General features: G+C 60.2%; 39 protein-coding genes and 6 pseudogenes. 27 read left to right on the top strand and 18 right to left on the bottom strand.

Translation table 11 applies throughout. From position 1 onward, the window contains the following. On the top strand, positions 1-561 hold a 561-nt coding region (locus NKH19_RS27270), incomplete at its 5' end, for a zinc-binding dehydrogenase (RefSeq protein ID WP_352983133.1). 40 nt (positions 562-601) lie between these two features. On the opposite strand, the gene NKH19_RS27275 is transcribed toward NKH19_RS27270, so the two are convergent. The 3 genes from NKH19_RS27275 to NKH19_RS27285 form a co-directional block, all read right to left on the bottom strand. Next, positions 602-1,021 carry a GlcG/HbpS family heme-binding protein gene (locus NKH19_RS27275; protein ID WP_352872548.1) on the bottom strand — a complete coding sequence of 140 codons (420 nt, stop codon included), beginning with the start codon at positions 1,019-1,021 and terminating at the stop codon, positions 602-604. Positions 1,022-1,059: 38 nt separating this feature from the next. Further along, a complete protein-coding gene (locus NKH19_RS27280) occupies positions 1,060-2,100 on the bottom strand; it encodes a LacI family DNA-binding transcriptional regulator (protein WP_352872549.1) in 1,041 nt (346 codons plus the stop codon). Between the two features lie 470 nt (positions 2,101-2,570). After that, positions 2,571-2,933, bottom strand: a complete 363-nt coding sequence (locus NKH19_RS27285; protein ID WP_352872550.1) for a helix-turn-helix domain-containing protein — start codon at positions 2,931-2,933, stop codon at positions 2,571-2,573. A gap of 214 nt (positions 2,934-3,147) precedes the next feature. Between NKH19_RS27285 and NKH19_RS27290 the strand changes: the two genes are divergently transcribed. Next, positions 3,148-3,639 (top strand): ATP-dependent DNA ligase, encoded by a 492-nt coding sequence (locus tag NKH19_RS27290; RefSeq protein WP_352872551.1) that lies wholly within the window; start codon positions 3,148-3,150, stop codon positions 3,637-3,639. Positions 3,640-3,671: 32 nt separating this feature from the next. Beyond that, positions 3,672-3,821: a hypothetical protein gene (locus tag NKH19_RS27295; protein WP_352872552.1), complete on the top strand. Its 150-nt coding sequence runs from the start codon at positions 3,672-3,674 to the stop codon at positions 3,819-3,821. A 363-nt stretch (positions 3,822-4,184) separates the two neighbouring features. On the opposite strand, the gene NKH19_RS27300 is transcribed toward NKH19_RS27295, so the two are convergent. The 4 genes from NKH19_RS27300 to NKH19_RS27315 all read right to left on the bottom strand — a co-directional run bounded on the left by NKH19_RS27300 (position 4,185) and on the right by NKH19_RS27315 (position 9,143). Beyond that, positions 4,185-4,376, bottom strand: a complete 192-nt coding sequence (locus NKH19_RS27300; RefSeq protein ID WP_352872553.1) for a hypothetical protein — start codon at positions 4,374-4,376, stop codon at positions 4,185-4,187. Between the two features lie 182 nt (positions 4,377-4,558). Next, complete coding sequence (gene ligD, locus NKH19_RS27305) at positions 4,559-4,885, bottom strand: non-homologous end-joining DNA ligase LigD (RefSeq protein ID WP_352872554.1); 327 nt, start codon at positions 4,883-4,885, stop codon at positions 4,559-4,561. Positions 4,886-5,252: 367 nt separating this feature from the next. Further along, on the bottom strand, positions 5,253-6,269 hold the full coding sequence (gene ligD / locus NKH19_RS27310) for a non-homologous end-joining DNA ligase (protein WP_352872555.1): 1,017 nt from the start codon (positions 6,267-6,269) through the stop codon (positions 5,253-5,255). 384 nt (positions 6,270-6,653) lie between these two features. Then, on the bottom strand, positions 6,654-9,143 hold the full coding sequence (locus NKH19_RS27315; protein ID WP_352872557.1) for an ATP-binding protein: 2,490 nt from the start codon (positions 9,141-9,143) through the stop codon (positions 6,654-6,656). Here NKH19_RS27315 and NKH19_RS27320 point away from each other — a divergent pair. The 7 genes and pseudogenes from NKH19_RS27320 to NKH19_RS27345 all read left to right on the top strand — a co-directional run. Then, positions 9,134-9,448 (top strand): annotated as a pseudogene (locus NKH19_RS27320) (alpha/beta hydrolase); the annotation flags it as partial. The gene NKH19_RS27315 and the pseudogene NKH19_RS27320 overlap by 10 nt on opposite strands. Positions 9,449-9,472: 24 nt before the next feature. Beyond that, positions 9,473-9,979 (top strand): cytochrome P460 family protein, encoded by a 507-nt coding sequence (locus tag NKH19_RS27325; RefSeq protein WP_352872559.1) that lies wholly within the window; start codon positions 9,473-9,475, stop codon positions 9,977-9,979. A 65-nt stretch (positions 9,980-10,044) separates the two neighbouring features. Beyond that, positions 10,045-10,242, top strand: a pseudogene (locus NKH19_RS33635) (SDR family NAD(P)-dependent oxidoreductase); the annotation flags it as partial. A 248-nt stretch (positions 10,243-10,490) separates the two neighbouring features. Next, complete coding sequence (locus tag NKH19_RS27330) at positions 10,491-11,264, top strand: alpha/beta fold hydrolase (RefSeq protein WP_352872560.1); 774 nt, start codon at positions 10,491-10,493, stop codon at positions 11,262-11,264. A 15-nt stretch (positions 11,265-11,279) separates the two neighbouring features. Then, positions 11,280-11,442: pseudogene (locus NKH19_RS27335) on the top strand (SAM-dependent methyltransferase); the annotation flags it as partial. Between the two features lie 111 nt (positions 11,443-11,553). After that, entirely contained in the window at positions 11,554-11,925 is a 372-nt protein-coding gene (locus tag NKH19_RS27340; protein WP_352872561.1) for a nuclear transport factor 2 family protein, read from the top strand. 440 nt (positions 11,926-12,365) lie between these two features. Further along, the gene (locus NKH19_RS27345) at positions 12,366-14,258 is read left to right on the top strand and encodes an ABC transporter ATP-binding protein (protein ID WP_352872563.1); all 1,893 of its coding nucleotides are present in this window, start codon (positions 12,366-12,368) and stop codon (positions 14,256-14,258) included. A gap of 353 nt (positions 14,259-14,611) precedes the next feature. Here the strand turns inward: NKH19_RS27345 and NKH19_RS27350 are convergent, their stop codons facing one another. The 3 genes from NKH19_RS27350 to NKH19_RS27360 form a co-directional block, all read right to left on the bottom strand. Further along, positions 14,612-15,124 (bottom strand): DEAD/DEAH box helicase family protein, encoded by a 513-nt coding sequence (locus tag NKH19_RS27350; protein WP_352872564.1) that lies wholly within the window; start codon positions 15,122-15,124, stop codon positions 14,612-14,614. A 143-nt stretch (positions 15,125-15,267) separates the two neighbouring features. Next, entirely contained in the window at positions 15,268-15,654 is a 387-nt protein-coding gene (locus tag NKH19_RS27355) for a hypothetical protein (protein WP_352872597.1), read from the bottom strand. 236 nt (positions 15,655-15,890) lie between these two features. Further along, positions 15,891-16,103 (bottom strand): hypothetical protein, encoded by a 213-nt coding sequence (locus NKH19_RS27360; RefSeq protein WP_352872566.1) that lies wholly within the window; start codon positions 16,101-16,103, stop codon positions 15,891-15,893. A gap of 567 nt (positions 16,104-16,670) precedes the next feature. Between NKH19_RS27360 and NKH19_RS27365 the strand changes: the two genes are divergently transcribed. The 3 genes from NKH19_RS27365 to NKH19_RS27375 are packed head-to-tail and all read left to right on the top strand — an operon-like array spanning position 16,671 to position 21,067. Further along, entirely contained in the window at positions 16,671-17,699 is a 1,029-nt protein-coding gene (locus NKH19_RS27365; protein ID WP_352872567.1) for an ABC transporter substrate-binding protein, read from the top strand. Between the two features lie 54 nt (positions 17,700-17,753). Then, the gene (locus tag NKH19_RS27370; protein WP_352983138.1) at positions 17,754-19,991 is read left to right on the top strand and encodes an ABC transporter permease; all 2,238 of its coding nucleotides are present in this window, start codon (positions 17,754-17,756) and stop codon (positions 19,989-19,991) included. Beyond that, positions 19,991-21,067: an ABC transporter ATP-binding protein gene (locus NKH19_RS27375; protein ID WP_352872570.1), complete on the top strand. Its 1,077-nt coding sequence runs from the start codon at positions 19,991-19,993 to the stop codon at positions 21,065-21,067. The genes NKH19_RS27370 and NKH19_RS27375 overlap by 1 nt, the downstream gene beginning before the upstream one ends. Here the strand turns inward: NKH19_RS27375 and NKH19_RS27380 are convergent. After that, positions 21,057-21,851, bottom strand: a complete 795-nt coding sequence (locus tag NKH19_RS27380) for an inositol monophosphatase family protein (protein ID WP_352872571.1) — start codon at positions 21,849-21,851, stop codon at positions 21,057-21,059. The two genes, NKH19_RS27375 and NKH19_RS27380, sit on opposite strands and share 11 nt — an antisense overlap. Positions 21,852-22,154: 303 nt before the next feature. Then, positions 22,155-22,334, bottom strand: a complete 180-nt coding sequence (locus NKH19_RS27385; RefSeq protein WP_352872573.1) for a hypothetical protein — start codon at positions 22,332-22,334, stop codon at positions 22,155-22,157. Positions 22,335-22,946: 612 nt separating this feature from the next. Between NKH19_RS27385 and NKH19_RS27390 the strand changes: the two genes are divergently transcribed. Beyond that, positions 22,947-23,471 carry a hypothetical protein gene (locus NKH19_RS27390; protein WP_352872575.1) on the top strand — a complete coding sequence of 175 codons (525 nt, stop codon included), beginning with the start codon at positions 22,947-22,949 and terminating at the stop codon, positions 23,469-23,471. A 115-nt stretch (positions 23,472-23,586) separates the two neighbouring features. On the opposite strand, the gene NKH19_RS33640 is transcribed toward NKH19_RS27390, so the two are convergent. The 4 genes from NKH19_RS33640 to NKH19_RS27405 all read right to left on the bottom strand — a co-directional run bounded on the left by NKH19_RS33640 (position 23,587) and on the right by NKH19_RS27405 (position 26,603). Further along, positions 23,587-23,754: a sunset domain-containing protein gene (locus tag NKH19_RS33640; RefSeq protein ID WP_502911050.1), complete on the bottom strand. Its 168-nt coding sequence runs from the start codon at positions 23,752-23,754 to the stop codon at positions 23,587-23,589. A gap of 272 nt (positions 23,755-24,026) precedes the next feature. Then, positions 24,027-24,458 carry a Ros/MucR family transcriptional regulator gene (locus NKH19_RS27395; RefSeq protein ID WP_352872577.1) on the bottom strand — a complete coding sequence of 144 codons (432 nt, stop codon included), beginning with the start codon at positions 24,456-24,458 and terminating at the stop codon, positions 24,027-24,029. Between the two features lie 174 nt (positions 24,459-24,632). Further along, positions 24,633-25,082, bottom strand: coding sequence for a PAS domain S-box protein (locus tag NKH19_RS27400; RefSeq protein WP_352872580.1), 450 nt, complete (start codon positions 25,080-25,082; stop codon positions 24,633-24,635). Between the two features lie 486 nt (positions 25,083-25,568). Continuing rightward, positions 25,569-26,603, bottom strand: coding sequence for a LacI family DNA-binding transcriptional regulator (locus NKH19_RS27405; RefSeq protein ID WP_352872582.1), 1,035 nt, complete (start codon positions 26,601-26,603; stop codon positions 25,569-25,571). 191 nt (positions 26,604-26,794) lie between these two features. Between NKH19_RS27405 and NKH19_RS27410 the strand changes: the two genes are divergently transcribed. From NKH19_RS27410 to NKH19_RS27465, 12 genes and pseudogenes are all read left to right on the top strand, one after another. Next, positions 26,795-27,889 (top strand): sterol desaturase family protein, encoded by a 1,095-nt coding sequence (locus NKH19_RS27410; RefSeq protein ID WP_352872584.1) that lies wholly within the window; start codon positions 26,795-26,797, stop codon positions 27,887-27,889. A 62-nt stretch (positions 27,890-27,951) separates the two neighbouring features. Next, a complete protein-coding gene (locus NKH19_RS27415) occupies positions 27,952-28,896 on the top strand; it encodes a sugar ABC transporter substrate-binding protein (protein ID WP_352872599.1) in 945 nt (314 codons plus the stop codon). A gap of 98 nt (positions 28,897-28,994) precedes the next feature. After that, on the top strand, positions 28,995-30,047 hold the full coding sequence (locus NKH19_RS27420) for an ABC transporter permease (protein ID WP_352872586.1): 1,053 nt from the start codon (positions 28,995-28,997) through the stop codon (positions 30,045-30,047). Beyond that, positions 30,047-31,066: an ABC transporter permease gene (locus NKH19_RS27425; RefSeq protein ID WP_352872600.1), complete on the top strand. Its 1,020-nt coding sequence runs from the start codon at positions 30,047-30,049 to the stop codon at positions 31,064-31,066. Before NKH19_RS27420 ends, NKH19_RS27425 begins: the two co-directional genes overlap by 1 nt. A gap of 122 nt (positions 31,067-31,188) precedes the next feature. Further along, entirely contained in the window at positions 31,189-32,034 is an 846-nt protein-coding gene (locus NKH19_RS27430; RefSeq protein ID WP_352872588.1) for an ATP-binding cassette domain-containing protein, read from the top strand. Between the two features lie 85 nt (positions 32,035-32,119). After that, positions 32,120-33,124, top strand: coding sequence for a Gfo/Idh/MocA family oxidoreductase (locus NKH19_RS27435; RefSeq protein ID WP_352872589.1), 1,005 nt, complete (start codon positions 32,120-32,122; stop codon positions 33,122-33,124). After that, positions 33,121-34,080, top strand: coding sequence for a sugar phosphate isomerase/epimerase family protein (locus NKH19_RS27440; RefSeq protein WP_352872590.1), 960 nt, complete (start codon positions 33,121-33,123; stop codon positions 34,078-34,080). Before NKH19_RS27435 ends, NKH19_RS27440 begins: the two co-directional genes overlap by 4 nt. A gap of 11 nt (positions 34,081-34,091) precedes the next feature. After that, on the top strand, positions 34,092-34,400 hold the full coding sequence (locus tag NKH19_RS27445) for a MocE family 2Fe-2S type ferredoxin (RefSeq protein ID WP_192180180.1): 309 nt from the start codon (positions 34,092-34,094) through the stop codon (positions 34,398-34,400). Between the two features lie 6 nt (positions 34,401-34,406). Further along, a pseudogene (locus NKH19_RS27450) lies at positions 34,407-35,188 on the top strand (TIM barrel protein). Between the two features lie 136 nt (positions 35,189-35,324). Continuing rightward, a complete protein-coding gene (locus NKH19_RS27455) occupies positions 35,325-36,149 on the top strand; it encodes a 3-methyl-2-oxobutanoate hydroxymethyltransferase (RefSeq protein WP_352983143.1) in 825 nt (274 codons plus the stop codon). A gap of 582 nt (positions 36,150-36,731) precedes the next feature. After that, a pseudogene (locus NKH19_RS27460) lies at positions 36,732-37,492 on the top strand (DDE-type integrase/transposase/recombinase); the annotation flags it as partial. Between the two features lie 1,831 nt (positions 37,493-39,323). Continuing rightward, positions 39,324-39,623 (top strand): DUF1236 domain-containing protein, encoded by a 300-nt coding sequence (locus tag NKH19_RS27465; RefSeq protein WP_352971057.1) that lies wholly within the window; start codon positions 39,324-39,326, stop codon positions 39,621-39,623. Between the two features lie 34 nt (positions 39,624-39,657). Here the strand turns inward: NKH19_RS27465 and NKH19_RS27470 are convergent, their stop codons facing one another. Both NKH19_RS27470 and NKH19_RS27475 read right to left on the bottom strand, forming a co-directional pair. Continuing rightward, positions 39,658-39,900 carry a helix-turn-helix domain-containing protein gene (locus NKH19_RS27470; protein WP_352872594.1) on the bottom strand — a complete coding sequence of 81 codons (243 nt, stop codon included), beginning with the start codon at positions 39,898-39,900 and terminating at the stop codon, positions 39,658-39,660. Beyond that, positions 39,788-40,321, bottom strand: a pseudogene (locus NKH19_RS27475) (Dyp-type peroxidase); the annotation flags it as partial. The pseudogene NKH19_RS27475 and the gene NKH19_RS27470, both read right to left, overlap by 113 nt. A gap of 824 nt (positions 40,322-41,145) precedes the next feature. Between NKH19_RS27475 and NKH19_RS27480 the strand changes: the two are divergent. Beyond that, positions 41,146-42,288, top strand: a 1,143-nt coding sequence (locus NKH19_RS27480) for an Ig-like domain-containing protein (RefSeq protein ID WP_352872596.1), incomplete at its 3' end; no start/stop codon positions are given.

Here is a 42,288-nt window from a genome sequence, read left to right on the forward strand (position 1 = left end):
GTGAAGGCCGTCACCCGCGCGGTGTCGCGGCGCGCAATGCGCGCCGTGGTCCCGGTTGGGGGGCGTTTGGGGGCGTTTTGCATGCGCGCCGCGCGGGCCCCCGGCGGGCGCGAGATCGTCGCCACCGATGTCATGGACGGCGTGCTGGCGAAGGCGCTTGAGATCGGCGCCGACCGCGCGATCAATGTCGCAACGAACAGCGAAAAGCTCGCCGCCTATAATGTCGATAAAGGTACCTTCGACGTGATGTTCGAGGCCTCCGGCAACGAGCGCGCCGTGCGGGCCGGCCTCGATGTTTTGAAGCCGCGCGGTGTGCTGGTGCAGCTCGGCCTCGGCGGCGACGTGTCCCTGCCGCAAAACCTCATCGTCGCCAAGGAGATAGAGATGCGCGGGAGCTTCCGCTTTCACGAGGAGTTCGCGCTCGCCGTCGACCTGATCAACAGCCGTCGGGTAGATGTCAAACCGCTGCTGACCGGCGTCTACCCCCTCGACCAAGCGGTTGCGGCTTTCGAGATCGCTGGAGACCGCAGCAAATCCATCAAGGTCCAGATCGCGTTCTGAAGATCCTTTGGTTGCACCGGAGGCGCATCGGCAGATTGCCTTAAATGACGTCGGCGCCGATCGCCGCCAGCGCGGCGCGTGCCACGTCGGAATCCTGCTCGCCGGTTCCCGAGCCGACACCGATGCCACCCGCCAGGCGTCCGCCGAAGCGGATCGGCAAGCCGCCAGGCAAATTGGTCACACCGCCCTGTGAGGCGATCGCGGCCGAGAGCGCCGCCTCGAACGCCATGCCGCCGGTGGCAGCATTGATTGACGCCGCCGTGCGCGCCTTTGCCTGCGCCGTGCGCAGGCTCAAGAAACGTGCGCCGTCCATACGCAGGCTGGCGAGGGTCTCACCGCTCGCATCGACGACCACAAGACATTGCGGCACGCCCATCGTGACGGCGCGCGTGGCTCCGGCAGCGACGGCTTTCAAGGCGCCGTCATATGTGAGACTGATGGTCTCTCGAAACATCACCATTGGAGCCGCCTTCGCCGTCTCAGATTTTGATGCAGGGCTCAGGTGCTTTCGCGCTCGACGACGCGATAGCCTGTGAGGACGATTTCCTGTTGGTGCTGCTTCTCGCCGCCGCGGATGATCTGGATAAGCCTGCGGGCAGCCTGTCGCCCGATGCCATAGCAGTCCACGTTCACGGTGGTGATGCCGGGATGGCAGAAGGCGGCAACCTCATAGTCGCCAAAGCCGGCAATGGCGATGTCCTGCGGGACCCGCATTCCACGACGCTTGCATTCCATCAGCGCACCAAACGCCGAGAGATCCGAAACGCATAGCACTGCTTCGGTGTCCGGCCAGCGTTCCAGCATGCTGACAACCGCCTGGCCGCCTTGTTCGATGGAGATCGGTGGCACGCCAAAGGAAACGAGGCGGCCGGTCGGCAGGCCGAGTTCTTCGATAGCTCGAATGAAGCCTTCGCGCCGCTGACTGCCGCGTGTGTCGCGCGAGGTCGTGCCACCGATGTAACCGAATTTATGATAACCCTTCTTGGCGAGCGTCTTGACGAGAAGGCCCATGGCCTCTTCGTTGGAGAATCCGACCACCTGATCGATGGGCTTCGCGGGCAGCTCCCAGGTTTCGACTACAGGGACGCCAGCGTTTTTAAGAAGCCGACGGGCGCGCTCCGTATGGGCGCCGCCAGTCAGAATGATGCCTTCCGGCCGCCGACGGAGCATCGCTTCGATTAGCTTTTCCTCCTTCTCGACCGTATAGTCGGTGTAGCCGAGCAGAAGCTGGAGCCCCGTGCTCTCGAGTTCATCTGTAATGCCGCGCGCCGTATCGGCGAAGTTGGAATTGTTGAGTGACGGAACCATCGCGGCGACAAATCCAGTCTTGCGCGAGGAAAGGCTGCCGGCTGACTGATCAAGCACATAGCCGAGGTCGTTGACCGCGACCATGATCTTTTCCCGCGTCGCCTTGGAAACGCGACCCCCTTCCTTCAGGGCCCGCGAGACCGTCATGGTCGACACGCCCGCCCGCAGCGCCACGTCGACCATCGTCGGGGCGTAGCTCTCGCCCGGTCTCGATGAGGCTGCCTTGGCCATCAGCGCTCTCCACCGGCCGGCCGCGTCGATCTGACCGAGGCAAGCGCCAGACACTCAGTTACGAGGTTTATCTGGCGTCCTGCCGCGTTCATGAGCCACCTCTTAGAATCGGATCGAGTTCGATATGTTATCGATATCACCGAGAGCTGGCAACAACCAGGTCGTCAGGTCCGCCTTTGGTTCCGGTTCGTGGAAACTTCTCCCAATTCCAGATCGCGGTGCGGTGCAACTCAAGAACCTCGCCGATCCGGTCCGAGTTTATTCGCTGCAAGTCGGAATCCCCGCTCAGGCGAAGCCCGCGCCGCCCCCGGCGGTACCCAGACAGAAGAAAGAAGTTCGTCCACCTGCCATCCAAATTCGATCTCAGCGAAGCGACCGAGAAATTCCCGGCGGCGTCGAAGGTCGATAGATCAGGTCGGCGTACTGGTATGCGGACATGCGACCGCTGTCCCTATCACTGACTCGAGAAATTAGTTGCGATCGACAGGCTTCTGCCAAATGCGGCCTACCTCGTTGAGCCGATCACGCCGGACATCATCTTCAGAGAGATTGGCGAGCGACGGCCCTTCAGAGGTAAAGACCACACCTGCGGCTTCCAATGCTCGTCGCATGCGAGTGAGGTTGCCGGCGCGCGGAACTCTGTTGCCATTCTCAAACTCGCGGATGGTGTCTGCGCTCACATCGGACCTGCCGCCTAGTCGCACACGGGACCAGTTCAAGAGGGCTCGTGCTGCTCGCGACTGCTCTGCTGTGAGGATTTGCAAAACGACCCTTCTCGCTACTGACTTCCCGCAGAACAGCGTGACGGACCGAAGGTTCCGATAGAATTTCATCAACTGCTAATGGAACGGCAACTCCGAGTTTTATGGCCTCTATCGCGTTGGGAGGTAGCCATGCCTTCGGTGAGATTGCGAGACTTAAGTCCTGTGCTGAACGGCAAAGGTCCCAAGCGCGAAACATTTGGCTCGGTCACTCATTACGGGGCTGCCGGCGAACATCTGTCCCTTCATCGTCGGTTGATGAGCGCCCGTCCTTGTAGCACGCCTAGTGGCGGCTGCTCATCATCGGGAGGTTGGACATGGGAAGCCGCCGGTCAGCGACGACTGGATCCACAAAATCAAGTATGACGGCTTTCGCACCCAGATGGTGCTCGATTGGGCCGGCGGTCGCGCTTTTACCAAGATGGGGCACGATTGGTCCAAGCGCTATTGGCCGATCGTCACGGCGCTGGAAAAGCTCAAGGCGAAATCACTGATCCTCGACGGCGAGATGATCGCGCCCGAGGAGGGCGAGGATTTGCGCCCGCGGCCGGCGATCGAGCGCAAAGCGATCCTGTGGGATCTGATCAAGCCGGCTGACGGCATTATCCAATACAGCCAGCATGTCGAGGGCGGCGGTGCGGAGTTCTTCGAGGCGGCCGAGAAGATGGGTCTCGAGGGCATGGTTTCGAAACAGTACCGCAAGGGCGTATTGATGCTGGCCGCTGCCTTGTTGCTTGCATCGGCTGCGTTCGCGATCTGGTGGGCCATCTTTCGATGAGCACGCGCCGGGTCAACTTTCTGGACAAATGGATGGCAGAACATCTTCCAAACGCCATCACCGACGATCCTGTGGCCATCAGCGACCTTGCAGACGAGGCGATAAAGGCGGCCGACAGAGAAGGGATTCCCGCCGACGAAATCAACGAAGAAGTCTTGAGCGTGCTCGAGGTCATTTTTTGATGCCATGCAGCATCGCGGCAGCATCGCGCCGACGGCTTGGCAGGCTGATGGGCACGGCAGGGAAAAGCCGGCGGACGTCGTCTTAGGGAAGGCGTCGCCGGCAAGTGGCAGGCAGTTGGGCGGGGTGGGCGGTAGCCTGCCAATTCATTCGCGCCGGCACTATGATCTCAACTGACCTGCTTAGCTAGTGGTAAATTAGCGCGGCCCATCTGGTCTCAGATTGCCGGGACAAAGTGCCCGAGAACTCCTCCCCGGCCATGCGGCCCGACACCCTTTTGACAGAGGGAATGCCAACAAGGCGCCGGGCCTAGCCGACGAGCTGTCTGCGGAATCGCCCGCCGTCATGCGCTGGTCGGTCACGCCCTACAGCCGGACGAACTCGTCGAGCTGCAGGCGTATTCGCTGCCCTTCCGCGAAGGCTAGGGCGAGCGATTCCAGTTCGAATGACCGGGTTAGTTCCTGGTCTTCCCCGACCACCCGGACGAACCATTCGCCACAGGCTTCGACCACTTCGATGCAAGGATGCCTCTTGCCGTTTGGTATGTCACTATCCATCGCATTGCCTCCCGCAACATGAGGACAATCGCGAATTTATATGATGCGACGGTCCTCGCATCGATTTTTGCCATGGCTTCAGCCAAACGAGGCCGATCTCCGCAGGTTCCAATCAGGCAAGGCCATGAGCGCCGCGTTGCCCTTTGAAACCCTGGCTTTACTGCCTCTTCCCGTGTCGGATGCTACAGATCGGGCAAGGATTGGTCAGCGCGACCCCATCCCGCCAGAGCTTTGGAGGCTGCGCGTTTCTTTAATTCAGGGGCATCGCCCACATGGAAATGAGAGGGCGCATCTATTGTCTTCATCTCCGCCCACGTGATCGGTGCCGCGACAGGAGCGCCCGGACGTGATCTTGCGCTGTAGGGCATGATCGCGGTCGCCCCGCGCTGATTGCGTAGATAGTCCACAAAGATGCGACCCTTGCGGCGCGCCTTTGACAACACGGCTGTGAAATGCGCGGGATCGCTCTGGGCAACCGCTTGCGCCAGGCGAGACGCGAAGTCCTTCACCTCTGGCCACTCGGCGTCAGGGGTGAGTGGCGCGATGACGGCCGCTTGATCGGATCATCGCCGCCGGCGCCCTCACCAAGATCCCGGGGATCGGCGACGCGATCGCAGACATCGTGACCAAGCTTTACCATACCGGCACGCACCCAAGCCTTGAGAAGCTGCGCGAGGATGTTCCAGCGGGCGCTTCCTTGGGTCGGCAGCCGGCCGATCAGTCTGGTTCGATGCCTTGAGACGGAACGTCATGCAGCCGATCTCGCCGCGTCTGCGATAACCGCCATCGCGATAAGTAACCGTGAACGCGTCATCTATCCGGAGTCCAACATCACCAAGGGACAGCTCGCCGACCATTACGCAGCGGTCGCGGCGATCATGCTAGCACGACCGCCTCCGGCTTCTTGTCTTCGCGGAGACCAAGGTAGCTCGGATGTCGTAACGTCCCTTCATTTGTCATTTCGGTGAAGGCAATCTCAGCGACCAGCTTCGGACGGAGCCAGTGTGCGCCGCGCACTTCGGCGCGTGGTGCGTCGACGGTCGCTGCCTTCTGCTCAAGCGGCGCCATGATCTTCAAGAGACGAAGAAGTTCAGCGGTATCGAAGCCGGTGCCGACTTTGCCGGCGTAACGCAGCTTGCCGCCGTCATGAACGCCAAGGATCAAGGACCGAAACGCTCGGACCTTGTCCGACGGCGTCCAGCCGACAATCACAAATTCCTGCCGCCTGACGCATTTGATCTTCAGCCAGCTTGCGCCCCGGGACGCCACATAACTCGAATCCGCAAGCTTTGAGATGACGCCCTCAAGACCGGCTGCGCAGAAGCGATCGAGCAGCTCTTCTCCGCGGCCGACGATATGGTCGGAGTAACGAAGGACCGGATTTTTCGCTGGCAAGATCGCCTCCAGCTTCGCCTTGCGCTCAAGAAGAGAAAGCCTTGTCAGATCCTCGCCGTCGAGTTGCAGCAGATCGAACGCATAAAAGTCGATAGTCGTTGGGGCACCCTTCAATGCATTCTGAAGCGCCTGGAAGTTAGATCTTCCTTCCGCATCGACAACCACTGCCTCGCCGTCAATCAGGGCGGAGCGTACCTTCAGCTTGCGAGCCTCGGAGAGGATCGAGGGAAACCGGCTAGACCAGTCCAGACCAGATCGAGTGTAGGCTCGCGCCTCGCCACCGCCGACGGCAACGAGAATACGATAGCCGTCGTATTTCATCTCATGGATCCAACGATCGCCGGCAGGGACCGTGTCCACGAGCGTTGCAAGCTGCAACGGCCGGAAAGCGGGCGGCGCTAAAGTGACCTCGTCACGAGCGGGCGACTTCGCTTGACTAGCGCTCGACCCATTGATTGCCTTACGCGACGTCGGCTTGACCACTCTGACCTGAGCCATACTCAGACACGAAATAGCGTTATCAGCGTCCAACGCGCGACCAATGCTTTAGTTTCGCTGCAGGCCGTATTGCTTTTCGCGATCATTGCCGATCCGCTTGATTAGCGCCGCGGCCTTAAGGCCTGTGCTTCCTGCCTCCGGCCCTTCCAACTTCCCGATTTGCGCGCACTGCTCACTGCCAATAATCAAGAGCAGGAACGCGCGCCCCTTCTGCCATCGGCTTTAGAAGCCCGACATTCCGGTTCCTGCCCCCTAAACGGCCTGTCAACTTTGCGCCCAATTCTCTGCCGTTGGTTGCAGCTTGGTGCTTCCTGAAAGCAGACACGTCCCGGCGACCACGCTGGAGTGTAGTCGCGCTGAAAGCGGCTTGGCAGCCAAGCTGTGCTAGTTCAGCGTTGCCAGCAAGCGTGCGGCCGCCTGGAGATCTGCTGTCTGCAGGCCCTCCCTGAATTGCTCGAAAATCGGGTGGAGAAGGGCCCGAGCGTCCTTGTGTCGTCCACGAGCGGCCCACAGAGAAGCAAGATCGACTGCTGTTCGCAACTCCCATGCTCGTGCCCCCTGATGATCGCTAAGTTGAAGTGACCGCCGATAACAGAGTTCTGCTTCTTCGGCGGCGCCAGGTTGCAAAGCTGCAAGAACAAGGTTGCCTTTTACGCGCAGCAGCTCCGGCAAATAGCAAAGATCGCCGTTTGCATCGACCTGCCTGATCGTCTCCTCAATCAGGGAGAGCGCTTCCGCTGACCGGCCCGTCGTGGCGAGGCCCTGAGCGAAGGAGGTGTTGAGCGATGTGGTGAGCATTTCATAGGGGGCGGCGTGGAGCTCGGCGAGTGAGTATCGAAAACTTTCGACACCGTCGCTCGCATTGCCCTGACGGGTGGCAATCTCCCCTCTGAAACCTCGCCCCAGCGCGAGATAAGGCCCGAGGGAATGAAATTCGGCCCGGGAGAAAAGCCGTTCGATGTGTTCTTCCGCGCTCTTCGTGTCTCCGACCCACAGGAACAGCGAAACCGCCCAGACAAGTGCGATGGAGAGCGTCAGAGGATGGTCTAGAATCTCCGCTTCCCCGATCGTCATCAGCGCGCGCGCCACTGCCCGATCGGGATGGCCTTGCAGCCAGAGTGTCCTTGCCAGGATCGCACCGGCGAGAATCCTGCCGTCGAAGCCGAGATAATTCGTCGTGGTTTGGTTGGAACGCGGCCCGTGCCGCAATGCTGTTTCGAGCGCGGTCCGGGCCCGATCGAGTTCTCCGCTGAGGTGAAGTGAAATCCCCATCAGGGAATGCGCCAAAGTGGTGGAGACATGGTCCTCCAGGGTTTCGGCGATGACGGAACAGCGTTCCGCATAGTGCAGCGCGGTTCTGAATTCTCCCGTACGCATATGGAACATCTGCATCGGACCTAGAATCCGAAGCTGGTCGAATGCGTCGCCACGCCGATCGGCAATGGCGAGACTTCTGTCCAAAGCCACGCGCGCCGCATCTCTTCCACCGCGCGTGAACATCAGCGAAACGCCGAGCGCTGCCTGAAGATGCATCTCGTCCAATCCGCCGCTGGTGGTATCGTCGAGGGCAAGCATCGCCCGCGACGCCCAGCGATGACATTCGGTGAGCAAGGACATCGACAAAAAGAACGGCGCCGCGGCCGCAGCCAGCCGGACACCCAATTGCGTATCGCCGTCAGGTCCGAAACACCAATCCAGAGCCACTCTCACATTGGCCAGGCCAGCGAGGTGAAGCGACCGTTGCGTGGCGGTTGCCAAGCTCGGCCACTCGGCTCCCGTTTGCTCCAGCCAGTGCAGGTAATGGGTCGCGTGACGTGCGGCCAGGGTCGCGAGCTCAGTCTTGTCGGCATTGAGCTGAAGGGCGTAAGCCCGGGTCGTGTCGAGCAGGCGATAGCGCATCGTTGCCCCGGCAGGCCTGACCGCTACCATCGACCGGGCGACCAGGCTGTCTATGGCGCCAAACACGAGATCGTCATCGACGTTTGCGCTTGTCACGACCTCGAGGACCGCATCGATCGAGAAATGGCCGACGAAGACCGCAAGCCGACGAAGCAGATGGCGTTCGAACTCGGACAAGAGCCCGTAGCTCCAGTCCAAGGTGGCCTGGAGGGTCTTCTGCCTCGGCGGCGCGGTCCGTTGTCCCGGCCACGATAGTGTTAGCCGCGCGCCGAGAAGTTCGGCGGTTTTTTGCAGGCCGTAGCTGGCAACCCGCGCAGCCGCCAGCTCGATCGCGAGCGGCAGACCGTCGAGCTTACGGCAAATGTCGGCAATGATGGCTGCATCCGCGTCTTCAACCTCAAGGCGAGCGCCGCTGGCTGCAGCGCGTTCCAGAAACAGCTGGGTCGCCGGGTAGCTGTTCACCAGGGTCACGGTGAGGTCCGGATCGTCCGGCGCGCATGCAAGCGGCGCCAGCCTGTGGACGTGCTCGCCTTCGACCTGAAGGGGCTCCCGGCTCGTTGCCAGCAGGTGGACTTGCGGCGCAGCGGCGAAGATGCGCCCCGCCAGGTCCGCCGCCGCGTCGATGACATGCTCGCAAGTATCGAGGATCAGGAGGATCCGACTGTCCGCCAGATAGGCTGTCAGACTGGACGCCGGGTCGTCGGATCGGAGAGAAAGCCCTAGCATCGAGGCTATAGTCGTCGCAATCAGGCTCGGATCGCTCAGCGCCCCGAGATCGATGAAATGCACGGCGCCCGCGAATGCTTCGACCAGGTCATGACCCACCGCCACGGCAACGGTGGTCTTGCCGACACCGCCGGCGCCGACGATCGTAACGAAACGCGCGCCGGCCAATTGCGTTGAGAGGGCGGCGGCATCATCGGTCCGGCCCACCATCCGGATCAGGCGGCTTGGCAGATTGGCCCGCGGATGCATTCGACAATCCAGACCACGTCGCCATCTCGATCCACAACTATCGTTGGCGGCTCGGCCTGGCGGCAGGCGAACCCAGATATGATGCCTTGGAAAAGAAGCTGGCGGCGTTTCCGGAGATCGGGGTGCCGACGGTGACCATGGAAGGCGACGCGAACGGCGCGCCGCATCCCAATCCAGCGACCTACGCCATGAAGTTCTCCGGCAAATACGAACATCGGCTGATCTCGGGCGGCATTGGCCACAACCTGCCGCAGGAGGCCCCGCAGGCCTTTGCGCAGGCGGTCATGGACGTCGACAAGTTCTGACGGCCAGTCAAGCGGAGCTTTCCGATGAAACCTATCTACCTCGTACCGTGCGTGTTTGCGATCCTTGCGTCATCTGCGGCTGTGGCCGTTACAAATGAAGATGCGAAGCCGCGGGCTTCATCGCCGATCTATGGCGTCACGATCCCCGATGGATATCGGCAATGGGAACTGGTCGCGCCGGCCGAGGAAGCAGAGCCCCTGAACGAGCTTAGAGCGGTCCTCGGCAACGTCGTGGCGATCAAGGCATACCGCGACGGAACGTTGCCGTTCCCTGACGGGACCGTTCTCGCAAAGCTTGCTTGGAAGCATATCCAGTCGCCCGAATTCGAATCCGCCTCCGTTCCCGGCGCCGCCACGACCGTCCAGATCATGGTCAAGGATTCGAAGAAATACGCCGCCACCGGCGGATGGGGATTCGGCAGGTTTGTCGATGGCAAACCGGCCGACGAGACCCAGCATCGAACCTGCTTCGCCTGTCATGAGGCGCGCGTCCAGGGACTTGACTACGTCTTTACGCGGTACGCGCCTTAACGGGCTCACTGGAGTCCGGCCCGAACGCCCCTGCGGGGTTAGGCAACCTATGGAAGGAGACAGCCATGTCCCAAAGATGGCTTATCACTGGAAGTTCGCGCGGCATCGGCCGTGCCTTGTCGGAAGCGGTCCTGACCCCCGGCGTCGTCTGGTGGCGACCGCACGCGTGCCCGCGCATATGGCCGAGCGCGGAGCGCTACGGCAACGCCGTCCGAACGGCCGCACTCGACGTCACAGACCCGGCCGCGGCACAGACAGCTATCCTGCGGCTCTCGCCGCGTTGGATCGTGCGCCTGCCGCTCGGAAGCGATGCTGTGAAGATCATCGGGCAGGCCGACACCGCGAGGCTGGAGGAGCTTGAGAGATGGCGCGAGTTGAGCGCGTCCACGGATTTTCCACCGACAGGCAACGCCGCCCAGGTCCAGTTCAAGGAGACTCCGGAACATCTCCGTTCCTCGCCTGCGTCAATCACGATAAAGCCGCACCAATCAAGATCATCGAAAGGATATGTATGATGAAGAAATTACTTGCAGGGCTGGCGATCGCCGCAACGATATTCGGCAGTGCGCATGCGCAGTCCGAGAAGCCCACCGTCGTTCTGGTTCATGGCGCCTTTGCCGACACCTCGAGCTGGAACCGTGTCATCGAAATCCTCGAGAAGGATGGTTATCCCGTCGTAGCCGTCGCCAATCCCTTGCGGGGCGTCAGGAATGACGCCAAGTATGTTGCCGATATCCTTTCTGGCATTGGATCACCCGTCGTCCTGGTGGGGCATTCCTATGGCGGGTCGATCATCAGCGAAGCCGCCAACAGCGATGCCAACGTCAAGGCGCTGGTCTATGTAGCTGCATTTGCACCGGAAGCTGGCGAAACAGCTGCCGGGCTGTCCGGCAAGTTTCCCGGCAGCACGCTCGGTCCCACCCTTGCTCCACCGGTTTCGCTTTCAGGCGGCGGCAAGGATCTCTACATCCAGCAGGACAAGTTCCACGATCAGTTCGCAGCGGATGTCTCCGATGCCGAGGCGAAGCTGATGGCCGCGACGCAGCGGCCCATCACCGAAGCGGCGTTGAACGAGCCCCAGACCGCGCCGGCGTGGAAGACAATGCCAACGTGGTTCATCTATGGCGACAAGGACAGGAACATCCCCCCGCAGGCTTTCGCATTCATGGCCGCGCGGGCGCACTCGCGACAGACCGTCGTGGTCAAGAGTGCCTCGCATGTAGTGATGGTATCGAACCCCGAACCCGTCGCAAGGCTGATCGAGAGTGCAGCCGCGGCAAAGTAGCCGGTGCGCCCGCCGGAGGGCGGCTTTCCTGAAGGCAACGTCAAGGTCCACGGCTGGGGCAACAAGGCCTGCACCAGGACCATATCGGTGGCCCGTGCGCGCCTACGGCCTGTGGCGGGATCTCAGCAACGACGAGGAATACCCGCTGATGGTCTGGGCGTTCGCCAAGAAGGGTTGAGTGGCGGAAGCTGCGCTTCATCGCGGTCGTGGCCAGGGGGGCTTGAAAGCTTGGACACTTGACCGGGTCCGCCGCCAATGACCTACTTCGAATTCGAGGAGGCGTTGGCGAATGGACATTCGAGCGACACTGACGGAGATATGCGAAGCCTTCAACGCGCACGATCTTGATCGCATCATGGCGTTCTTCGCCGACGACTGCGTTCTGGAGATGCCGAGGGGACCCGAGCCCTGGGGAACTCGTTGCGAGGGCAAGCGCAGCGTAAGAGACGCGCTGGCGACGCGCTTTGAAGGCTTGCCCGATGTCTATTACGGCAAGGCTGAGCATTTTGCGGACGAGGCTGCCGACACCGGCATGTCGAAATGGGCCCTCACCGGCACCACCCGTGAGGGCACGAGAAGGGAAGTCCAAGGTTGTGACTTCTACACGTTTCGCGACGGAAAGGTGATCCGCAAGGACTCATACTGGAAGATCGTGGAGTAGGAGTTGGCATTCCTGTCTGATCTTTTCGTCGCCCCAAATCCCACCACTAAGTGGGACTACGCGATGCGCCTTGCCGCTCTCTTCTACGAGATGCCAATCAAGCGCGGAAGACATTCGAAGCCGCTGCCAGGAAAGATGTTCCTCCCTCATGGTTGGGTCTCCTGGACCAAGCCCGACTTTACTCCATGTCCGGCACGTCGCCACCAAGGTTGTCAGCTCGCCATATTCACCCACCGAGGGGCTAGCTTGAGCTGACCTTCGCGTTGTGGCCGCGTCCGCGGACAGCCGATGCCGGACCGCTTTGGTTATGGAAAGGGTTGATTTTCGATGGAGCGCATTGCACATTTCGCCCCGTCGCAGGCGTCCGAACGGGGAGAGCACGATGAGAGCGTTCATGTCCAACAAGAATGGAGCTGATCACAAACAGGACATGAAGCGTAATGCAAACACGACTCCGCAGCGCCGCCTTGCAAGCAGGCACGCCCCGTAGCGACCGGAAACCCTGGCTGCCGAGTGCAGCGAATATCGGCCCAACGGCTGAAATCGATTCAACTGATAACCCGCTTCCCAGAACGCGACCTACTCGCAGCAAGCCGTATTCGCGTGCCAGGAAGTTCCTGTCCTATTACAGGCCGCATCTGCCGCTGCTGGCGGCCGATCTCGCCTGCGCGCTGCTGGTTTCGGTGACAGCGCTCTTCCTGCCTCTCTGCGCCAGCTACGTCACCAAACATCTGGTCCAGCTTCCCGGCGCACCGGAAGCCCTCAATCAGATCTATTTGATGGGCGGGGCCATGCTCGCCCTGCTGGCGGTGGAAGTGCTCGGCAGCCTGTTCGTCGACTATCAGGGCCACGTCATGGGCGCGAAGATCGAGAGCGCGCTGCGTAAGGAGCTGTTCGAACACTGCCAAAAGCTCGCGTTCAGCTTTTACGATCGCCAGCGGGTCGGCCAGTTGATGAGCCGCATGACCAACGACTCATTTTCGTTGGGCGAGCTCTTCCATCACGGGCCTGAGGATATGGCGATCGCGGTTTTCAAATTCGCGGGCGCAATTCTCCTCCTGGCCTATATCGACCTGCCGCTCACCTTGCTTATCCTCGGGGCTACGCCCTTTGCAGTGTTCTACGCGTTGCATTTCAACCGCCGCATGAACCGGGCGCTAAGGCTCAGCAAGGAGCGGATCGCGGCGGTCAATGAACGCATCGAGGATTCGCTTGCCGGTATCCGCGTTGTCCAATCCTTTGCCAATGAGGACCTCGAGATCCGCCGCTTCGACGAGGAGAATGCCCGTTTTCTTCAGAGCCGTAGGGAAGGCTACAGGAGCGAGGCCTTCTTCTCGGTCGGGAACACGACCTTCGCACAGCTTATCACGGTCGCCGTCATCGTCATGGGCGCCGTCAGGGTCGTCAATGCCGAGCTCGGCGTTGCGGATATGATGACCTTCCTTCTGTGCGTCGCGGTGCTCGTCGATCCCGTCAAACGCCTGGCAAATTTCGTGCGGCTCTGGCAGGAGGGTTACACCGGCTTCAGTCGGGCGATGGAGATCTTGGAGGTGGAGCCGGAGATCGTGGATCGGTCGGCTGCCTCCGACATCTCCCGCCCGCGCGGCGCCCTGGCGTTTCGCGATGTCGGCTTCCGTTACGAAGAGGACGGGCCACATGTTCTCAAAGAACTGTCCCTCGATATTGCTCCCGGCGAGTTCGTGGCCCTCGTCGGCGCCTCCGGCGTCGGCAAGAGCACCTTATGCGCGCTGATCCCGCGCTTTTATGAGGTGAGTGAAGGCGCGATCCTGATCGACGGTGCCGACATCCGCGACATCGGCTTGAAGTCGCTGCGGCAAAGCATCGGTGTCGTGCAGCAGGACGTCTATCTGTTCGCCGGTACGGTGGCGGAAAACCTCCGCTACGGGCGGCCGGATGCGTCGGAAGCCGAAATCATCGCGGCGGCAAAGGCGGCCAACGCTCACGATTTCATCATGGCGCTCCCGAATGGCTACGCCACGGATATCGGACAGCGCGGTGTGAAACTGTCCGGGGGCCAGAAGCAGCGCCTAACCATCGCCCGCGCGTTCCTCAAGGATCCAGCAATCCTGATCTTCGACGAGGCTACGAGCGCGCTTGACAATGAAAGTGAGCGGGCCGTCCAGGCCGCATTACTCGACCTTGCCGAAGGGCGGACGACGATCGTCATCGCCCATCGGCTTTCGACCGTTCGCAATACGGACCGGATCCTGGTGCTGACCGAACAGGGGATCACAGAACAGGGGACCCATGAAGCTCTCATCGTTGCCGAAGGAGCCTATGCCCACCTCTACAAGGCGCAGGCCAGCATCTAATCGGCGTGCGCATGGAGGAGCGCGAAAGAACGACCCCGCCGCGGACTTCCGCTAGCCCATAGATCTGGTCCAGCCGAACGAACATAATCTTGCGGCAGGTTGCGGAGCGGCCACCACCCAAGTCGACGCACTCGATGCGCGCCTTGACGTTGAGGTTGAGGGTCTTGATGGCATGGACATCCCATGCAGGCTGATTTCGGCGGCAGCGGATAGTCGTGCATCTTGAGCCAAGCGATGCAATCGGTCCGGCTCTTGCGTATCTCGATCAGCGAGAAGCGCTTGACATGCCAGGCTTCGAAGCTGGCTTGTCGTGGATGGTCGAGCCCCATCCCATTCGCAACACTTTCAAGGCCTTAGGCCAGCCGAACAAGGATATCGTCGACGACACTCGGGACGGTGCCGGCCGTGTCGATATTGATCCCGACGGGAAGGTATTCGCGGGTCCCATGATAGCGGAGTACCAACGCACGCTCGTCTGGCTCGAAACCCGGCTCCGCTGGCCGTCCATCCAGACGTCGGTTCAGCGTCTCGACATCTATTTCGAGCACGAAAATCTTGTCGAATAGGTGCAGGAACTTATGGAAGTTACGGGAGCCGCCGCAGAAGAAGGTGACTCGGTGGGTGGTGTCGGCGACCAAGGATCGGACCTTGTCGACAGGCCAAATCCAGTGCGCGTAACTCCAGGCGATGCGGTCCGCGACGCCTTCAGGTGGTCCGGCCAGTGCCTGGCCTGTCTCGGGGTCGCCGACATAGGCCAAGACCCGGTCACCATGAATGACGTGGTAGCCGCGCCGTTCCAGCTCGGTAGCGACAGACGTTTTTCCAGTGCCGGATCCGCCTTCGATCAGATAGTTCCTGATGCCCATGGGCGCCGTTTACCACGGCTTTCAATTCGGTGAGAAGAGACTCTACTGCGGACGCTTCACCAACGAATTCACCTAATCAGAGGCAGCTTGGTGTCGGAGACGTCACCGCCTCCTTGCCGTCGCGCCGGCGAAGCGGCGCTCAGCTAGAAACAGGCGAAGTGATTGGAGCTCCGAAGCTTGGCTAGCAGGATGATGGCCGCTCCGCGGGGGTCAACCTTCGCTTGCTCACTCAGCGGAGACGCATACCAGGCAGCCAATTCTGCCACCAAAACAGCGATGTCCCCGTTTACCGATGCGCATTTAAGTTGTCCGTTCTTCGCCATCACGATTATTGCTGTGCCCGTGACGCCATACCCAATCGCGGCCATCCGCTGAACGCAGCTATCGCCGTCGACACGAACGTCGAAAAGAACCGATCCTGCGGTTTTCTCCGCAGCGTCAGCCACACGATCACAGAACGGCCGATGCAGGCCTTCGATGTTGCCAAGTGACTGCTCAAACAACGCCAATTCAACATGTTCCGCCACCATCGCCACGAAAATGCGCGTCGGCTGGCACAATCGGCAATAGGCCAGGTCTGATTATCCCCACACCAACCGCCCTCCCGATTCGTTCCACGTTGCCTCTTTATGCAACTTTCGAAGCACAAATCATGAACAAGGGATGACGGGGCATTCGGTTCAAATTCGCCGCTAACGTCGGCTTCGCGCCCAATGTCCGGCCGCAATAGATCAGTTTGCGACTTCCCGAAAGCAGACCTTCGTCCTTAATGCCCTTTACGATTCGGATCGCGGCGCTGAAGATCAGATGGGTCCGCGAGAGGTGGTCGACGCGCAATAGCAATGGTCTCGTAAGGTGCCACGTACGCCATCTCAAAGGCTCCGCCCAGAACCTTGGTCATCGCAAACAGTGCGGCACCGATGCCTAGTTTGGGGAGCAGTCTTGAATGGGTGACTAGGTGGGTGGCGATATCGGCCATGGCGTCCTCCTGTAGCCATGAGCATCGCCTAGGTTGACGCACGGGTCCTTGGCGCGAACCTGAAAAATCCTGAACAACACTGAAGTTCGCTTTCGCCGTGGCTTCAGCTAAGCTGCAGTACTCGGACGCGACAACTGTCGAATGGACATCCACTTCGGACCTTACCAGATGAAACGCGCGGAACGGCAATTGCTCGGCCCGGGCGGGCCGATAGAGCTTCCATCGCGTTGCTTCGATATCCTTGGCGCGTTGCTGAAAACGCCGGAATCGGTGGTCGGTAAGCTCGAACTCTTCGACAGCGAATGGTGGTGGGGGACAATACCCTGCAGGTACAAATGTCTGCGCTGCGCAAGGCGCTTGCTGGCGCCCGGGTGCTCGAATTGCATCCCACGTTTCGCTACAGCCGCCAGTGAGCAGGCGGCCTCAGTAAGATGGAAACTGTGAGTTATGCGCAGCGCCATCTATGGAAAGCGCTGCAACTCGGTCAGGCGGGTGCTAGCTTCCAACTTGTATTTTCCGCCTATCTGGGTTTCATAAGTCGGCAAATAACTTAGGGAGGAATTCAACATGATAAAAAGGGCAATTCTCGGCGCCGGTATCCTTGCCGCCGGCATGTGGAGCGCGTCGTCATCGGCGTCCGCCGAAAGCCTGACCATGTATTGCGGCGTCGACGAGGTCTGGTGCCAGCAGACGGCGCGGGCCTTCGAGGAAAAGACCGGCATCACCGTCGACATGACCCGCAAGAGCGCCGGCGAAATCTACGCGCAGCTGCGCGCCGAGGCGGCCAATCCCAAGGGTGACATCTGGTGGGGCGGCACCGGTGACCCGCACCTACAGGCGGCCGAGGAGGGTCTGACCGAGGAGTACAAATCACCCCTGATCGATCAGTTGCAGCCCTGGGCGATCAAGCAGGCGGAAACATCCGGCCACCGCACGGTCGGCATCTACTCCGGCGCACTGGGCTTCGGCTATAACAAGGATCTGCTCGTCAAGAACAATCTGCCCGAGCCGAAATGCTGGGCCGATCTGATCAAGCCGGAATACAAGGGACAGATTCAGGTCGCCAACCCGAATTCCTCAGGTACAGCCTACAACATGCTGGCGACGATCGTCCAGCTGTTCGGCGAGGAGAAGGGCTTCGAGTACTTGAAAGCCCTGCACAAGAACGTCAACCAATACACCAAGTCGGGCTCGGCGCCGATCAAGGCCGCCGGGCTTGGTGAAACCACGATCGGCATCGTCTTCATCCACGACGCCGTGTCGCAGGTCGTTGCCGGCTTCCCGATCGTTCCGGTCACCCCTTGCGAGGGAACCGGCTACGAGATCGGCTCGGAATCGATCATCAAGGGCGCCCGCAACATGGAAGCCGCGAAAAAATTCTACGACTGGGCGCTCGAGGCCGATGTCCAGTCTAAGGCGCAGGATGCGGGGTCATTCCAGGTTCCGTCGAACAAGGCGGCAAAAACCTCCGACAAGGCGCCTGACCTCTCTGCCATCAAGCTGATCGACTACGACTTCAAGAAGTATGGGTCGAGCGAAGAGCGCAAGCGCCTGCTGAAAAAGTGGGACGAGGAGGTCGCGTCGCTGCCGCAATAGCAGATGCGCTTTCGTCAAACCCGCTGGCCCCTTGAACCGACCGCCGTCCTTTGGATGGCGATCGGATGGGTGGGGTTTGCCTTGCTGCCCTGGTACGGCATCGAGGACGGGTTCTTCGGCCTTTCCTGGCTGTTAGACGGCTACCCGTTCGAAAGCAAATTCGCACCGGCGCTGGTTCTGGCCCTCAAGGGCGGGAAACTGTGGTTGGCGCCGCTCGGCTTCCTGCTGGCGGCGCCGCTGCTTCTGTGGGGTCGCAACAAATCCGATCCGTTTTTCGGCCGGCTGCTCGTCATTGTCGGCGCTACTGGATTTGGCTGGCTTCTGTTCCAGGGCTTCGCCATCGGATTGCACGGCTGGCAGTTCAGCTGGCTGACCAGCCTGTTCGGCGATCTTGGCGACCGCCAGTTCGGCATGGGTTACGGCGCCCTGCTGGTCAGTGGCGCCTTTCTGTTCCTGTTCACCCTGGGTATTGCCGCACGCGGTGCCGTCGGCGGCGACGTATTCGTCGTCAGCTCAATCGGCTTTGTCGTCGCGGTGGTTTCCGTCTTCATCTTCATGCCGATCCTGATGATGCTGGCCAACGCCATGCAGACCGACGACGGAGGCTATTCGCTTGTCGCGTTCCTGGCCAAATTGTTCAGTTCGCGCCTCTGGAGCCTGGCTTGTCTGGCCGGCGGCAGCCGCTGCGGCGTTGCCTGGAACTCGCTGCTGCTCGCTGTACTCGTCGGTCTGCTGACCATGTTTCTGGGGCTGGTGTTCGCGCTTGTCGTGACACGCACGGGTTTCCGCCACGGCAAGCTGCTGCGTGCGCTGACCGTGTTGCCGATCATCACGCCGGCCTTTGTCATCGGCCTTGCCATCATCCTGTTGTTCGGACTGTCGGGCGCAGTGACACAGAGCGTCGCCGGCGTCTTCGGCATCCAGCCAACACGCTGGGTATACGGACTTCCCGGCCTGCTCATCGCCCAGGTTCTCGCCTTCACCCCGATCGCCTTCCTGGTTCTGATCGGCGTTGTCGAAGGCGTCAGCCCGTCCATGGAAGAAGCCTCGAAGACGCTGCGCGCCAGCCGCTGGCAGACCTTTTGGACCGTATCCTTGCCGCTGATGAGGCCAGGCCTCGCCAACGCCTTTCTGCTCGGCTTCATCGAAAGCATGGCCGACTTCGGCAATCCGCTGGTGCTGAGCGGCAATTACGATGTCCTGTCGACGGAAATCTTCTTCGCCATTGTCGGCGCGCAGAACGATGCGGCACTTGCGGCGATCTTGGCACTGGTGCTGCTAGGCTTCACGCTTGGCGCCTTTTATGCGCAACGCTTCTGGATCGGCAGGCGCTCCTATACCACTGTCACCGGCAAGGGCGACGCCGGCGTCCATCCACGCTTGCCGGAGGGGCTGACACACGCGCTATATATCATCGCTGGGATATGGACGGCGTTCACCGTGCTGGTCTACGCGGTGATCTTCTATGGCAGCTTCGTCAAGCTGTGGGGCGTCGATCAGAGCCTCACATTGCAGAACTACAAGAAGGCATTCTCCATCGGCTGGAATGAATTCGGCATCCATTGGTCGGGCTCGGCATGGAGTTCGTTCTGGACGACGATGGAAATAGCACTGATATCGGCGCCGCTGACCGCAGGGATAGGACTTCTGACCGCCTACCTTCTCGTTCGCCAGAACTTCCGTGGCAAGAATGCCTTCGAATTCGCGACGATGCTGTCGTTCGCGATTCCGGGAACCGTCATCGGTGTCAGCTACATCATTGCCTTCAACGTACCGCCGATCGAACTGACCGGAACCGGCATCATCCTCGTGCTGTCGTTCATTTTCCGCAACATGCCGGTAGGCGTGCGGGCCGGCGTCGCCTCCATGTCACAGATCGACCGCAGCCTGGACGAATCCTCGCTCACACTTGGCGCCAACTCCTGGCAGACCTTCAGACGCGTCATCCTGCCATTGCTGAGATCGGCAATGCTGGCGGCGCTTGTCTATTCCTTCGTGCGTGCGATGACCGCAATCAGCGCCGTCATCTTCCTGGTCAGTGCGCGCTACGATCTTTCGACCAGCTACATCGTCGGACGTGTCGAGAACAATGAGTACGGCATCGCTATCGCCTATTCGACGGTACTGATCGTCGTCATGCTGGTGGTCATCGGCCTGATGCAGCTGGTCGTCGGCAGCCGCAATATCGGCCGGCGCGGCATCCAGGGGGGCGACGGCGGCTGGAGCGTACGCACCAATGTCAGCCTGCCCGCAACGCCAGGCGGCCAGACGACAATAGCAGGAGCCGGGTGATGGCCGAAATTCGCGGCAATGCAGCCTCGGTGACTTTCGAGCATGTCACCAAGACTTATCCAGGTGCCAGTACGCCGGCGGTGAACGACATCTCACTTGCAATCGAAGCCGGAAAGCTGGTGACACTTCTCGGACCTTCCGGCTGCGGCAAGACGACGACGCTGCGCATGATAGCCGGCCTGGAAATGCCGTCCAGCGGCCGTATCCTGATCGGCGGCGACGACGTGACTCGGCTGCCGGCCACCGACCGCGACGTATCCATGGTGTTCCAGTCCTATGCGTTGTTCCCGCACATGACGGTGATGGAAAACGTCTCCTACGGTTTGCGCTTCTCCGGCCATGGCAAGAAGGAGGCCGCGTCCCGCGCCCGCGCCGGGCTGGAGTTGGTCGGCCTGACCGGTTTCGAGGCGCGCCTGCCCAGCGAACTGTCGGGTGGTCAGCAGCAGCGCGTGGCGGTGGCGCGCGCGCTGGTGCTCGAACCGCAAGTGCTGCTGTTCGACGAGCCTCTCTCCAACCTCGACGCCAAACTGCGCCGGCACGTGCGCGAGGAAATCAGGGAGATCCAGATAAAGCTCGGGCTGACCGTGGTCTATGTCACGCACGACCAGGAAGAGGCGCTGGCGGTTTCGGACCGCATCATCGTCATGAACAAGGCAGTGGTCGCACAGGACGGCACGCCACGCGAACTCTACGATGCGCCAGCCGACGCTTTCGTTGCCGACTTCATCGGTGAAGCTAATATACTGCATTGCGAGGTGGTCTCAGTGCAAGGGGACGAAGCGGCCGTTCGGCTAGGTTCGCTTACCTTGAAACTGCCGGCGCGTGGGCACCGGGCCGGCCCGGCGAAGCTGGCCGTCCGTCCAAGTCGCATCGAGATCGGTCCTGCCGGCGCGCCGCAGACGATCGCAGGTACGGTCGTAAAGGTCACCTATGCCGGCAGCCATCTCGAACTGGTCATTGCCACGGCGCTTGGCGACGTGTTCGTGTTGTCGCGCAACGTCGATGAGCCGTTTCAGGCGGGCCACAGTGTCGGCATCGGCTTTCCGGAGCGCGGCCCGGTTCTGATCAAAGCTTGAAGGGTTCGACGCAGAGGTCGCGAATCTGGGCGAACACACCGTTGCCGGCGCAGATCACCAGCGTGCCTTTCTCCAGAACGGTCCTCGGGTCCGGCTTGACGATTGTGCCGCCGGCTTCCTCCACCAAAAGCATGCCGGCCAGGCAATCCCAAGCGTTCATGTGCTCCTCGACATAGCCCAGCAACCTGCCGGCAGCGACATAGGCGAGCATGAGCGCACCCGAAGCGTTGCGGAAAAACACGCCGCCTTCGGCAACCAGAGAGCGGATGAGCGTAACGATATTTTGCATCTCGGCGCGGTTGGAGAAGCCGATGCCGACCGAACCTTCGGTCAGGCTGGTGACGGCACTTGTCCTGATCGGCTTGCCGTTGAGAAACGCACCACCGCCCTTGCGGCAATGGAAGGTCTCGCCGGTGGAGGGCTCGTGGATGACGCCGACCACGGTATCACCATCCTTGGCGCAGGCGATGACCACGCACCAAGCCGGAATGCCGCGCACGAAATTCGCAGTGCCGTCGATCGGGTCGATCACCCAGACATGCCCGGTCGATCCGGCGACCGAGGCATGTTCCTCGCCGACAATGCCGTCGTCCGGATAGGCAGCTTTCATCGCCGCGCGGATGAACAGCTCGACCTCTCGGTCGGCCTGCGAAACCATATCCTGATGGCCCTTGCTCTCAATGGTAAGGCTGTCGAGATCGCGGAAATATTTCAGGCCGAACTCACCGGCGCGTCGCGCGAGATCGATGGCGAAATGTTCACGCGCTTTGTTATCGGATGTCATGGGTCCTTCAGAATATGAACGCGGGCTGGAAACGGGCTGGGTGGAGAAACGTAGCGGTAGAGATGACAGGGTGCAAATGATGAGCTCTGCACCTGCGCGAAATCGTCGTCGTTTGTACGGTCAAGATGTGCGCTACTGCGTGGAGGGCTCGCCTGATTGTCTTGCTCGCCGGTCAGCCCTGACTATCCCGCATGAGCTGACCGACCACGACCAGCGCGCCATCCAGGTATGCCTCAGTGATGGAAGCCGTTGCGCCGAAGGTGGGCAAGCGCGGTCCTTTACAAAAAGCAGGTAGCTAAGCGGTTACCTGCCCGTCACGGCGTCCTTGTGGACAATCCAGCGCTTCGGTGCCTGCGCTTCCCGGATGATCTTGGCGGCCTCGTCTCTAGTGATGCCAACCTTGCGGGCATAGTAGGCTGCCTCCGCTTCAAGCCCGCCCTCTAACGGCGCATCAATCGCCTGCTTTGCCTTCTTCTTCCCCATGAGGCGAATCATACCACATCTCGATGCTTAGCTGAACGGTCGCTTCTGAGGTGTCTAAAATTTCAAACCGAGACACTAGCGCCATCCACCAATCCTTGACGAGATAGGCGCCGATCTTGCCGGCAAACGAATCGACCAGACCTAGCCAAGGTCCAGGCGCTCGGGCATCGCCGCCGCTAGCGCCCCACGACCCATCTCCAGTAGGTTGATCGTCTGCAATCTTCCTTGCAGAGCCAGAAGACGACATCCGCTTCCGGTCCAAAGTTGTCTTCGGGCAGCAGCCAGTGGGTGAGTTCCCAGAGGAAGCCTGATGGACCATGACACCCTCGAAAAATTGAATTTGGAAGAGTGCTGGAAAAATCTGACAGGGTTGGGAAAACAGGATCTGACACGCGGGACCGCGTCGGTTCGCCCCAGCAATCGACGCTTTTGCTGGTTGTTGCCGCGCTTCCGGGCACGTTCTCATACTGGCAGTGCCGCTCGCTGAAATTGCCAAACCGGCAGGTCGCTGGTTTTCTTTTGCACTCACTCCGGGAGTTACTGTGATCGAGGTTGACTGTGACGTGGAAGCGAATCCTTGGAGGGCTCGACTCGGTCAACCGGCTTCAGTTCATGCTGGACGATGGTATCTTCCAGCCGAGTTGTTCTGGCGTATTCCACAACGTCTGGCCGACGTCGGACGCGACCTGGCATCAGCAGGATGAACTCCTGGAACTGCTGCAGTTCCATCAGCCGATGGAGGATTTCCTGGAAGGCCAGGATCGCGTGTTCTACGATCAGCTACCCGATGTCATTCAGATCTATCGTGGGTGTAGCAGGGATCGCCTGCACGGCCTGTCTTGGACGACCGACCGACGGATTGCCGAATCCTTCGCAAGGGGCCATCGCGGCGTCCCGGTGCCAGAGCCGGTCGTGGCGCGAGTGAGCATCCCCAAATCAGCGGTCCTGGCAATCTCAATCGAACGAGGTGAAAGCGAGTGCTTGTCGATCCGGATAGCATTTCGGCCAACGCGATGGAATTGGCGTGACGACACGTCCGGATCGGCTCCGCAGCGAAACGCCATTGCACTCAATCTTGTTGTCGCCACTCGTCACTCGTTTCAGGCGAAGGCACGCTCTCCGATCCTTCCGGCGTGATCTGGATGCGCCCGGCCGGTTCTCTGGATTCACGGAGTGAAGACGGGCCGGGAGAGCCATGAGGGCTATTCGCGGCTATCAAGGGCAATGAACAGGTCCAAGGCGGTCGCCACCATCACACCTTGGCTTTCCGCCAACCGGCCCACCATGCTTGCCACTGCGAGCAGAACCAGCGCTCGCCTCGGGCCGGATTCACGCGCGTTGCCGAATAATATGCTTGGCCGGCGATGTGATAGATGCGCTCGCCGCGCTCGTTAATGTTCCCCTTGATGTCGCAGCCCATATTCCGCGCCGCGACATAGCTCGGTGAAGTGCCGGACGAATGGACCCGCGGGAGCTAGCGCTGATCGCCGCAAGCAACGGACGTAAACCCAAGTAGTACAAGAACCATTACGAGGTGACTGGCGCGATGCGAGTGCCACCATGGCCTTCGTCGTCCTGTCCATTTGAGATGAACTGCTTTGCCCATCGCCCTCTCCCAGGAGGGAGAATGCGTCCGTTAGGAGCGGAAGTCTAGAAGTTACAGATACCGAGGGACGCCTAAGCTTTTCGCCTTTACGCTTTCCTCAGCGGCGTTTTCGCAGCTGCCTTGCGGCCAAGGCCCATGGATTTTGCGAGCGCTGATCGCTGGGCCGCGTAGCTCGGCGCCACCACAGGATAGTCTTTCGCAAGACCCCACTTAGCTCTGTACTGGTCCGGTGTCATGCCCAGCAAACCTAGGTGGCGTTTCATAGATTTGAACTTGCGCCCATCCTCGAGGCTTACGATGTAGTCGGGAAACACCGACTTATTCGGATTTACCGCTGGAGTCAGCACTGGTGGCGGTGGGGCGACGGGCTCTATTAACCCTGACAGAGCAGAATTGACGCTGAGGATCAAATCCGAGAGACCCGACACCGGAGTCGCGTTGTTCTGAACATAGGCGGCGACAATGTCTGCGGTCAGCCCCAACAGATCGATGCCCGACTGCTCGCTTGCGTCGTCCATAGTTCGGTCTCCTTGTTGACTATCTCGCTCCTACGCGGGAAGTTCAGTGAGCGCAATCACTGCACTGTTAACACCAACTATCCGTGCTGGTGTTAACAATGAGCCTCGGCGCCATCGCATGACCAACGGTGTGCTGAAAAGGGGCGTGACGCAGGCCTGCCGGCGCTCATGGTTTCACCGCTTTCGCTCTCCATGCGTATGCCATACGAGCCTCGACGACGTTCGGAACAGTTCGGTCGTTGTTTCCGCTAGCCGTGGTTCGATCGGTATGCCTTGCTCACTGCTCAAGCGCTTCGATTTCGCGAGGACGCGCTGGAGCAGCGACACGAGTGTGTTCGCATGGCAGTCTGCTCTGTGCGACGCCCGAGCAACGAGCGGGACGCCACCCGCAAGATAGGCCGCAAGCCCGTCTGCGTGCGCCTTGCGCAGATGCGGCGGGACGATGAGCTCCGAGATCTGTCTGCCGACCGCTTCAGCGCGCGAATAGCCGGAGGTCTCCTCGGCCGCCGGGTTGAATTCCACAACCAATCCGGCTTCGTCCGTGACGATCACGCAGTCGAGCGATGAGCGAACCACCGAAGCGAGGATCGCCTCTTGGACGTTTCTGGCGTCGTCTTCTTGCAAGAGCGGGCACTCCGCGCGCGCCGCCGCCCAACCGCACCGAAATCGCCCGCTCTTCAACCGCCACACCGCATCATGCGCCGCCTCGGCCGGCCGCGCGCGCCCGTCAACCTGAGCAGTCCCACCTGTCAGGCGCATCAGTGCACCCACCGCGGACCAAGCGAAACCGTCAAATCCCCATAGCGCCGAAACCGAGCCTCCATCCCGCGGGTTCTTTCCCTGGAGGCTTTCGGACGCCGGCCCGTCGCCAAGCCAACACGTTGGCCGGAAGCGGACTTGTGGCTTGGGACTGTGAGAAGCGCACGTTCAGGCGCCCCCATGCATCGACGCGATCTGTGTAGGGTTACGGATGCCGGCCAACCCCCATAGGCTGCCGAGCAGCAAAGCGCAGCATGTCGGTCGTTGAGGTCGGCTTGTGAGTGAACTGAAAGCGGACATTCTGAAGGGTCGTAGAACGCCCGAAGGGGCGACCCCTAGCTGACATTTGCCTCAGATATTTTCCGGCGTGACTATTTCGAAAGGAATTGACCGCTGAAGGGTGGCGAACGGTGCTTGTGGTCCAATGACATCAATCATGGTTTGGACAAGAAGGGCCGAGGTTGCGTCGAGCGGATGACAGAGAGCTGCAGTGATCAACCCTTCAGACAGTCCCTTTCGGGTTTCGGGTCCAATATCACGGCAAACCAGCTTGATCCCCGAGCGCTTTTCGAGAGTTGCCTCCCTTAGCGCACGGAGGACGCCGGTTATTCCGCCGCCGACGATCAGAATGCCAACAAGGTCGTCAGTCGCCTTCAGCAACTCGGCCACCATGCGGTACGCCTCACTCGATTCCTCATGGGTCGGACGACTTTCCTCCACTGTTAGCCGCGGAGCATGCTCGCGCAAATAGGACCGGAAGCTGGCGTCTGCGACGTCCTGGCATTGATAGCGGTGGTTCCCTATGAACACCGCAATGCGACCAGGGCCATGTGTGGTCTGGGTGATCAGGAAGGCTGCGGTGCGCCCCAGCTTCCAGTTGTCGGTGCCTACATACGCCGCCCGTTCCGGCGCTGATTGGTCGGTAATGTAAGAGATGACGGGTTTCCCGATCTCCTTCAGAGAACGGATGGCCTGGCCAATGATCGGATGATCTGCGGCGACCACAGCGACAGCGTCGCACGACTCGCCGAGCGCGACGAGGCGGCTCGAGATAGTCTCCGGTGTCAGCAGATCCACAAAGTCGATAACCGGCTCGATCACCTCGTCCCGGCGATCGCGACAGGCGGCAACGATTTTCTTGCCGAACAGCTGGTAGAGATCGCGAGTGGACTGCTGGAGTAGGAAACCCAACCGATAATGCGGCGATATCTGACGGGCTCGGTTATCAATCGCGCCGATGCCGTAGAACCCTATTTCTTCAGCCGCGCTTTGAACGCGCTGGATGGTTTTCGGACGTACGGAAACCGAGCCGCTCAGAATTCTGTTTACGGTCGCTGTGGATACGCCTGCGGCAGTAGCGAGATCGCGAATTGTCGGCCGAGTCATGAACCTCACCTTCGTTTGTATCATGATGATTGAGCCGAAATGATACAAATGTCATTTTGATATTATTTTCGACTACTACAAATATCAACCCTCCGATATGAAATGTGCCAGCTAGGGTGTGATCTGGTGATGGCTCTCGGCGGCTAGACCCACACGCTCAAGACTGATCCGGGCACGGAGGTGCTGTTACGATGGATGACCTTCAGTATGGGACACGCGACAAGCGCGGCAATTGGGCGCCGCACCGCCGCGCCGAACCGGCGCCGTTGTGGCATCGTCCGTTCAATGCAAGAAAGGTCATCGCCTGGCTCCCTGATTTTTTTTGGCCGTGGAATGCTTTCCACATCGCCACATCGCTCCTCTGGGTGAATTTTCTCATCCCGAACTGGCAGAGCCTGGCAAGCTTGTCGCTGCTCAACTATTTTTGGCTTTACGGTCTGAACGCCGCCGGCATTTTCCTGTTTTATGGCTTCTTCGAGCTGCGCTTCTACGTTCATCGTCGGCAGGGCACGCGCTTCAAATACAATGCCAAATTTCCGTCTGATGTGCCGTCCGACGTTTTCTGGTTCCAGCGCCAGAACCTAGACAATTTCCTCCGGTCCTTCTTTGTCACCATTCCGCTGTGGACGGTGGTCGAAATCGTGATGCTGTGGGTCTACGCCAACAGCTGGGCGGTCTGGCTGCCCTGGACGACCAATTGGCTCTACTTGTCTTTCCTGGTGTTGCTCGCGCCGTTTGTTCACGAGGTTTATTTCTTTCTGCTGCACCGCGCGATCCACTGGCCACCTGTCTATAAGTGGGTCCATTCGGTTCACCACAATTCGATCAACCCCAGCCCATGGTCGTCTCTTTCCATGCACCCAGTGGAAGGCTTCCTGTATCACGCCGAGGCGTGGCTGCACCTGCTGATCCCATCCAACCCGGTCTGCGCCTATTTCACGCTGCACGGCGCCGGCTTTGGCGCGGTCAACGGTCATCTTGGCTTCGAAACATTCGAACTGACCGACAAGATGAATCTCGATAGCCATTCTTATGTGCACTACCTGCACCACACGTACTTCGAGGTGAACTACGGCGGAGACGGTCTCGTGCCGCTCGATAAGCTGTTCGGTACCTGGCACGACGGCAGCAAGGAGGCCGACGACGCGATGAAGGCGCGCTTCCTCAAAAAGAAAGAGAAGCTACGCGCCAAGCAGCAAGCCCGTGGCGCAGGCTCGGGTATGCCGGCGGAGAGACGGAAAGGCATCAGCGCCTATGAGGAGCGGGCGCGGGGCAGCAGAACTTAATTTGAACACCTGCAGGGCGGGTGAAACCTGGGAGGACTACTGTGAAGCTTTTAAAGACACTCATATCGGCAACGGTTCTGACTGCGTTCAGCACCGGCGCGACGCTCGCCGCCAACATCTTCGTGATCGGCGGCAAGCCGGACGATCCGTTTTGGTCGATCGTCAAGCGGGGTGCCGAAGACGCCGGCAAGGTGGTCGAGGCCCAGGGCGGCAAGGTCACCTGGCTCGGTCCCCAGAACTATGACAATCTGGGTGTGGACGCTGCCGAGCTGATCCGGCAGGCAATCGACCAGAAAGCCGATGCCATTGTCGGTCCGGACTGGGTGCCAGAAGCAATGGATCCTGCGTTCAAGGCCGTCAAGGGTGCCGGCATTCCGCTGGTCATCTACAATGCCGGCGGGTTGAAGGCGGCCGATCGCCTCGGCGCGCTGAACTACGTCGGCTCTGACGACTACAGGGGTGGCGTCGCGGGCGGCGAGTACCTGGCCAAAGCCGGCAGCAAGAAAGGCGTCTGCATTAACACCCTCCCGGGTGCAGCCAATATCGAAGCTTATTGTGGTGGCTTCAAAGAGGGGATGAAGAATGGCGGCGGCGAGGCCGACGTGTTGCCCTTGCCCGCCACGTCGTTCGGTTCAGCTACAGCTGTTGCGCAGGCTGTGAAGGCTTATTTGCTGCAGCACTCGGACGTGACCGCCGTGTTCACCATCGGTAATATTGACGCCAACTCCGCCATGAACGGCCTCACCCAGGCTGGAAAAAGCGATAAGGTTCGTCTCTGCGGCATCAACTTCGACGAGACCATCCTGAACAACATCAAGGACGGGAAACAGGCCTGCGCGATTGATCAGCAAGGCTACCTGCAGGGCTACCTCGCCGTGGCGATCCTGAACGGCAATGTAAACTACGGCCTCACCGTGCCCACTCGTGAGATCCTGACCGGACCCGGCATCATCGACAAGGCTTCCGTGGATGCTACCATCGCTGGTGTGAAAGCCGGGACGCGATAGCCCTTTGTTCAGTGCCGCCCTCGCATGGAGCGGGGGCGGCCATTCCATCTCCCTGCGGCGGCCTGATCGTGGCTGGCCGCCCGCTCGCGGATTACCCAATGGCACATCCCGTGACTTCCACATCGATCCAGGCGGGGGACCCCACGCGGTCCGGACTCGCCCTCGGCCGGCTGGCGCGTCGACCAGAGTCGGGCTCGTTCCTCGGCCTGGTCGCGGTTCTGCTTTTCTTTGGCCTGTTCGGCGGAAGCGGCTTCCTGTCGGCAGCCGGCACGGCCAGCTGGTTGAACATCGCGTCCGAGATTGGGATCATCGCAATGCCGATAGGGTTGCTGATGATCGCCGGGGAACTCGACATCTCGGTCGGCGCCGTGATCCCCGCAGCGTCGCTTACCGCTGCCATCATCTCGGGTCACTATGGGCTGCCCGACTGGCTTGGCATAACGGCCGCGCTTGGCCTCGGCCTCGCTGTCGGCCTCCTCAACGGGCTCTTCGTGACGAGAACGACCATCCCGTCACTCATAATCACAATCGGCACCATGTTCCTCACGATGGGCCTGACGCTAGGTCTCACCGTCAAGATCGCTGGCAGCACCGGCGTCTCGCTTGTGCCGGGCCCGCTTACCAAGGCAATCTTCGGCGACTATCTCGGCGGCATGTTCCAGGTCACGATCCTGTGGTGGGTGCTGTTCGTGATTGGCCTGTTCTGGCTGTTGCACATCTCCCCCCTGGGCAACTGGATCTATGCCCTCGGTGGCGACAAGGAAAGTGCGCGCAACGTTGGCATTCCGACCAAGCGGCTGACCATCGGTCTGTTCATGCTATCCGGCTTCAGTGCCGCTTTCGTCGGGGTCAGCGAGGTGATGGTCTACCAGAGTGCGCAGGTTCTGGCTGGTCAGTCCTTCATCTTCAATTCCATCATGTGTGTGGTCATCGGGGGCGTTCTGCTCACGGGTGGCTTCGGCTCGATCGTTGGCATCGTGTTTGGCACGATTACTTTCTCGATCGTGAACCAGGGCATCTACTTCACCAGCCTGGATCCCAACATCGGCAGCATCATAATCGGCGCGCTTCTTTTGATCGCGGTGCTGACAAACGACACCTTCCGGCAATTGGCACTCAGCTATTCGCCGAAGAAGGGGCCGCAGTCATGATGGACGCAATCAAATCGGTGCTGCGTCGTCCCGAAGCCGGCTCGATCCTCAGTCTTATCGGTGTGGTGCTGTTCTTCGTTCTATTCGGCGGCGCCAACCTGGACACGCTCGTTGGCGCGGCGAGTTGGGTCAATTTCGCGGCCAATCTCGGTATTGTCGCCATTCCCGTTGGGCTGCTGATGATCTCAGGCGAACTCGACATCTCCATCGGCGCTTTGATCCCAGCCGGTTCCATGACAACCGCCATACTCACCGGTTACTACGGACTGCCCATAGGGGTAGGGATAGCTGGGGCGCTGGCAATCGGCGTGGCGGTAGGCCTGGTCAACGGTCTGCTGACGATCCGCACCTCCGTGCCCTCGCTCATCATTACTCTGGCCACGCTGGTCGCTATGCAGGGGGTTGTGCTCAGTGCTTCGGTGCTCCTAACCGGCAACGCCAGCGTTGCCCTAACGGCGCCGGACTGGGCGAAATTCCTGTTCGGACAGTTGATCGGTGGTAGCCACCAGGTCATCATCGTCTGGTGGATCGCATTCGCCGCTGTCACAGGCTTCGTTCTGCACAAGACCCGTTACGGAAACTGGCTGTTTGCAATGGGCGGCGACCGCGTCAGCGCCCGCAACGCCGGCATTCCGACAGACCGCGTGACCATTGCGCTGTTTGTGTTGTCCGCAGTCAGCGCCACCTTCGTCGGGATCTGTCAGGCGGTCCTGTTCAATTCCGCCCAGGTCTCCGGCGGCATGAGCTTCATCTTCAATGCCATCGTCTCCGTGGTGGTGGGCGGTGTGCTGCTTACCGGCGGTTTCGGTTCGGTTATTGGTATCTTCGTCGGCACCGTCACCTTCGCCATCGTCAGCCAGGGCATCTACTTCACCCAGATTGACCGGAACTGGTCGAACCTGATCATCGGCGTGATGCTTCTGGTGGCGGTGATGATGAACCAGTCCTTCCGCGACCTGGCTCTGTATTTCAGGCCGCGGCGCGAGCGAAGCGTGCCGCGGGAGCCAGCAAACCCATGAAAAATGATCTGCTACAGCAGCCAAGCAATGGGCTCGCATCGATCAACGAGCATCGACCTTCAATTTCCTCGCCTATCAACAGTGTCAGGCCAGCCGGATCGCAGATGGGAGATGAGCCCGCCATGAACGATAAACCTGCCATTCTCGAACTGAGAAACATCAACAAGTCCTTCGGACCAATCGACGTCCTGCATGACATTTCGCTGACGGTGCGCGCCGGCGAAGTGCTTTGTCTGCTCGGTGACAACGGCGCCGGCAAGTCGACCCTCATCAAAACGCTCGCCGGAGTCCACAAACCCACCAGCGGCCAGATACTGATGGACGGTCAGCCGGTTACCTTCTCTGGACCTCGGGAGGCCCAGGCACAAGGAATCGCCACAGTGCACCAGTTCGGCGGCACCTTCCCGCTGATGAGCATCGGGCGGTCCTTCTTTGTCGGCGTAGAGCCGACCAAAGGCTGGGGACCGTTCAAGGTGTACGACCGCAAGCGCGCCAACGAGATCGCGGTGAAAGCGGTACGCGACTTCGGAATCACACGCATCGATGATGGTGACCGCCTGGTTGGGGGGCTGTCCGGCGGCGAGCGCCAGTCGCTCGCCATTGCTCGTGCTGTGTATTTTGGAGCGCGCTTGCTGATCCTGGACGAGCCGACCGCGGCGCTCGGCGTCAAGCAGGCTTCGCATGTGCTGCGTATCGTCAATGAGGCGAAGAGGCGCGGCCTGGCCGTCGTCTTCATTACCCACCAGGTCATGCACGCAATGGCCGTCGGCGATCATTTCGCGGTGCTGATCCGCGGTGCCATCGCCGCGGATTTCCACAAGGGCGACAAGTCACGCGAGGAGATCACAGATCTGATGGCTGGCGGCGAGACCATGGCCGACCTCGAAGCCCAGGTCGAGGGTTACATGGAAACGCATGAGGGGCATCCGCCGTCCCTCCAGGTGGTGGGGGGCCCAGCCGCTCAGTAGACGCTTCCCTGGAGGCCCAGCAAGTCGGCTGCGCATCACGGCGCGCCGCTGCCCGTAAATTCGAAACACAAAGAATAGGACTGAGATGACAATCCGCATTGCGGTGATCGGCGCCGGCTTGATGGGCGCGGACCATGCCAAGATAGTTGCCGAGGAGCTTCCCGGCGCAAAGCTCCAATTGGTCTGCGACATGGATGAGCAGCGCGCTCGTCTGGTCGCCGATGAAAGTGGTGCCTTCGACATTGCCACCGACCCCAAGGGCGCCATCGCGCGACAAGACGTGGACGCCGTGATTATTGCGAGTCCCGATTTCACGCATGCGCCGCTTTCGATGGCCTGCATTGCCGCCGGCAAGCGCGTCCTATGCGAAAAACCGCTGTCACAAGCATCAGCTGACTGCATCGCGGTGATGGAAGCCGAACGGAAAGCGGGGGCGAAATTCGTCCAGCTCGGCTTCATGCGGCGTTACGACCGATCCTATCAGGAAATGAAGCAAGCGCTCGATAATGGTCATCTCGGCCGGGCGCTGATGATGCACAATTTTCACCGCAATGTTGAAACGCCTGCGGCCGACTTTACCGGCGCGATGGCTATCACCAATTCGGCCCCGCACGAATTCGATGTGGTGCGATATGTGCTCGGCACCGAATATGCTGCCATCTCTGCATTCCAGCCAAGCCGCTCGGACGCGCGTGTGGCACCTGTCGTCATGGTGTTGGAAACCGTCGACGGGCAGCTCGTCAATATCGAGATCAACAACAACGCCGCCTACGGCTATGACGTCCGCGCCGAACTGATCGGCGAGCGCGGAGCGGTGGCGACGAAGAACATTGCCTACACCCGCAGGGAGTCGGCGCTTGCCCAAAGCACAAGCTACGACGCCGACTGGCGGACCCGGTACTACGATGCCTATCGCCGCCAGAACCGCGACTTCCTTCGCTTTGTCATGACCGGTGAGTTCCCCGCGACCGCCTCGGATTGCTGGGACGGCTACTGCGCCGCCGTCGTTGCCGAGGCCGGCGTGGTAGCGCTGAAGGAAGCCCGTCGTACGCCTGTCCAGATGATTGCAAAGCCGGAGTTCTACGCGTGAAGCTGGGTTTCGTTTCAGACAGTCTCGGCAATCTGCCGTTCGAGGCGGTGCTTATTCATGCCCAGCGCATGGGGGTATCCGGCATCGAGGTGAACACCTGCGGCTGGTCGACCGCCCCGCATTTCCGGCTTTCGTCCATGCTGGGTAACAGGGAAGCGCAGAAGCGGATTGCTGCAGCTTTCGTGGAACGCGGCCTGGAGATCATAAGCCTCAACGCCAACGGCAATCCGCTGCACCCAACCGATCCGGCCCAAGGCCAAGGGTTGAAAGACACGATCCGCGTCGCCGGCGAGATGGGCATTCGCACCGTCTGCACCATGAGCGGTCTGCCGGCTGGCAGCGCTGGCGACAGCATGCCGAACTGGGTCGTCTCGTCCTGGCCGCCGGAAACGCAGACCATCCTTAAATATCAATGGGAAGAAAAGCTGATCCCGTTCTGGACCGAGATCGTGGCGCTGGCGAAGGAAAACGGCGTCGAGCGCATTGCGCTCGAGCTGCATGGCAATCAGTGCGTCTACAACGTGCCTTCGCTGCTGAAGCTGCGAGACGCGGTAGGACCTGTCGTGGGCGCCAATCTGGATCCCTCGCACCTGTTCTGGATGGGCGCTGACCCGCTCGTTGCCGCCGAAGCGCTGGGGGCGGCCATTTATCATGTCCATGCCAAGGACACGATGCTGAACCCGCCAGTCCAGGCAACGACCTCGCTGCTTGAGAATGGCAACCTGATGGATATTCCGGCCCGCTCGTGGAGCTACATCACTCTTGGGTTCGGCCATGGTGAGGAGTGGTGGCGGCAATTCTGTTATCGGCTCAAGATGGCTGGCTACGACGGCTGGCTTTCCATCGAGCACGAGGACGTACTTCTGAACTCGCTGGAGGGGCTCGAAAAATCCGTCGCGCTCCTCCAGAGCGTGATGCCGTCAGCTTCCGCAGACTTCAAACCGCAAGATATCTGAGGAGAGACTCAATGCCCTGGGTTGACGCTTGTGCCGCTGACGAAATCGAAGCCGAGGAAGCCAAGCGCTTCGAGAATGGCGGCCGTACCTTCGCGATCTTCCGCAACGACGCGGATGAATACTATTGTACAGACGGGCTGTGCACGCATGAGAAGATCCACCTGGCGGACGGTCTCGTCATGGGTAATACGGTTGAGTGCCCCAAGCACGCTTCCGTTTTCGACTTCACGACCGGCGAAGTAGAGACGCCCCCGGCTTGCGAGAACCTCAAGACTTACAAGACGAAGGTCGAGAACGGCCGCGTCATGGTCGAGGTTTGAGCCGTCATGAGCGAACCCCTCCAGTTGGCCGCCTGCGCCGAGATGCTTTGGCTTGATCGTCCGATGGCTTGGCGCGTCGCACGTCTGCATGAGATGGGTTTCGGCGTCGGATTGTGGAATTGGCCGGACCATGACCTCGCAGCGCTCGAGAAGTCGGGGGCGACTTTCACGATCATGAACGGCTACCTCGAAGGAAGGCTCGCCGACGACGAGGGCGCCGACATGCTCTTGAAGTCCGCCCTGGAGACCGCAAGAGTCGGAAAGCGCCTCGGGATTGCCAGGCTCAACCTGCACGGCACCGGGCTCGGCGACGGCGGTATTCCTATTGTGAAGTCCGAAGTCGAGACCGGCCCCATGTGGCTGAAGGCGCGGGACACCTTGAACCGCATCTGCGACATGGCCGAGGCCGAAGATGTCGTCTTCACGCTTGAAAACCTGAACCTGCTTGACCACCCGGGCTGCCCCTTCGGCTCGACGGCAGCGGTGCTGGCATTGGTGTCATCGATCAATAGACACCCAACTGCGGATCAATCTCGACCTTTATCACACTCAGATCGGCGAGGGCGATATCGTGCGCTGGTGTCAGAAATGCCTGCCCTTCATCGGCGAGGTGCAGGTGGCCGACAATCCGGGTCGTTGCGAGCCGGGAACAGGCGAGATGAACTGGCCCTACATCGCGAGAGCTCTGTTCGACATGGGGTATCGCCGGGCCGGTGGGTCTGGAAGCCTTTGCCCAAAACGATCCGGAGGCAGCGCTGGTCGCTTTCCGGCGGGCTTTTACGGTGTGAGCCATGCGGGGATGCTCATTGGCGCGATGCGGGGCGGGCGTCATAATCAAGGGCGGCCCTGTCCGACCATGCTTTCCGATCGAGCGCTGCTCGCAGATTCCTTTCAAGTTCATCTGACCTGCAGTGGAGGCTAATTATGGCCATGTATCACAACCGTCCTCATGTCGAGGATATCCGAAAGATGAAGAGGAATGGACAGAAGATATCCATGCTCTTCGTCAGCACGCCCGACGAGGCAGCCGCCGCTGCCGCGGCAGGCATTCACATGCTCTCCATCGAGGGCCGATACTTTGACCAGGAAATGCGACAGGCAGCCGGCGACTGTTTCGTTCAGGTCGGTCTGCCTTACGGCGGCTGGGGCAGCTTTGCTGGCCGTCCGCTGGCTACGGCAGAGGACTATCTGCGTGCGGCTTTCCACTTTGCTGGCATTGGTGGCGACGCCTTCTACTGCTCCGCGTCCTACGACATCCAGAAGGCGCTCTGCGACAACCACCTCCCTGTCGTCGGGCATATCGGCCTGATCCCTTCGTACATCACCTGGACCGGTTGGCGCGCAATTGGAAAGAGCGCGGAAGAAGCGATACGCCTCTGGCGGCACACCCAGAAACTCGAGGAGATCGGTGTCTTCGGGGCGGAACTGGAAGTCGTGCCCGACCGGGTGGCGAAATTCCTGACCGAAAACTCGTCGCTGGTCATGCTTGGCATGGGCGCCGGCGAGCATGCAGATGCGCAATACCTCTTCACAGAGGATGTCTGCGGCTATGGCAAGAACCATAAGCCGCGGCACGGAAAGGTTTACCGGAACCTCGGCCCTGAGCTGCAGAAGATCCAGGACGAGCGCGTGGCGGCTTTCAGGGAATACAAAGCCGACGTCGATTCCGGGCGGTACCCCGGTTACGAGCACACAGTTCCGATTGGGGACGCTGACTTCGATAGCTTCATGCAAGCAGCCAAAAGGTGATAACCATGCGTGCGGGGGGACCCGATCCCTCACGAGCGGGTGTCAGACAAGTCGTAGTCCGCAACACAAAGGCGCCAACGCTCGATGAAATCAAAACGCTGATTGCCAAGAGGGAACTCATCCTTTCGGCGAAGCTAGAAACTGTTGCCCGCGTGATGTTTGCAGAGCCGGATTACGTCGCCTTCGAGAATTCTGCCTGCATCGCTCGCAGGTGCAACGTGTCGACAACAACTTTATCTCGCCTCGCTCCGCGCCTTGGCTTCAGGTCTTTCAAAGAAATGCAGAACTGCTTCCGAAATCAGATCCTTGATCGAAGGGCCAAGCGCAAGCCGAGCGGATAACGCGGCACATCGATCACTGAGAGTCAGATCCGCGCCTCGAGCAAGCCCGCGGGCCAAAGTTCAGCGTTCTAGCCCGGTATTCCCAGAAGCTGACTTTCTGCTTACCGGCCCCATTTCAGTCATCCGCAGGCACCGTTCCTGAGAGCAACACATCGTTTCAGCGAGCAGCGATTGCCGCTCCGGCAGCGGGTTAATCAAAGGGTGTAGTGGCGCGAAATCGACGCTGCATTGTTGGGCAGGGAAGACCGTGCGCTCGACCGTACTGACGGCCGAGGAAGAGGCGATGGTCGTCGCCCTTTCGCAAGCATACGCTGTTGCCTCTGGATGATTGTCTCTATGCGCTGCAGGCGACGCACCTGACGCGGTCGTCCTTGCCCCATTGCTTTCAGCGCCACGGGGTCAGCCGCCTGCCCGAGGTCGCCGCCAAGCGGCCCTTCAAGTGTTACCCGATCGGCTACTTCCACATCGACATCGCCGAGGTCCGAACAGAGGAGGGCAAGCTCCACCTCTTCGGGGCGGTGGACCGGACCTCGAAGTTCGCCTTCGCTCGGCTAATGCAGAAGGCGACAACGTCACCGCCAGGACTTTCCTCGAGGAGTTGGTCGAAGCCGTCCCCAACAAGATCCACACCGTGCTTACCGACAATGGCATCCAGTTCGCCGACTGCCCAAGAACCGGGACGGCCCAACCGCAAGCTGGCGCGCGGCCATCCTTTCGATCGGGCATGCGGCGCTTATGGCATCGAGCACTGCGTCACCAAGCCTAACAACCCCTGGACCAACGGTCAGGTCGAATGGATGAACCGAACGCTGAAGGAGGCAACCGTCCGGCGATATCACTACGAGACCCACCGTCACCTCGAAAATCACCTGCCGCCTTTCTCGACGGCTACAACTTGGCCAGGCGGCGAGAGACCTTCGCGGTCTTACACCCTACGAAGCCATCTGTACGGCCTGGGCCAACCAGCCAAGCCGTTTCCGGCTTGACCCGGTCCACTGCTAGGCTTTCAGGCGATGGTCGACTGCATGTTGGAAGTAGGCTGGACGCGGAGCGAGACCTTGCGGGCGCTGAAGCGGCTCATTGCCGCCGACAATTGACCCAGAAAGAGAATGCCAGGACGGAAACGCACCTCGCAATTGCGCGGGCCCTGATGCGCGCCGGCCGTTCGGTCTAGGCAGATATTTGAAACAAATGGCCAGCGCGGTTGCCGGTGAAAGTATTGCCTAAAATCGCGCCGACCATTGCGGCTCTTTGAGGATTGGCGCCTGCGAGAGCTAGAGCCCGGCAATAGGCTGACAACCGCTGCTTGCGCCTTGGTTAAAAACGTACAGTCGAGTCCCGTTGAACCCTAGACCAATAGGGATATGAATCGTTACCGTCACCGACTGAGGTTGTGGGCAACGGTGATTGAGAGTTCGTCGTGCTCCCGCCCTTTGATGGGAGTTGGCATCATGGACCAACCAGGTGATCAGGTATCTGCTTTTGACTGTGATATCCTGCGTAGCACCTTCGTAAAATCCGTCATCGAGCGAACATTCCCGAAGACCAATGGCGGACACAAGCCGCTCTTTTGATCCGCGACTTTACGGGCAGCAGCGTCATTGATCCCGAGTTGCTGGAGTGGATCGTGCGGAAGTAGCCGGCGCCAGCGGCTATTGCCTCCAAGGGCCGTGGCCCTCCCGTGCCTTATGATGAAGGGTAGCCACCACGCAAAAGCCCACGCCTCTGGCGGAGAACGCGCGCCGATCAGGTGTGCGTATCCCGATGTTCGGCAGAGATGGGTGAGCATCCCCTGCCGCAAGCGAGAAACTTTCAGAGATGCTAATGTTCATACCCTGCGATGGAAGGCCCGCCGCCCCATTTGCGAAACGACGGTTCCCTGCCCCGCCCCTGGGAACTAGCTCTGGTCGGCAGCCTCGAGAAGATGCCGTCGGGTCGAGCCCCAATCGCCAGAATCCACGGGGTAGACTACTAGAACCGAAACACGATCCCGGCCCGCCTGCGGTAGCACCGGACGCGCCGGCGACCATGTCGCCAGTAACTACGGCAGACCCTTCTCCAGCCCCGCCGGCGGTGGTGGCGGCGGCGATAGTGGCCGTAATCTGGGTCGTAATCTGGGTCGTAATCTGAATCTGGGTCGTAATAAGGGTCGTGGTAGCGCCGATGGTAGACCGGCTCCACTTCCGCCTGAGTACCTTCGTCATCGAAGGTCGGTGAGTCTGGCGCGTCGAGTTCATCGAGAATGCCGCTTTTGGCCCCTGGAACACCTGCCACTACGTCGATAGGCCGAACCGCGCTTGCAAAGGCCGCTGCCCCTGCAATGCCAAACATTGCTCTCAAGAAGGATCGCCGATCCATAGAAAGCCTCCCAGTGTTACACAACTCTAATGGTACCAACGCTTAAGGCGCGCGGCCGGAAAAGGCAGGCCTTGCGCCCGTTCCAAATTGAGGATTCGCCAACCGCGGTGCGGCCCGTGAACCCTATCAGCACAGGAAGGGACCTAGCTGCGCCCGATCTGCAAATATGGCAGCCAAGCACTATTCCGATCACGAAAAAGCTGACGGCGGTCGCGAAAAGCGGTGCGAGCAACCAGCGAGCCTGGCTAACCATTCTATCCATCTGATTTCTCCGAACTTTCCGGAGAAACAATAACCTTGGAAGCAAGCTGTTCCACGCCACATCATGGGTAAGACCATTGCGTTTTACGATCAGACTTAAGTCTTACCCTCTGCCCGACCGAAGCCTCAACCCGGAACGTTTGACGTTGCCCAAGTTCGGTTTGGCGGTCGGCTTGGACGACGTCGTGGTCGCCAGCCGCAAGAGGAGAAAATCATGAGAATGCATCTTACGGGCGCCGCTGCGGCGTTGTTGCTCTTCGCTGGTGTCGGCGCGGTCGCTGCTCAGGACGTGATTATAACGCCTGAGCAGGATACGGTCGTCCATGAGTATGTGAAGAAGCAGCCTTTGGCATCGGTGAAGGTTCCCGGCGTGGAACTCAATATCGGCACAGTGCTGCCCGAGACAGTCGAGCTGCATGAAGTGCCCGACGTCAAATACCGCTATGTCGTGATCGACAACCGGACAGTTCTGGTGGATCCGGGCACTCGCAAGATTATCAAGGTCTATGACTGACCAACCTTTCGGCTGAAGCCCGCCGTCCGTTCGATCACACGACCCCCCAGGCGCGAAACCTTCCCCTGCCCGTCATCTCGCGCAGGCCAAGCTCGCCGGCCAGATGACGAAGATGCCGAATGAGGTCCGCCCGACGGGCACGGGCCTGTGGTCGAGGTGACCACTTACTCCGTCGCAATATTTTGGAGGAATGTCGCCGACGGCGCGAAGAATAAAGCGCCGGTGATGGCGCGGCTAAAATCCAGCAATCGGTCGTAATTGCCTGGCGGTCGGCCAACGAACATGTTCTCCAGCATTTGCTCTATTCTAAGCGGCGATCGGGCGTAGCCTATGAAGTACGTGCCGAACTCACCCTTGCCGACGTCGCCGAAGGGCATGTTGTCGCGCACAATCTGCAACTGCTCTCCGTCCTCGATGATCGTGGTCAGCGCATTGTGCGCCGAGATCGGTTTCACGGCATCGTCGAGCTCGACATCGGAGAGTTTCTTTCTGCCGACAATTCCCTCCTGCTCCTCGATGGGGAGCGCGTTCCATGAGATACTTCTGCCGACGATCGCGGCCTTGACGGCGTCTTGATCCACCGGGTTTTCGGTCCCATCGACAAAACCGATCAGGTTGCGGTCATCGAAGTAATTGAAGCCGTGCACCTCATCCGCCACCGAGACCGCGCCATCGAGCCGCGACATGATCTGTGGCGCCGATCAACGGGATGTCATGTGCACGTTGCCGTGGCGCCGGTCGTCACGCACTCCAGGGAATCAACGCTACGAGCGCCGCGACTTGGTCCGGACGCCGCTTCCACCACACGTCCCTCGCACCCTATGCGGAAGTTCGCGACAGGCGCTGGCACACCCCGAAACACAAATCCCCATAGCTCACCGCGTGCGGCCCGCGGGTTCGTGCATGAGAGACTTTCGTACGCCTGACGGCACCCGCAACCCTTCAGCATCTCAGTCGTTCCGAGTATTTTGGCCTCCGTCCAAAAGCAGACACTATCCAGGGATAGCTGTAGGTCGACGTTGTGCCAGCGCATGTGTGCAGGGCGACTGCGGTGCGGTGTTCAGCCTATGAACTTATCCGCTCGGCTGCCACACCATATGGTTGACCGAAAGGCCATTGTCATGGCTGTGGCTCCTTTATTTTCAACTATTAACTGCTTTGCAAACTTCCCGTTGACGCTTCCGGTCTGCTAGAGTTAATAATCTCCTAATATAAGAATTACCTAAAACTCGTGATCGGCAACCAACGAGTTGAGACGATGCAATTGGGGTGGGGGAGACGCAGCGCGACGACCAATGTCGTCGCAGCCATCACCATCGAGCCACCACCTGCCTGCGAACGGCCAGTTTAAGCGGGCTGCTCGTAGCGTGGCGGCTTCTTGGGTGATGCGCTGACAATCCACCTCCGCCCCAATTGTGTGCGGATCGCGTAATGACTGCTTCGACAGGAGCAGTTGGTCTTTCAGGGCGGTTAATAAACAGATGTTGGGGCGTCTGTTCTTAAACAAACAAGGGGGTTGAAAATGGCTACTTCTCTTATCGGCGGGAGCGGGACCGACGTCATCGTCGCCGGAGGCGGCAATGACTATATTAATGGTGGGTCAGGCGCCGATACGCTCGATGGAGGCAGTGGTTTCGATACCGTCCTGGGCGGATCGGGAGCGGACACGCTTATCTATCGAGCCTGGGAAAATCAGTACAAGATTGACAGCCAAACAACCTTCTCCGGCTACGACGTCTACGACGGCGGGAACGGCAATGCTGCGAAAGGCACTGCCGAGGTCGATACGCTCGCTATCTATCTAAGCAATGATCAACTAGCCAATACGTCATTCATGGCGGCATTTACCGCCGAAATTGCTCAGTTTCGTGCCTTCATTGGTGCGAACTCGAACTCGAATACCGGCCAAGCCGGTCAAGCAGAATTCACATTCACCACGATCAACCTCAAGGTTTCCGCGATCGAGCAGGTTGTCGTTCTCGATAGCAACGGACATGTTCCTGTCTCCGTAAATATTGTCGACTCTTCCTTAAATGATGGTGACAACAACTCGGTCGTGATGTTCACCTTTATTGGCCCGGTGACAGGCTTCGATTCTGCCGATGTTACGACAACGAATGGCACGCTGACTGATTTTGTGAAGATCGATGCTTCTCATTATACGGCAAAGTTCACGGCCGCAGACGGTTTTGGTGGTCTTGGCTCTGTTTCGGTAACGGCCGGCGGTTACACCGACGCTGCCGGCAACGCTGGCGCTACGGGCTCCGATACAGTCGCCATCGACACGCTGCGGCCGACGGCAACCATCGTGGTGGCCGACGCCGCCCTGCAAGCCGGCGAGACCTCGCTGGTGACCATCACCTTCTCGGAAGCGGTGAGCGGCTTCGACAACGGCGACCTCTCGATCGCGAACGGCACGCTGTCGGCGGTGGCTTCGGGCGACGGCGGCGTCACCTGGACGGCGATCTTCACCCCGACCGCCAACATCCAGGACACGACCAACCTCATCACGCTGGCCAACGCCAGCGTCAGCGACGCGGCGGGCAACACCAACAGCGGCACCACCGATTCCAACAATTACGCCATCGACACGCTGCGGCCGACGGCAACCATCGTGGTGGCCGACGCCGCCCTGCAAGCCGGCGAGACCTCGCTGGTGACCATC

Origin of the sequence: Mesorhizobium sp. M1338 (assembly GCF_040318045.1) — a bacterium.
GTDB lineage: Bacteria > Pseudomonadota > Alphaproteobacteria > Rhizobiales > Rhizobiaceae > Mesorhizobium.

What these genes read in the sequence shown, in the direction of transcription:
- NKH19_RS27365 (WP_352872567.1), top strand. Translation starts at nt 16,671, where the DNA reads ATGATAAAAAGGGCAATTCTCGGCGCCGGTATCCTTGCCGCCGGCATG.
- ligD (WP_352872555.1), bottom strand. Translation starts at nt 6,269, where the DNA reads ATGGCTCAGGTCAGAGTGGTCAAGCCGACGTCGCGTAAGGCAATCAAT.
- NKH19_RS27275 (WP_352872548.1), bottom strand. Translation starts at nt 1,021, where the DNA reads ATGGTGATGTTTCGAGAGACCATCAGTCTCACATATGACGGCGCCTTG.
- NKH19_RS27435 (WP_352872589.1), top strand. Translation starts at nt 32,120, where the DNA reads ATGACAATCCGCATTGCGGTGATCGGCGCCGGCTTGATGGGCGCGGAC.
- NKH19_RS27345 (WP_352872563.1), top strand. Translation starts at nt 12,366, where the DNA reads ATGCAAACACGACTCCGCAGCGCCGCCTTGCAAGCAGGCACGCCCCGT.
- NKH19_RS27280 (WP_352872549.1), bottom strand. Translation starts at nt 2,100, where the DNA reads ATGGCCAAGGCAGCCTCATCGAGACCGGGCGAGAGCTACGCCCCGACG.
- NKH19_RS27430 (WP_352872588.1), top strand. Translation starts at nt 31,189, where the DNA reads ATGAACGATAAACCTGCCATTCTCGAACTGAGAAACATCAACAAGTCC.
- NKH19_RS27315 (WP_352872557.1), bottom strand. Translation starts at nt 9,143, where the DNA reads ATGCATCCGCGGGCCAATCTGCCAAGCCGCCTGATCCGGATGGTGGGC.
- NKH19_RS27375 (WP_352872570.1), top strand. Translation starts at nt 19,991, where the DNA reads ATGGCCGAAATTCGCGGCAATGCAGCCTCGGTGACTTTCGAGCATGTC.
- NKH19_RS27360 (WP_352872566.1), bottom strand. Translation starts at nt 16,103, where the DNA reads ATGGCCGATATCGCCACCCACCTAGTCACCCATTCAAGACTGCTCCCC.
- NKH19_RS27420 (WP_352872586.1), top strand. Translation starts at nt 28,995, where the DNA reads ATGGCACATCCCGTGACTTCCACATCGATCCAGGCGGGGGACCCCACG.
- NKH19_RS27395 (WP_352872577.1), bottom strand. Translation starts at nt 24,458, where the DNA reads ATGGACGACGCAAGCGAGCAGTCGGGCATCGATCTGTTGGGGCTGACC.
- NKH19_RS27385 (WP_352872573.1), bottom strand. Translation starts at nt 22,334, where the DNA reads ATGGGGAAGAAGAAGGCAAAGCAGGCGATTGATGCGCCGTTAGAGGGC.
- NKH19_RS27410 (WP_352872584.1), top strand. Translation starts at nt 26,795, where the DNA reads ATGGATGACCTTCAGTATGGGACACGCGACAAGCGCGGCAATTGGGCG.
- NKH19_RS27295 (WP_352872552.1), top strand. Translation starts at nt 3,672, where the DNA reads ATGGCAGAACATCTTCCAAACGCCATCACCGACGATCCTGTGGCCATC.
- NKH19_RS27390 (WP_352872575.1), top strand. Translation starts at nt 22,947, where the DNA reads ATGCTGGACGATGGTATCTTCCAGCCGAGTTGTTCTGGCGTATTCCAC.
- NKH19_RS27370 (WP_352983138.1), top strand. Translation starts at nt 17,754, where the DNA reads ATGGCGATCGGATGGGTGGGGTTTGCCTTGCTGCCCTGGTACGGCATC.
- NKH19_RS27325 (WP_352872559.1), top strand. Translation starts at nt 9,473, where the DNA reads ATGAAACCTATCTACCTCGTACCGTGCGTGTTTGCGATCCTTGCGTCA.
- NKH19_RS27425 (WP_352872600.1), top strand. Translation starts at nt 30,047, where the DNA reads ATGGACGCAATCAAATCGGTGCTGCGTCGTCCCGAAGCCGGCTCGATC.
- NKH19_RS27465 (WP_352971057.1), top strand. Translation starts at nt 39,324, where the DNA reads ATGAGAATGCATCTTACGGGCGCCGCTGCGGCGTTGTTGCTCTTCGCT.
- NKH19_RS27330 (WP_352872560.1), top strand. Translation starts at nt 10,491, where the DNA reads ATGATGAAGAAATTACTTGCAGGGCTGGCGATCGCCGCAACGATATTC.
- NKH19_RS33640 (WP_502911050.1), bottom strand. Translation starts at nt 23,754, where the DNA reads ATGGGCTGCGACATCAAGGGGAACATTAACGAGCGCGGCGAGCGCATC.
- NKH19_RS27355 (WP_352872597.1), bottom strand. Translation starts at nt 15,654, where the DNA reads ATGGTGGCGGAACATGTTGAATTGGCGTTGTTTGAGCAGTCACTTGGC.
- NKH19_RS27445 (WP_192180180.1), top strand. Translation starts at nt 34,092, where the DNA reads ATGCCCTGGGTTGACGCTTGTGCCGCTGACGAAATCGAAGCCGAGGAA.
- NKH19_RS27285 (WP_352872550.1), bottom strand. Translation starts at nt 2,933, where the DNA reads ATGAAATTCTATCGGAACCTTCGGTCCGTCACGCTGTTCTGCGGGAAG.
- NKH19_RS27340 (WP_352872561.1), top strand. Translation starts at nt 11,554, where the DNA reads ATGGACATTCGAGCGACACTGACGGAGATATGCGAAGCCTTCAACGCG.
- NKH19_RS27300 (WP_352872553.1), bottom strand. Translation starts at nt 4,376, where the DNA reads ATGGATAGTGACATACCAAACGGCAAGAGGCATCCTTGCATCGAAGTG.
- NKH19_RS27350 (WP_352872564.1), bottom strand. Translation starts at nt 15,124, where the DNA reads ATGGGCATCAGGAACTATCTGATCGAAGGCGGATCCGGCACTGGAAAA.
- NKH19_RS27380 (WP_352872571.1), bottom strand. Translation starts at nt 21,851, where the DNA reads ATGACATCCGATAACAAAGCGCGTGAACATTTCGCCATCGATCTCGCG.
- NKH19_RS27405 (WP_352872582.1), bottom strand. Translation starts at nt 26,603, where the DNA reads ATGACTCGGCCGACAATTCGCGATCTCGCTACTGCCGCAGGCGTATCC.
- NKH19_RS27455 (WP_352983143.1), top strand. Translation starts at nt 35,325, where the DNA reads ATGGCCATGTATCACAACCGTCCTCATGTCGAGGATATCCGAAAGATG.